This window comes from Marinomonas algae (assembly GCF_047525555.1).
Lineage (GTDB): Bacteria > Pseudomonadota > Gammaproteobacteria > Pseudomonadales > Marinomonadaceae > Marinomonas.
The window spans coordinates 113,173-170,660 of the sequence record NZ_JBLIXK010000006.1 but is presented as its reverse complement, the minus strand read 5'-3'; the positions used below and the strand labels follow the sequence as shown (position 1 = coordinate 170,660).

57 protein-coding genes (1 of these 57 running past the window's edge) are annotated in these 57,488 nt (G+C 41.1%); 33 read left to right on the top strand and 24 right to left on the bottom strand.

All coding sequences use genetic code 11. The features are described 5' to 3' along the window. The 8 genes from mlaE to ACMUMQ_RS10545 all read left to right on the top strand — a co-directional run. Positions 1–299, top strand: the 3' end of a protein-coding gene (gene mlaE / locus ACMUMQ_RS10580) for a lipid asymmetry maintenance ABC transporter permease subunit MlaE (RefSeq protein WP_414681954.1). It extends 484 nt beyond the left edge of the window; 299 of the gene's 783 nt are visible here — the last part of the coding sequence; its start codon lies off the left edge, out of view; the stop codon is at positions 297–299. A 1-nt stretch (position 300) separates the two neighbouring features. Next, entirely contained in the window at positions 301–765 is a 465-nt protein-coding gene (mlaD, locus tag ACMUMQ_RS10575; protein WP_317003604.1) for an outer membrane lipid asymmetry maintenance protein MlaD, read from the top strand. A 3-nt stretch (positions 766–768) separates the two neighbouring features. Continuing rightward, positions 769–1,383 (top strand): MlaC/ttg2D family ABC transporter substrate-binding protein, encoded by a 615-nt coding sequence (locus tag ACMUMQ_RS10570; RefSeq protein ID WP_414681953.1) that lies wholly within the window; start codon positions 769–771, stop codon positions 1,381–1,383. 215 nt (positions 1,384–1,598) lie between these two features. Beyond that, positions 1,599–1,835 (top strand): BolA family protein, encoded by a 237-nt coding sequence (locus ACMUMQ_RS10565; protein WP_414681952.1) that lies wholly within the window; start codon positions 1,599–1,601, stop codon positions 1,833–1,835. A 26-nt stretch (positions 1,836–1,861) separates the two neighbouring features. Beyond that, positions 1,862–3,124 carry a UDP-N-acetylglucosamine 1-carboxyvinyltransferase gene (gene murA / locus ACMUMQ_RS10560; protein ID WP_414681951.1) on the top strand — a complete coding sequence of 421 codons (1,263 nt, stop codon included), beginning with the start codon at positions 1,862–1,864 and terminating at the stop codon, positions 3,122–3,124. A 1-nt stretch (position 3,125) separates the two neighbouring features. Further along, on the top strand, positions 3,126–3,770 hold the full coding sequence (gene hisG, locus ACMUMQ_RS10555; protein ID WP_317003609.1) for an ATP phosphoribosyltransferase: 645 nt from the start codon (positions 3,126–3,128) through the stop codon (positions 3,768–3,770). Next, positions 3,771–5,081 carry a histidinol dehydrogenase gene (gene hisD, locus ACMUMQ_RS10550; RefSeq protein ID WP_414681950.1) on the top strand — a complete coding sequence of 437 codons (1,311 nt, stop codon included), beginning with the start codon at positions 3,771–3,773 and terminating at the stop codon, positions 5,079–5,081. It abuts the gene before it with no gap. Between the two features lie 2 nt (positions 5,082–5,083). Further along, positions 5,084–5,632: an SRPBCC family protein gene (locus tag ACMUMQ_RS10545; RefSeq protein WP_414681949.1), complete on the top strand. Its 549-nt coding sequence runs from the start codon at positions 5,084–5,086 to the stop codon at positions 5,630–5,632. On the opposite strand, the gene ACMUMQ_RS10540 is transcribed toward ACMUMQ_RS10545, so the two are convergent. After that, the gene (locus ACMUMQ_RS10540) at positions 5,629–6,672 is read right to left on the bottom strand and encodes a S1C family serine protease (protein WP_414681948.1); all 1,044 of its coding nucleotides are present in this window, start codon (positions 6,670–6,672) and stop codon (positions 5,629–5,631) included. The two genes, ACMUMQ_RS10545 and ACMUMQ_RS10540, sit on opposite strands and share 4 nt — an antisense overlap. Positions 6,673–6,690: 18 nt before the next feature. Between ACMUMQ_RS10540 and ACMUMQ_RS10535 the strand changes: the two genes are divergently transcribed. Beyond that, positions 6,691–7,452 (top strand): Nif3-like dinuclear metal center hexameric protein, encoded by a 762-nt coding sequence (locus ACMUMQ_RS10535; RefSeq protein ID WP_414681947.1) that lies wholly within the window; start codon positions 6,691–6,693, stop codon positions 7,450–7,452. A 74-nt stretch (positions 7,453–7,526) separates the two neighbouring features. On the opposite strand, the gene ACMUMQ_RS10530 is transcribed toward ACMUMQ_RS10535, so the two are convergent. Beyond that, the gene (locus tag ACMUMQ_RS10530) at positions 7,527–7,982 is read right to left on the bottom strand and encodes a ZapG family protein (protein WP_414681946.1); all 456 of its coding nucleotides are present in this window, start codon (positions 7,980–7,982) and stop codon (positions 7,527–7,529) included. 130 nt (positions 7,983–8,112) lie between these two features. Between ACMUMQ_RS10530 and zapE the strand changes: the two genes are divergently transcribed. From zapE to ACMUMQ_RS10505, 5 genes are all read left to right on the top strand, one after another. Beyond that, entirely contained in the window at positions 8,113–9,213 is a 1,101-nt protein-coding gene (gene zapE, locus ACMUMQ_RS10525) for a cell division protein ZapE (RefSeq protein WP_414681945.1), read from the top strand. Between the two features lie 150 nt (positions 9,214–9,363). After that, positions 9,364–9,792 (top strand): 50S ribosomal protein L13, encoded by a 429-nt coding sequence (rplM, locus tag ACMUMQ_RS10520; RefSeq protein WP_317003614.1) that lies wholly within the window; start codon positions 9,364–9,366, stop codon positions 9,790–9,792. A 14-nt stretch (positions 9,793–9,806) separates the two neighbouring features. After that, positions 9,807–10,199, top strand: a complete 393-nt coding sequence (gene rpsI, locus ACMUMQ_RS10515) for a 30S ribosomal protein S9 (RefSeq protein WP_317003616.1) — start codon at positions 9,807–9,809, stop codon at positions 10,197–10,199. Between the two features lie 297 nt (positions 10,200–10,496). After that, positions 10,497–11,129 (top strand): glutathione S-transferase N-terminal domain-containing protein, encoded by a 633-nt coding sequence (locus tag ACMUMQ_RS10510; protein ID WP_414681944.1) that lies wholly within the window; start codon positions 10,497–10,499, stop codon positions 11,127–11,129. A gap of 82 nt (positions 11,130–11,211) precedes the next feature. After that, on the top strand, positions 11,212–11,589 hold the full coding sequence (locus ACMUMQ_RS10505) for a ClpXP protease specificity-enhancing factor (RefSeq protein WP_414681943.1): 378 nt from the start codon (positions 11,212–11,214) through the stop codon (positions 11,587–11,589). Between the two features lie 69 nt (positions 11,590–11,658). Here the strand turns inward: ACMUMQ_RS10505 and ACMUMQ_RS10500 are convergent, their stop codons facing one another. The 3 genes from ACMUMQ_RS10500 to ACMUMQ_RS10490 are packed head-to-tail and all read right to left on the bottom strand — an operon-like array spanning position 11,659 to position 14,387. Further along, positions 11,659–12,252, bottom strand: a complete 594-nt coding sequence (locus ACMUMQ_RS10500) for an SIS domain-containing protein (RefSeq protein WP_414681942.1) — start codon at positions 12,250–12,252, stop codon at positions 11,659–11,661. Between the two features lie 4 nt (positions 12,253–12,256). Further along, positions 12,257–12,640 (bottom strand): YraN family protein, encoded by a 384-nt coding sequence (locus ACMUMQ_RS10495; RefSeq protein ID WP_414681941.1) that lies wholly within the window; start codon positions 12,638–12,640, stop codon positions 12,257–12,259. Continuing rightward, positions 12,591–14,387, bottom strand: coding sequence for a penicillin-binding protein activator (locus ACMUMQ_RS10490; RefSeq protein ID WP_414681940.1), 1,797 nt, complete (start codon positions 14,385–14,387; stop codon positions 12,591–12,593). The genes ACMUMQ_RS10495 and ACMUMQ_RS10490 overlap by 50 nt, the downstream gene beginning before the upstream one ends. A gap of 79 nt (positions 14,388–14,466) precedes the next feature. Here ACMUMQ_RS10490 and rsmI point away from each other — a divergent pair, with 79 nt between their 5' ends. After that, positions 14,467–15,345, top strand: coding sequence for a 16S rRNA (cytidine(1402)-2'-O)-methyltransferase (gene rsmI / locus ACMUMQ_RS10485; RefSeq protein ID WP_414681939.1), 879 nt, complete (start codon positions 14,467–14,469; stop codon positions 15,343–15,345). 59 nt (positions 15,346–15,404) lie between these two features. Here rsmI and ACMUMQ_RS10480 read toward each other — a convergent pair whose 3' ends face one another. Continuing rightward, positions 15,405–17,243 carry a tetratricopeptide repeat-containing diguanylate cyclase gene (locus ACMUMQ_RS10480; RefSeq protein WP_414681938.1) on the bottom strand — a complete coding sequence of 613 codons (1,839 nt, stop codon included), beginning with the start codon at positions 17,241–17,243 and terminating at the stop codon, positions 15,405–15,407. 300 nt (positions 17,244–17,543) lie between these two features. Here ACMUMQ_RS10480 and ACMUMQ_RS10475 point away from each other — a divergent pair, with 300 nt between their 5' ends. Both ACMUMQ_RS10475 and ACMUMQ_RS10470 read left to right on the top strand, forming a co-directional pair. After that, positions 17,544–17,789, top strand: a complete 246-nt coding sequence (locus tag ACMUMQ_RS10475; RefSeq protein ID WP_317003630.1) for a DUF2164 domain-containing protein — start codon at positions 17,544–17,546, stop codon at positions 17,787–17,789. Next, positions 17,782–18,651, top strand: coding sequence for a lipase family protein (locus ACMUMQ_RS10470; protein WP_414681937.1), 870 nt, complete (start codon positions 17,782–17,784; stop codon positions 18,649–18,651). The genes ACMUMQ_RS10475 and ACMUMQ_RS10470 overlap by 8 nt, the downstream gene beginning before the upstream one ends. 65 nt (positions 18,652–18,716) lie before the next feature. Here ACMUMQ_RS10470 and aroA read toward each other — a convergent pair whose 3' ends face one another. Further along, on the bottom strand, positions 18,717–19,994 hold the full coding sequence (gene aroA, locus ACMUMQ_RS10465) for a 3-phosphoshikimate 1-carboxyvinyltransferase (RefSeq protein WP_414681936.1): 1,278 nt from the start codon (positions 19,992–19,994) through the stop codon (positions 18,717–18,719). A 340-nt stretch (positions 19,995–20,334) separates the two neighbouring features. Here aroA and ACMUMQ_RS10460 point away from each other — a divergent pair, with 340 nt between their 5' ends. From ACMUMQ_RS10460 to ACMUMQ_RS10450, 3 genes are read left to right on the top strand one after another with little or no spacing between them, the layout of a single operon-like run. Continuing rightward, positions 20,335–20,838 (top strand): putative pterin-binding protein, encoded by a 504-nt coding sequence (locus ACMUMQ_RS10460; protein ID WP_414681935.1) that lies wholly within the window; start codon positions 20,335–20,337, stop codon positions 20,836–20,838. A 6-nt stretch (positions 20,839–20,844) separates the two neighbouring features. Continuing rightward, positions 20,845–23,205 carry an ATP-binding protein gene (locus ACMUMQ_RS10455; protein ID WP_414681934.1) on the top strand — a complete coding sequence of 787 codons (2,361 nt, stop codon included), beginning with the start codon at positions 20,845–20,847 and terminating at the stop codon, positions 23,203–23,205. 12 nt (positions 23,206–23,217) lie between these two features. Further along, entirely contained in the window at positions 23,218–24,273 is a 1,056-nt protein-coding gene (locus ACMUMQ_RS10450; protein ID WP_414681933.1) for an HD domain-containing phosphohydrolase, read from the top strand. 1 nt (position 24,274) lies between these two features. Here the strand turns inward: ACMUMQ_RS10450 and ACMUMQ_RS10445 are convergent, their stop codons facing one another. Beyond that, the gene (locus ACMUMQ_RS10445) at positions 24,275–24,787 is read right to left on the bottom strand and encodes a YchJ family protein (RefSeq protein WP_414681932.1); all 513 of its coding nucleotides are present in this window, start codon (positions 24,785–24,787) and stop codon (positions 24,275–24,277) included. A 93-nt stretch (positions 24,788–24,880) separates the two neighbouring features. On the opposite strand from ACMUMQ_RS10445, the gene sbcB reads away from it, so the two are divergent. From sbcB to ACMUMQ_RS10405, 8 genes are all read left to right on the top strand, one after another. Then, positions 24,881–26,335, top strand: a complete 1,455-nt coding sequence (gene sbcB / locus ACMUMQ_RS10440) for an exodeoxyribonuclease I (protein WP_414681931.1) — start codon at positions 24,881–24,883, stop codon at positions 26,333–26,335. A gap of 9 nt (positions 26,336–26,344) precedes the next feature. After that, positions 26,345–27,382 (top strand): AI-2E family transporter, encoded by a 1,038-nt coding sequence (locus tag ACMUMQ_RS10435; RefSeq protein ID WP_414681930.1) that lies wholly within the window; start codon positions 26,345–26,347, stop codon positions 27,380–27,382. Positions 27,383–27,556: 174 nt separating this feature from the next. Further along, the gene (locus ACMUMQ_RS10430) at positions 27,557–29,401 is read left to right on the top strand and encodes a DEAD/DEAH box helicase (RefSeq protein ID WP_414681929.1); all 1,845 of its coding nucleotides are present in this window, start codon (positions 27,557–27,559) and stop codon (positions 29,399–29,401) included. 154 nt (positions 29,402–29,555) lie between these two features. Next, complete coding sequence (pyrC, locus tag ACMUMQ_RS10425) at positions 29,556–30,593, top strand: dihydroorotase (RefSeq protein WP_414681976.1); 1,038 nt, start codon at positions 29,556–29,558, stop codon at positions 30,591–30,593. Between the two features lie 252 nt (positions 30,594–30,845). After that, the gene (locus ACMUMQ_RS10420; RefSeq protein WP_414681928.1) at positions 30,846–31,577 is read left to right on the top strand and encodes a DUF599 domain-containing protein; all 732 of its coding nucleotides are present in this window, start codon (positions 30,846–30,848) and stop codon (positions 31,575–31,577) included. After that, positions 31,567–32,268 carry an O-methyltransferase gene (locus ACMUMQ_RS10415; RefSeq protein WP_414681927.1) on the top strand — a complete coding sequence of 234 codons (702 nt, stop codon included), beginning with the start codon at positions 31,567–31,569 and terminating at the stop codon, positions 32,266–32,268. The genes ACMUMQ_RS10420 and ACMUMQ_RS10415 overlap by 11 nt, the downstream gene beginning before the upstream one ends. Positions 32,269–32,441: 173 nt before the next feature. Continuing rightward, positions 32,442–34,370, top strand: coding sequence for a molecular chaperone HtpG (gene htpG, locus ACMUMQ_RS10410; protein WP_414681926.1), 1,929 nt, complete (start codon positions 32,442–32,444; stop codon positions 34,368–34,370). 196 nt (positions 34,371–34,566) lie between these two features. Further along, positions 34,567–35,406 (top strand): DNA ligase, encoded by an 840-nt coding sequence (locus tag ACMUMQ_RS10405; protein ID WP_414681925.1) that lies wholly within the window; start codon positions 34,567–34,569, stop codon positions 35,404–35,406. Between the two features lie 63 nt (positions 35,407–35,469). On the opposite strand, the gene ACMUMQ_RS10400 is transcribed toward ACMUMQ_RS10405, so the two are convergent. Next, the gene (locus tag ACMUMQ_RS10400) at positions 35,470–35,784 is read right to left on the bottom strand and encodes an ArsR/SmtB family transcription factor (protein WP_414681924.1); all 315 of its coding nucleotides are present in this window, start codon (positions 35,782–35,784) and stop codon (positions 35,470–35,472) included. A 180-nt stretch (positions 35,785–35,964) separates the two neighbouring features. Next, positions 35,965–36,777 (bottom strand): exodeoxyribonuclease III, encoded by an 813-nt coding sequence (gene xthA, locus ACMUMQ_RS10395; RefSeq protein WP_414681923.1) that lies wholly within the window; start codon positions 36,775–36,777, stop codon positions 35,965–35,967. A gap of 183 nt (positions 36,778–36,960) precedes the next feature. Between xthA and gorA the strand changes: the two genes are divergently transcribed. Both gorA and ACMUMQ_RS10385 read left to right on the top strand, forming a co-directional pair. Next, entirely contained in the window at positions 36,961–38,337 is a 1,377-nt protein-coding gene (gorA, locus tag ACMUMQ_RS10390) for a glutathione-disulfide reductase (protein ID WP_414681922.1), read from the top strand. Positions 38,338–38,573: 236 nt separating this feature from the next. Beyond that, positions 38,574–39,596, top strand: a complete 1,023-nt coding sequence (locus tag ACMUMQ_RS10385) for a polysaccharide lyase family 7 protein (protein ID WP_414681921.1) — start codon at positions 38,574–38,576, stop codon at positions 39,594–39,596. Positions 39,597–39,687: 91 nt separating this feature from the next. Here ACMUMQ_RS10385 and ACMUMQ_RS10380 read toward each other — a convergent pair whose 3' ends face one another. The 12 genes from ACMUMQ_RS10380 to nadC form a co-directional block, all read right to left on the bottom strand. After that, positions 39,688–40,350 (bottom strand): sensor histidine kinase, encoded by a 663-nt coding sequence (locus ACMUMQ_RS10380; protein ID WP_414681920.1) that lies wholly within the window; start codon positions 40,348–40,350, stop codon positions 39,688–39,690. Next, on the bottom strand, positions 40,350–41,564 hold the full coding sequence (locus ACMUMQ_RS10375) for a response regulator (RefSeq protein ID WP_414681919.1): 1,215 nt from the start codon (positions 41,562–41,564) through the stop codon (positions 40,350–40,352). Before ACMUMQ_RS10375 ends, ACMUMQ_RS10380 begins: the two co-directional genes overlap by 1 nt. Before the next feature lie 26 nt (positions 41,565–41,590). After that, positions 41,591–41,815: a DNA gyrase inhibitor YacG gene (gene yacG, locus ACMUMQ_RS10370; protein WP_414681918.1), complete on the bottom strand. Its 225-nt coding sequence runs from the start codon at positions 41,813–41,815 to the stop codon at positions 41,591–41,593. After that, positions 41,809–42,420: a dephospho-CoA kinase gene (gene coaE / locus ACMUMQ_RS10365; protein ID WP_414681917.1), complete on the bottom strand. Its 612-nt coding sequence runs from the start codon at positions 42,418–42,420 to the stop codon at positions 41,809–41,811. Before coaE ends, yacG begins: the two co-directional genes overlap by 7 nt. Positions 42,421–42,423: 3 nt before the next feature. Further along, complete coding sequence (locus ACMUMQ_RS10360) at positions 42,424–43,206, bottom strand: prepilin peptidase (protein WP_414681916.1); 783 nt, start codon at positions 43,204–43,206, stop codon at positions 42,424–42,426. Continuing rightward, positions 43,207–44,271, bottom strand: a complete 1,065-nt coding sequence (locus ACMUMQ_RS10355) for a type II secretion system F family protein (RefSeq protein WP_414681915.1) — start codon at positions 44,269–44,271, stop codon at positions 43,207–43,209. Continuing rightward, on the bottom strand, positions 44,258–45,208 hold the full coding sequence (locus tag ACMUMQ_RS10350) for a GspE/PulE family protein (RefSeq protein WP_414681914.1): 951 nt from the start codon (positions 45,206–45,208) through the stop codon (positions 44,258–44,260). Before ACMUMQ_RS10350 ends, ACMUMQ_RS10355 begins: the two co-directional genes overlap by 14 nt. Beyond that, a complete protein-coding gene (locus tag ACMUMQ_RS10345; protein ID WP_414681913.1) occupies positions 45,205–45,660 on the bottom strand; it encodes a pilin in 456 nt (151 codons plus the stop codon). The genes ACMUMQ_RS10350 and ACMUMQ_RS10345 overlap by 4 nt, the downstream gene beginning before the upstream one ends. A 61-nt stretch (positions 45,661–45,721) precedes the next feature. After that, positions 45,722–46,093, bottom strand: coding sequence for a hypothetical protein (locus ACMUMQ_RS10340; RefSeq protein WP_414681912.1), 372 nt, complete (start codon positions 46,091–46,093; stop codon positions 45,722–45,724). Positions 46,094–46,201: 108 nt separating this feature from the next. After that, the gene (gene pta / locus ACMUMQ_RS10335; protein ID WP_414681911.1) at positions 46,202–48,301 is read right to left on the bottom strand and encodes a phosphate acetyltransferase; all 2,100 of its coding nucleotides are present in this window, start codon (positions 48,299–48,301) and stop codon (positions 46,202–46,204) included. Positions 48,302–48,340: 39 nt separating this feature from the next. After that, positions 48,341–49,531 carry an acetate/propionate family kinase gene (locus ACMUMQ_RS10330; protein WP_414681910.1) on the bottom strand — a complete coding sequence of 397 codons (1,191 nt, stop codon included), beginning with the start codon at positions 49,529–49,531 and terminating at the stop codon, positions 48,341–48,343. Further along, positions 49,528–50,382, bottom strand: a complete 855-nt coding sequence (gene nadC, locus ACMUMQ_RS10325; RefSeq protein WP_414681909.1) for a carboxylating nicotinate-nucleotide diphosphorylase — start codon at positions 50,380–50,382, stop codon at positions 49,528–49,530. Before nadC ends, ACMUMQ_RS10330 begins: the two co-directional genes overlap by 4 nt. 901 nt (positions 50,383–51,283) lie before the next feature. On the opposite strand from nadC, the gene aceE reads away from it, so the two are divergent. Then, entirely contained in the window at positions 51,284–53,950 is a 2,667-nt protein-coding gene (aceE, locus tag ACMUMQ_RS10320; RefSeq protein ID WP_414681908.1) for a pyruvate dehydrogenase (acetyl-transferring), homodimeric type, read from the top strand. An 88-nt stretch (positions 53,951–54,038) separates the two neighbouring features. After that, positions 54,039–55,934: a dihydrolipoyllysine-residue acetyltransferase gene (gene aceF / locus ACMUMQ_RS10315; RefSeq protein WP_414681907.1), complete on the top strand. Its 1,896-nt coding sequence runs from the start codon at positions 54,039–54,041 to the stop codon at positions 55,932–55,934. Between the two features lie 238 nt (positions 55,935–56,172). On the opposite strand, the gene csrA is transcribed toward aceF, so the two are convergent. After that, a complete protein-coding gene (csrA, locus tag ACMUMQ_RS10310; protein WP_414681905.1) occupies positions 56,173–56,364 on the bottom strand; it encodes a carbon storage regulator CsrA in 192 nt (63 codons plus the stop codon). A 143-nt stretch (positions 56,365–56,507) separates the two neighbouring features. Then, positions 56,508–57,164, bottom strand: coding sequence for a LexA family protein (locus tag ACMUMQ_RS10305; protein ID WP_414681904.1), 657 nt, complete (start codon positions 57,162–57,164; stop codon positions 56,508–56,510). A gap of 84 nt (positions 57,165–57,248) precedes the next feature. Here ACMUMQ_RS10305 and ACMUMQ_RS10300 point away from each other — a divergent pair, with 84 nt between their 5' ends. Further along, positions 57,249–57,446, top strand: coding sequence for a helix-turn-helix domain-containing protein (locus ACMUMQ_RS10300; RefSeq protein WP_414681903.1), 198 nt, complete (start codon positions 57,249–57,251; stop codon positions 57,444–57,446). Positions 57,447–57,488 lie beyond the last annotated feature (42 nt).

Sequence of the window (57,488 nt, the reverse complement as noted above, 5' to 3'; positions counted from 1 at the left end):
CTGCAACGGGTATCATTGGTGGTTTGGTTGTTTCTGTTGGTTGGCTAGGTGTTCATGATGGCGCTTTTTGGTCACTGATGCAGCAATCTGTTTATTTTGATACAGATATCATAAATGGTTTTGTTAAGGCCTTGTGTTTCTCGGTCGCTGTGACTTGGATTGCGGTGTATCAAGGTTACGAGTGTGTACCCACATCAGAAGGGATTGGTAAGGCAACCACTCGAACGGTTGTGTTAGGTTCATTGGCTATTTTGGCGCTGGACTTTGTGTTAACGGCTGCCATGTTTGGAGATTTTTAGGATGAGAAGTAAGCGCACTGAATTGTTTGTTGGTTGTTTTATTGTTTTGGGTATTTTGGCCTTTGTGTATTTGGCTGTACAAGTGAGTGGTCTTGCTTTTTCAGGTAAAAAAGACACTTATCAAGTGGTGGCTAGATTTGATGATATTGGCGGTTTGACGAGCCGAGCAAAAGTCACCATTGCTGGAGTGGAAGTAGGGAGTGTTGAGTCCATAGCTTTTGATAAAGAGCTATATATGGGGTTGGTAACAATGAATATTGATTCAAATGTAGCCAATATTCCAGAAGACAGCTCTATTGCAATTTTAACGAGCGGGCTTCTTGGGGAAAAATATTTAGGTATTACTATCGGCGCAGAGGATGAGAACTTAGTTGATGGTAGTGAAATATACGATACGCAGTCTGCGCTTGTGTTAGAAACTTTGATTAGTCAGTTTTTGTTTAAATCTGACGATTCTGAGGATTAATAAATGAATAAAATATTGTCGAGTGTTGTGTTGTTCGTAACCATGTTTACTTCTAGTTTGTCTTGGTCTAACGAGGCAGCAAGAGAAGCGGTGGTTGGAATTGTTGAGTCTTTTCGTACCGATATAGTGGCTGACAAAGATATCTTGTCTAAAGATCCTGTTTTATTGGAAAGTCGAGTTGATAATATTCTCAACAAAATTGTAGATTTTGATGACTTCTCAAAAAAAATTATGGGTAAGTATTACCGTAGGGCAACACCAGAGCAGCGAACACGTTTTGTTACGGTAACGAAAGACACATTGCTAAAAACCTATGGTTCTTCCTTGTTAGAGCTTGATCCTGACAATATTAAAGTTTTGCCTCTTGGGCCTCAGGGGAAAGGTAAGGAAACAAGGGTAGATGTTGATTTCCAAATGGAAGCTGGTGGCTTGTTGAATATCACTTTTTATATGGAGCAATCTGAAGAAGGGGCTTGGATGTTAAGTAATATCATCATTAATAACATCAATTTTGGCCTTACCTTCCGTAAGCAATTTTCAGTCATGATGCAGCAAAACAAAAACGACATAGAGTTAGCGATAACAGCTTGGCAGAAGTCTTTAGCTAGAGCGTCTTAAGCTACTTGTCGTACATTTTTGCTCTCCTTTGAAATCCGAATCTAATGAATAGGTTTGGATTTTTTGCTTTTTATACGGTTGTTTTGTCAGTCTTGAATAAAATATTGGAAAACATAGGTTTTTTCTTCAGAGTTGCTCGCAGAGGTGTTAAGTAGTTGGCATTACTAGGGTAGAATATAGGTAATTATAAATATTTTATTTTTATTGGAGCTGCTGTGAACGCAAATGAAGTGAAAATGCTTTTGGAGTCTTCTATCTCTAACTGTGAAGTTGTCGCTGAAGGCGAAGGTTGTAACTTTCAAGTAGAGGTAGTAACAAGTGAGTTTGAAGGTTTGTCTACAGTTAAGAGACAACAGCTTGTTTATTCACATCTTCAAGATGCCATTTCAAGTGGTGCAATTCATGCTGTGACCATGAAAACCTACACTCCAGAACAAAAAGAATCGCTGTAATAGCGTAGATAAGAGATTAAAAATATATGGATAAGCTTCTAATTACTGGTGGTGCTCAACTTAATGGTGTTGTTCGTGCTTCCGGCGCTAAAAACGCAGCATTGCCTATATTGGCTGCCACATTACTGACAAAAGATTTAATCACAATAAAAAATCTTCCTCATCTACATGACATTACTACCATGCTTGAACTCCTGGGCTCTATGGGGTGTGGCGTGGTTGTAGATGAGAAAATGAGCGTGCAGCTAGATGTTTCGACGTTGAACAACTGCGAAGCGCCCTATGAGCTTGTTAAAACTATGCGAGCTTCTATTTTGGTGTTGGGGCCTTTGGTTAGTCACTTTGGTCGAGCGGTTGTTTCTCTTCCTGGTGGTTGTGCTATTGGTAGTCGACCAGTTGATTTGCACTTACGCGGATTAGAGGCGATGGGGGCCAAGATTAATGTCGACAACGGCGATATCGTTGCCACTGTAGATGGCCGTTTAAAAGGTGCTCGTATCTTTTTTGATAAAGTCACTGTAACGGGCACTGAAAACCTATTGATGGCTGCAACCTTGGCTGATGGTCAAACCATTCTAGAAAACGCTGCGCGTGAGCCAGAAGTGGTAGATTTGGCTGAGTGTTTGATCTCCATGGGTGCAAAAATCACAGGCCATGGAACAGATACTATTGTAATTGATGGTGTTGATGCTTTGCATGGGACAAATTACCCAGTTATGCCTGATCGTATAGAGACTGGTACATTCTTGGTTGCGGCAGCGATTACAGGTGGCAAGGTTAAGGTTATCGATACTGATGTTAAGTCACTTGAAGCTGTGCTAGCAAAATTAGAAGAAGCTGGTGCGAAAGTGACCTGTGGTGAAGACTGGATTGAAGTCGATATGGATGGCCGTCGCCCAACTGCTGTCAATATTAGTACTGCACCATATCCTGCATTTCCGACAGACATGCAGGCGCAATTCGTCGCATTAAATTCTGTTGCGACAGGTGTCGGTCGAGTTATTGAAAATATTTTTGAAAATCGATTTATGCATGTTGATGAAATGCTTCGTATGGGAGCAGACATAGAAGTTACGGGTAATACCGCCATTATTCGTGGGCGTGAATCTTTGAAAGGTGCGCCTGTTATGGCGACAGACCTCAGAGCATCAGCAAGCTTAGTATTATCTGCCTTGGTTGCTGAGGGCGATACAAAAATCGACCGTATTTATCATATAGATCGTGGCTATGAATGTATTGAAGAAAAATTTGGTTCATTAGGTGCGAAAATTTCACGGGTTTTAAATTAAGATGAATAAAACATTAACGATTGCGCTATCAAAAGGCCGCATTCTTGGTGAGACTCTACCGCTATTAGAAAAAGCGAATATAGTGCCAGCCGAAGATATTAGTAAAAGTCGTAAACTTATTTTCGATACCAACCATGACCACATCAAGCTCGTTGTATTGCGAGCGACAGATGTTCCAACCTACGTAGAGCATGGTGTTGCGGACTTTGGTGTAGCAGGTAAAGATGTTTTGATGGAAGCATCAACTAAGAACTTATACGAAGTACTGGATTTGAAAATATCCAAATGTCGGTTGATGACGGCCGGTGTTGTAGGGCAGGCATTGCCAAACAGACGCTTAAAAGTCGCTTCTAAGTTTTCAAAAACAGCCAAAGCTTATTTTGCTGAGCAAGGTGTTCAAGCCGATGTTATAAAGCTTTATGGTGCAATGGAATTGGCTCCTATTATGGGATTGGCTGATCTGATTGTAGACATAGTGGATACGGGCAACACTTTAAAGGCGAACGGTCTTGAGGCTCGAGAATTAATTGCTCCTATTAGTACTCGTTTGGTTGTTAATAAAGCAGCTTACAAAACGAAATACTCTGAGATCGAGCCAATTTTAGAAATGATACGATCCGCCGTAGAAAATAATGAGGGTAAATAATTGAATCTAAATATTCGAGAATTTTCATCTAGCACTGATGGTTTTCGTAAAGAATTGGATGCTTTACTTGCTTGGGATTCGGTTTCGGATGACGCCGTACAAAGTTCTGTTGCTAACATTGTTGAGCAAGTGCGAAAAAGAGGCGATGAGGCGGTCATTGAATTCACAAACCGCTTTGACCGTAGAAATGTGGCGGCAGCATCAGATCTAGAAATTTCAAGAGATGAGATGGCGCAGGCGAAGAATCGTGTTAGTAAAGAAATGGTGGAAAGCTTGGAAGCGGCTGCCAAGCGAGTTTTTGATTATCACGAGCGTCAGAAGCAGCCATCTTGGCAATATCAGGAAGATAACGGCACGGTATTAGGCCAAAAAGTGACCCCTCTTGATCGAGTTGGTGTTTACGTGCCAGGCGGAAAGGCAGCATACCCGTCATCTGTGTTAATGAATGTTATGCCAGCAAAAGTGGCTGGCGTAAGTGAAATCATCATGGTGGTTCCTACTCCAGATGGTTTTGTTAATGATATTGTTTTAGCTGCGGCTTATATCGCCGGTGCGGATCGAGTGTTCACTATTGGTGGTGCTCAAGCGGTTGCGGCATTAGCTTATGGAACGGAAAGTATTCCTAAAGTTGATAAGATTGTAGGCCCTGGCAATATCTTTGTGGCCACTGCTAAGAAGATGGTTTTTGGTGTGGTCGGAATTGATATGATTGCTGGCCCTTCTGAAATTTTGGTGGTTTGTGATGGGAAAACCGATCCTGATTGGATCGCTATGGATTTATTCTCACAAGCTGAGCACGATGAAGATGCTCAATCTATTTTGATTTCTCCTGATGCTGACTTTATTCAGGCTGTGAAATCTTCTATGGAGCGTTTGATAGAAACTCAAAGCCGTAAAGATATTATTAAGATTTCGTTAGAAGGGCGCGGTGCTTTGATTCATGTTCGTGACATGGATGAAGCGATGGAAATTGCGAACGTTGTGGCGGCAGAGCACTTAGAATTGTCTGTGGATGAGCCAGAAAAGTGGGCTGAGAAAATTCGTCATGCTGGTGCTATTTTCATGGGTAGACATACGCCGGAAGCATTAGGAGACTATTGTGCAGGCCCTAATCACGTTCTTCCAACTTCTGGTACAGCAAGGTTTTCTTCACCATTAGGTGTGTATGATTTCCAAAAGCGCAGCTCTCTCATTAATTGTTCGCCTTTAGGTGCAAGCGAGTTGGCAAAAATTGCTTCTCCTTTGGCTCGCGGTGAGTCTTTAGAGGCGCATGCTATGTCCGCTGAGTATCGAATTATAAAGGGTGACTGATTTTGGGATCTAATTCTCATCCTGCCGCGCTTTATCAATTGAGAATAGTGACGCGTATTTTAGCACTGGTTATTCTTCTGTTGGTTTTAGTGGGTTTTTTATTGCCAACTGAGTATCGGGTCGAGAGGAGTATTTCTATTAATGCTCCTCTTGAAATCGTCAGTGATAATGTGCTTTCCGGGCAGAAGCTGAGTCAGTGGATGCATGTTCAAGATGGTCGAGTTGAGCTGTTTGACGGTGTTCTCCAAGATGGGGATACGGTCCGTTTATTCTATGATGAGTCAGATGAAATCGGCGAGCTAACTTTGCTGGAGCATACTGGTAGTATCATTCGTTTTGATGTGCGTCCTAAATTATCAACTGGACTTGTGCATAATAGAATAACGCTGGAAAATCATGCTTTGGTTACTGAGGTTAAATGGATCATTGAAGGAAATTTGAGTGTAGGTTTGTTGAGTCCTTACCTTGCCTTTTTTGCAAATGATATCGCTGGTCAGAATTTTGAAGTGAGTTTGCTTAATCTGAAGCAGCAAATTGAATCTCGAAATTAATGGTTAACTCGCTGCATAGTGGGTTGTTTTTCTAGTAAAATTTTTGCTTGATAAGATTGCTGGCCACGAATTCCTAAAACAGAAATATGAGTGCCTGGCTTTAATGAAGTGATAAGTCGCTTTATTTGAAATGGGTCTTCACTTGGGGTGTTGTTGATACTTAAAATGATATCCCCAACTTCTATTCCAGCTTTATCTGCAGGGCTTTTCTTTGTTATGTCGCTGACCAGTAATCCACTGTCTGATGCTAATGAGAGATTGTTTGCCAGCAGAGGTGTGATTTTTTCAGCCTCCATTCCTAAATAACCACGAACCACTTCGCCGTATTTGATGATGTCTGCCATGACGGTAATGGCGTCGTTGACAGGTGTTGCAAAGCCGATACCTTGTGATCCCCCCGTACTTGAATAGATGGCAGAGCTAATGCCAATAAGTTCGCCATTGAGATTAACTAATGCGCCGCCTGAGTTTCCAGGGTTAATGGCCGCATCGGTTTGTAAAAAATTCTCGTAAGTGTTCAGGCCTATGCTATTTCTGCCTTTAGCGCTGATAATTCCAGATGTTACGGTTTGTCCGATGCCAAACGGGTTGCCTATCGCTAGAATTCTATCTCCAACGGAGACTTTATCGCTGTTGCCCATTTTAATGTTTGGAAGATTAGGTAAATCAATTTTTAATATGGCTAGATCGGTTGATGGATCAGATCCAATTAGAGTGGCTTCGCTACGTCTGCCATCATTTAGAGCGATAACAATACTATCGGCATTTTGAATGACATGGTGGTTTGTCAATATGAAGCCGCTTTTGGTAGCCAAAACGCCAGAGCCTAAATTAATGCTGTGTTGTGAAGTGCTGTTGAGATTGTTTTGTTGTATCTGGGAGTAAATGTTGACTACCGAAGGTGTCGCTTTTTGTACAGAAGAGGCGTAGCTAAATTGAGTGTTTTTCTGTTTCTCTTGGATTAGGAGTGTTGCTAGGCCTATACAAGCACCTGCAAGTATAGAGATAATGATGGGTGTCCAATAATTTTTTTGAAGCATAAAATTTAAGAGGTTGTTTTGCTGCGCAGTGAATTTGAATTAATACTTAACCAGGCATTGAGCCCAGATCGCTTTAAAGATTATGCGCCCAATGGTTTGCAGGTGGAAGGAAAAAAAGAAATAAAGCGTGTTGTGACTGGTGTTACTGCAAGTCAGGCACTGATAGATGCTGCTGTAAAATATGGTGCAGATGCTATTTTTGTGCATCACGGTTATTTCTGGAAAGGCGAGTCGCCATTGATTGTTGGTATGAAATACAAGCGCATTTCTACCTTGATCAAGAATGATATTAATTTATATGGTTATCATTTGCCGCTTGATGCGCATCCAACGCTTGGGAATAATGCTGGTTTGGCTGATGCCATAGGACTTTCTAACCGTGTAGGTCTACAGTCTGGAGTTTCAATTGAAGAAGCAATTGGAGTAGTAGGAGAGTTGAGTGGGCCGATGATGGTTGATTCATTTCAGCAATTAATAGAATCGGTTGTGAATAGAAAAGTTCTCTTTGAAAATGTGGGTGATCGAAAAATTCAGCGTGTGGCGCTTTGTACTGGAGGGGCTCAGGGGTATATCGAACAGGCGGTTTTGGCCAATGCAGACGTTTTTATCACTGGGGAGGTTTCAGAACAGACGATTCATGTGGCGAGAGAAATGGGGATTCATTTTATTGCTGCTGGGCATCATGCGACAGAGCGTTTCGGTGCTCAATCTATCGCTAAATTTTTATCAGAAAAACATGATTTAGATGCTGTGTTCATTGATATCGACAGCCCAGCTTGATTTTAGTTTGTTTGAAAAAAACGGACGCCTAATTAAATAAGCGTCCGTTTTTTAATGGATTGGTCTAATGCAGGTTATATAGCGCGTTTAGGCTCGTAATCAGTGTCTTTATCATTTAAGCCAAACTCTTCGCTTAACATACCAAGCTCTTTATCTTTTTTGAGTGCGTAATCTCTAGGTGGTGCAACGGCATCTGTGGCTTCTGGTGACATTGCTTCGTTACTTTCAATGCTGCTTTTAGAGTCTATTGCTACGCTACTAATTTGTTTCGCGTTTTCAGCGAGAGTACTTCGTAAGCCTGTCATGTGCTTTTCAATAAAGTTTAGTTTTTCGTTGCTGTCCATAAAGAAGTTATCAATGATGACTTGTTTACTTTCAAGTTCTTGTTGTAGAGACCGAATCGTCACAAGGTCTGAGCTTGATGCTTTCTTGGTGTTTTTTGCGGTAAAGTTTTTAATTGCGAAAGTAATGACGCTGCCAAGGATGATGCCAGTAATAAATATGATGATGTTGAATTCTTCTAAGTTCATGTTTTTCTCCAAAAAAGCATTTGTATCATTATATCTGAAATCGTACCTACGATAACAGTATGATAGGTGTTGTTTAAGTGACAATTTGTTAGAATAACCATAATTATTTTATCTTTACGAAAGAGTGACAATGACTCCAATTACACGTTATAAGCAAGATCTAACACGGGAAGATTTTAATTACGATCCAGCTCAAGAGGAGGCGGTGGAAGCGCTTCAAGATCTGTTTGATCGTTTAGTGGCTAATCAGTCAAATCAAACCTCAGGCGGCTTTCTTAGTAAATTTCGTAAAAAGAAAGCGCCATCGGTTGAGCAAGGCTTGTATTTTTGGGGTGGTGTTGGTCGAGGAAAGACTTATCTTATGGATACTTTCTTTGATTGTTTGCCAACAGAGAAAAAAATGCGCCTTCATTTTCACCGCTTTATGCAGATGGTTCATCAAGAGTTGCGTAAGTTAAACGATGTGAAAAATCCGCTTGAAATCGTTGGTAAGGAGATTTCATCTAAGGCTCAAGTTTTGTGTTTTGACGAGTTTTTTGTCACTGATATTACTGATGCCATGATTTTGGCGGGTTTATTGGAAGTTTTGTTTGAGAATGGAACGACTCTTGTTGCTACTTCTAATATAGAGCCGGATGGGTTGTATAAAAACGGCTTACAACGAGCTCGCTTCCTACCTGCAATTGATCTAGTTAATAAATACACTAAAGTCATGAATGTGGATGGTGGCGTTGATTACAGGCTTAGAACATTGAAGCAAGCTAAGCTGTATCATTTTCCTCTTAATAAGGAAGCAGATGAAGCGTTGAATGAACGCTTTATGAGTCTCATTTCTGATGCTTCTCATATTGTAGAAGGTGGCGCTGCTGAAATAGAAGGGCGCGAAATACCTCTTATCCGAAGCTGTGAAGGTCTTGCTTGGTTTGATATTAAAGCTTTGTGTGATGGCCCAAGAAGTCAGGTTGATTACATTGAAATTGCTCGACTTTATTCGACGGTTATCATTTCCAACTTGCCGCAAATGGATGCGCCTCGTGATGATTTGGCGAGACGGTTTATTAACCTGGTTGATGAGTTTTATGATCGACATGTTAAGGTGATTTTTTCTGCTGAAGTGGCTATACCAGACATTTACATAGGCACTCGATTGGCATTTGAATATGATCGTACTGTTAGTCGACTGTTGGAGATGCAATCTGAAGAATACTTATCATTAGAGCACCGCCCCTAAATAGATTTTGGACTTTATCTTTCTTGTAATTTGCAGTATAATTCGCTCGCCTTTTTGAAGGTAAGTGTACGTTTATCGAATTTATTTTTGATAAACCAATAATAATAGGTATAGCGTGTCATTGAGCACGCGTATTGATAGGGTTTTTTGATGAAAACTTTTACAGCTAAACCTGCTGAAGTTCGCCGCGACTGGTTCGTGGTTGATGCTGAAGGCAAAACTCTAGGTCGCTTGGCTACTGAAATTGCTCGCCGTTTACGTGGTAAGCATAAAGCGGAATATACTCCTCACGTTGATACAGGCGATTACATCGTTGTTGTTAATGCTGAGAAAATTCACGTTTCTGGTAACAAAGCAGCTGCGAAACAATACTACCGCCACACTGGTTATCCAGGCGGCTTACGTTCTATGAATTTCGAGAAGTTGATTGATCATGCTCCTGAGCGTGTTCTTGAAATCGCCGTTAAAGGTATGTTGCCAAAAGGTCCTTTGGGCCGTGCAATGCACAAGAAAATGAAAGTGTACGCTGGTACTGAGCATCCACATGCTGCTCAACAGCCTCAAGAACTTAACATTTAATACGGAAGATCATTATGTCAGCTACTCAATACTACGGTACAGGTCGTCGTAAAACGTCTACCGCTCGTGTTTTCCTTAAAGCCGGTTCTGGTAACCTAGTTATCAATAACCGTACTCTTTCTCAGTACTTCGGTCGTAAAACAGCTCAAATGGTTGTTCGTCAGCCACTTGAATTAGTTGATGCTACTGAAAAATTTGACGTTTACATCACTGTTAAAGGTGGTGGTATCTCTGGTCAAGCTGGTGCGATCCGTCACGGTATCACACGTGCATTGATGCAGTATGATGAGACTCTACGTCGTACTCTACGTTCTGCAGGCTTCGTTACACGAGATTCTCGTGAAGTTGAACGTAAGAAAGTTGGTCTACGCAAAGCACGTCGTCGTCCTCAGTTCTCTAAGCGTTAATATTTGCTTTAGAACAAACCTTAAAACGCTTGGTGTATTCACCAAGCGTTTTTTTTGGTTGAAACAAAAAACGAATTTCTATTTGTTTCAGCAAGGTATTTTCTAAGAAAAAATATCTCAAAGGTGTTAGAATATCTGCTCTTAGAATTCATGGTGCTCTAAGAGGATTTTGTTACTATTACATTTTGCCATGAAAGGTTTAATCACGTGATGAGATTTTGAATTGTCGTTGTCTTGTCATATTATCGTTTGTCCTCTAATTAGAGGATGTGGAAGTTTTCAAAATAGGGGTTAGACATGGGTGTTATTGCAAAGCGCTCCTCAATGACGTTCTTTTCTGATGGAGAAGATCATTACAGCCATAGAGTTCGAATTGTATTGGCTGAAAAAGCCGTCACAGTGGACATCATAGATGTAGACCCGTTCAACAAGCCTGACGAATTGGCTGATGTTAATCCATACAATGAATTGCCTGCATTGGTTGATCGTGATTTAGTTCTTTATGAACCGAACGTCATGATGGAATACTTGGATGAACGTTTTCCTCATCCACCATTATTGCCTGTGTATCCTGTTGCTCGTGCTGAAAGCCGTTTGTTTATGTACCGCATTCAGAGAGATTGGGCGAGACTAGCAGATCTGATTCTTTCCAGTAAAGACAAAGAAGTCGTTGCTCAAGCACAAAAAGAACTGCGTGAAGGTCTAATTAGTGTTTCTCCTATTTTTGAAGAGAAGCCTTATTTTATGAGCGATGAATTTACTATCGTTGACTGCTGTTTAGCGCCAGTATTATGGCGTCTACCTGTGTTGGGTGTTGAAATCCCACAAGAGCAGGCAAAAGCTTTACATAAATATATGGACCTTGTTTTCTCTCGTGAGTCTTTCCAAGAAAGTCTTTCTGAAGCCGAGCAAGAAATGCGTTTAGACTAGTTTTAAGTCAAGTTGGCTTTTAAATAGTGATAAAAAAGGAGCTTTATGCTCCTTTTTTTACAAATATTGAATCGGAGTGAATATGTTACCTAAACGATCTTATTTACTAAATGCTGCTTATGAGTGGGTGGCTGATAATGATATGACGCCTTATCTTTTAGTGGATGCTGAGCAAGCTGGGGTTGTTATTCCAACTGAGTTTGTCAAAGACGGAAGAATTGTTCTAAATATCAGTATGTCTGCGGTACGCCATTTAATTATGGATAAAGAGGCTGTATCTTTTGAAGCCCGCTTTAGTGGTAAGCCAATGCAAGTTTATGTGCCAATTCAAGCTGCATTAGCATTGTACTCAAAAGAGAATGGTGATGGTTTTGTCTTTCCTGATGAAGAGTTTTTAGATGATCCGACCCCGACACCTCCTGAGCCGAAAAAGGGCTTTCAATTAAAAGTTGTTAAATAAATTTCATAAAAAAGCCACTTTGGAAAGTGGCTTTTTTATTTCAAATAACGACTAATCTGTTTAGTTATTTTATTCTTCGTAGCCGAATAATTGGCGTTCAAGCAGGTCGACTAAGGTATGGATAACAGTTAACTGGCATTCATGTACTCTTGCTGTGCCAAGTAGGTTTATTTTTATCTCTGTATCGTCTTGAGATGTAAGAGAGGAAACGTTTTTCGCCTCAGGGCTTGTTAGGGCGACAATATTCATTTTTCGCTCATGGCCAGCTTGAATAGCTTGAATAATCGGGGACGTGTTTCCTCGATTGGCAATGACGAATAATATATCTCCTGGATTACCAATAGCGGTGATTTGTTTGGAGAAAACGTCGTGATAGCTATCATTGTGCGTTACTGATAATAAAGCTGCGCCATCACCACTTAAATTGAAAGCCGGTAAACCAGGGCGCTCTCTGTCCATTCTATCAAGCAATAAAGTACTGAAATATTGAGCTAAATGTGAGCCGGTGCTGTTGCCGATACAAACAACTTTTCCGCCAGAAGCGATACTGGCAAACATAACTTTTGCAGCGTGCTCAATGTAAGGTGGTAAGCTTTCTAGGGCTTGCTGTTGAGCCTCGAAGCTCTGGGCAAATTGGGTATAAATTGCTTCTTGAAAATCCATATAATTAAAATACTGCTTTAAGCCAGGTTAAATGGGAGTTATCTATCTTTTCATCAAACAGTACCGCATCGAATCGGCTTGGATGATGTTGTTTATTGTTCTTTTGTAGCCATAAGGAGGCGCTATTACGAACTTTAGTTAGTTTGGAATTGCTTAAGCTTTCTGCTGCGCTGCCATATGTTGAGTTGGCTCTGAAGCGTACTTCAATAAAAACATAAGTATCGTTATCTAAAAAAATAAGGTCTATTTCCCCAATACGACAAAAGAAGTTCCGTTCTACAAAATGAAGCCCCTGAGAGCGTAAAAAAGCTTCTGCTTCTTGCTCTGCTTTTTCGCCGTTATTCTTGGGTAGCTTCTTCCTGTTTAAAAAACTGCGCACTGTTCGCATATACCAAATTTCCTTTTCGGTAAGTCATTATTTCTGGACGTTTATGGAAAATACCATCTTTGTCGATTGTTATGATGCCTGTGTTTGCAGCAATTTTCGTGCTAGGTAGTAATGTAAATAATTGATATTTATTCGCTAGCAGGTAGGAGTCAGCTCCAAGTGCTTGTAAGCGACGTAGAATATTTGAGCCTTGACTTTGGAATAGTCCACTAAGAGCTTTGTTGTTTGGTGTTAGCGCTGGAAGCTCTGTAAATAAAATTCGTTCTATGTCGTTTGGGTTGGTGGACTTTTCGGGAGCGCTATCGTTTAGCGTACTGGTCGCTAGCATTGGGATTCCGTCTGCGAAGTGGAAGTCCAGCAGAGGACGTATTTGTTTAGCGTCCGTTAATTTGCCTGCATAATATATGTAATCAAGATCTTCACGAGATCTTGCTATACTTTCGACCTGAACGCCTGACCATTGTTCGATCAGCCTTTTTCGTGCATAGCTTTCATTCACAAGAAGCAATTTTTGTATCGCATCTTGTCTACCTCGTGGGGTGTTTGCGTAAGTTTGGTTTGATGTGATGTTAACATTCTCTTTTGTAGCTGCTTCTCGGAATTCATCGCTTTGTTTTTGTGCCCAAGTATCTTGGGTACTTAAAATCGCTGCATTCTGGGCACCTTCTTGTTTTGCAAAGGCAATAAGTTCATGTATCTCATCTTCTGGATTTAATGAGAAGTGGTATAGGTTTTTCGCATGTAAATTCAGATCAAGCTGGTTTAATGCGATCACAGGTGTGCTGAGTTCTAGCCGACTAATTTGAGCCACATTATTTTTTTGTAAAGGCCCTATAATAATATCTGGGAGTTTCTCATTTGCTGCCGCTAAAGCATCTTTGATGTTTTCATAATTATTCACATCAATAATAAATACTTGTGGCCTTGATTCCTTTTGGTTGTAGAAAGAAGAAAAGAAGCCATCAAGTATCGCCTGTGATGCTCGTTCTAAGTTGCCACTCATTGGCAGCATAATAGCGATTTTTTTCGGAGCCATGTCGCCTAAGGATGACATGATTTGAAAGTCTTTAGGAGGCAATATAGCAGCGGGATGATCTGAATTATCATTTTGCCATTGGCTGAATGTATTGAGTTGTTGCTCAATGGATAAGGTTTGATCTCTTAATATCCCACTAATAGTGAGCCAGCCATGTAATGTTGGGTCTTTTTCTTGATAAAGCTCATCTATTTCATTCTGTGTTAGGTTCTGGATTGCCAGCCAGAGTTGCTCTTGGTTTCTCTCGCCTTCATTTAGAGGTAAGTTGTAAGTCAGCGCCATGCGAGTTTTTACAACGGCTAACCAATCGCCAAAGTGCTCTAGAATGGTGGCTTTGCTTTCTTGCAATTTGTTTTGATTATCAGGATGACGCGCAGAAGAAAGCAACTCGGCTTCTTTCCAATAATCAAAAGACTTTGTCATGTCATCTAATTTCGCTGCGGCCAAGGCGGCTAAAAGATAGCCATCTAATTGAAGTGTAGAGTTTGTACCAAGGACGTTAAGTTCTAATCTATCAATAACTTGTTGGTAATCACCTTGCTCATAAAGTTTCTGAGCTAAGTTATAGCCTTCCAGAACCTCTTCTTTAACCTTAGAAGTAGAGAAAGGGTGATAGATGCTTGGTGGTGTTGTGTTTTCTTGCGAGCTGTCGCTCGTAGTGTTACTTGTGTTCTGAACCGTATTTTGAGGCTGTTCCACATTTAAACTCATGGAATTACAAGCACTCAGCAGAAAAGTGCAAAGAGTTAATGATATGATGCGGTAATTAAGTAGGCTCATAAGATTATAAATGGCAGATAGAAGAGGCAATATGGTACCACATAGTTCTGATGATGCGAGAGGGTCGCTGTACATAGTTGCGACGCCGATAGGCAATCTAGATGATTTTAGTAAAAGAGCAGAACAAACTTTACGGGAAGTTGATTATATTGCCGCAGAAGATACTCGACACAGTCGCCGATTGTTGAACCACTTTGGGATCGAAGCAAAGCTTTTTTCAATTCATGACCATAATGAAAAAGACAAAGCGGATTATGTTGCTAGTTTATTAGATGAAGGCAAAAGTGTGGCTTTGGTGTCTGATGCAGGAACGCCTCTGATTTCGGACCCTGGTTACCATGTGGTTCATGCATTGCGCTCACAAGGTCATAAGGTAGTTCCAATTCCGGGTGCTTGTGCATTGGTAGCGGCTTTGTGTGCTTCTGGTTTGCCGACAGATCAATTCTTTTTTGCAGGTTTTGTTCCTGCTAAGTCAAAAGCTCGTTGTGACTTATTTGAATCATGGAAGCAGCAAGCTGGGACTGTGGTTTTTTATGAATCGACTCACCGTGTTTATGATTCGATTGTTGATGTGCAAAAGGTTTATGGAGAAGACGCTCAATTAGTATTGGCTCGTGAAGTGACAAAAACATTTGAGACATTTTTATCGGGTACAGCTGAAGAAGTGTTAGCTATGTTTGATGCGGATGCGAATCAATTGCGTGGTGAGTTTGTTGTTATGTTGAGTTTCACTCAAGAAAGTGGCAATGAAGCTGAATTGGAAGCAAAACGTATACTTTCAATTCTCCTAGAAGATTTACCTGTTAAACAGGCTGCGGCAATGGCAGCAAAACTGACAGGAGAAAAGAAAAATTACTTGTATAAAATGGCGCTTGAAATGCAAGAGTAACTGATTTCTTGGCATGCTTCTATAAGAGCTCAAATGAGTTTGTAGAGAGGTGTGTCAATTTAGGCTTTTCTTGATTGCTTCATTTGGTACATACGCTGATCGGCTAAAGAGATCCAATCAAAGTCTGTTTTGACTTCCTCTCGTGTCGCAATACCGTAGCTGGCGTCTGCTTCGGTAAAGCCATCTTTTTGTAATTGCAAGATGGCGCAGGTTATACAATCTTCTACTTTTCTCACTGAAAAAGGTGCTTCTATCAGTATGGCAAACTCATCTCCCCCGATCCTAAATAGCCGAGCACCTTCCGGCTCTAGGAAGCTAGAGACGTGAGTTGCATAGCTTTGAATCAACTGATCGCCTTTTTGGTGTCCATATAAATCGTTGTAGTATTTTAGCCTATCAATATCTGTGACGATGAGTAGGTGAGAAGGCGATGTGTTTAGGGCTTGTAGGAAAGCGTGGCGATTGCCTAGCCCTGTCAATTGATCATGCTTCGCCATATAGTGTAATTCATGGCTTTTTTTTCGCAGTTGTATCAGCATGATTAAAATAACCGTCATAATCAAAACCAATATTGCTGCAGCCCACATCCAAACACGGCTTTTAAATTGAGCGCGTTTATTGTTTGCTTCTGCTGGTGCTAATTTTGTTGAGGAAACAATCGTCTCTTGTTCTAGCTTGAGGTTTTTTTGCTGTTGCTCGAGATTTGCAATGGCTGCTCTATCGATACGATCCCGCTCTTTCACATAGGTTGCATGAAACAACTTATGGTATTCCAGAGCGATTGGGTATCTGTTTAGCTTTTCTAGTATCTCGACGTATTCTAAATAAACTTCTGGTGAGGTGTCGTTGAGCTTGTTTGTTGCAGAGTAGATTGCTTCAGATAGTAGTTTTTCCGCTTCCACCATATTGCCAAAGTAGCTTTCTAGAAATCCAAGATGGCGCTTTGCTTCTTTCAGGTAGCTTTTGTTGTTCACTTCTTGGGCGAGAGAATGGGTTTCTCTTGCCAGTATTAGGGCCGCTTTAAATTCTTTTAAGTCTCTTAAAACCTCTATATGTACAAGTGAAAAGTATAAAAAATAATCTTTTCTGGGGTCTACAGGGTTTCTTAGGTATTGGTGAATAATATTCAGAGCATCTTGCGGGCGAGCTTGTTGCCTAACTGCTGAGGCGAGGATGCCATATAGATAACTGATGGCGTCCACTCGACCTTCGGGGATAATGTTAAGAGCTTGTTTGGTGTATTGTTCCGCTTTTATATAGTCTTTCGCGTTTAAAAAGGCCTCACCTAGAATGATGTTAATGGTGAAAATGGAAGGGTGATCTGGTTGTATATTCTTAAACCACTCTTCAGCTTGATAAAAATAGGGGAGAGCTTCAGCTACACGCTTTTGTTTCACTAATAGCTGCCCATAAATATGGTAGAGATTAGCTTGAGTGTTAAGAGCGCTTTTAGAAGAAGGTTCCCACTTTTTAATCGACAGAAGTGACTTTTCAATCATGTTACTTGCAGAAGAAAGCTGACTGAAAAACATTAGGTCGTAGCTTGTGATCATCATCCAGCGATAGCGGACAGCAGCGTTTAACTCATTGGCATCTTCGTTAGACAGCCATTGAGCAAGATATATGCTGGCGTCTACCTCATTGGCTTCTCTTAAAAATGCGCTGATTTCCGTACTGGATGATGTGTACTCTTCTTCTGATAGCTCGTTGGTTTTTAAAATGTATTTCGACAGAGATTTTTGAAGGGCTATTGTGTCTTTGGAATGTAACGCTACCTGAATATCTTGAAAAAAAGCATCTGTATCTTTCGCGTTTGTTGAAGGTGCTATGAGCAAAGTTACGAGTAAAAAAATACCTAAGATTACAGAGGTCTGTTTTATGTTTATCGTAAATGGCATTTAGTCACCTGATAACTGCTTATATTTACTCTTGCTGTATAAAAAGGTTTTTGCAGTCCAGAGTGTGAGTTTGCATATTCTTTACTTAAAGTTGAGATCATCCTATGTAAATTTCAATAGAAATACAATCAGATGATGTCTATTGCTTAAAGGAATAAGGAATATCTGTATGCACTTATCTTATATAATAGTACACGGCGAGTTTTTGATGCTCTGTCTTTTTAAATTAGCGTATTTCAGCTGATTGCCACGATGTGAAAGTTTGGCACAAAGTGAGCTGTCAGTTGAAAAGGGAGAAATATGTCTTCACTAAAATTTAATGATGATGAAAAACGAAAAATGGTAGAAAAGCTTAAGGACTATTTAGATCAAGAGCTGGATACATCAATAGGCTCTTTTGAAGCTGAATTCTTTTTAGATTTTATTGCGAAAAACTTCGCAGCGACTTTTTACAATAAGGGTTTAGCGGATGCTCAAGAAGCTATGATGGGGCGAATTGAAACCATTAATGATGCTATTTATGAATTGGAATTGCCAGATGCGTAAGTACTTACAGTTTATTGTATTTTCGCTTTTGCTATCACCCTTTCAATTGTTATTGGCTGAGCAGGGCTTTTCCGAAATCTATTCTCAAGCAATGCTTTCTAATGATGCGTATTTGTCATTAGATGAATTGGAATTGGCGTTAAGTGAGCAACATCAAGTTTTGCTCCATAAGGCAACCATCCAATCAAGCCAAGTGAATTATTTCATCAGCGAAGCAGCAGGTGTACAGACGATTGGTGTTCGCGGAACGGCCAATTTAGAAAATGTAATGCTGGATTTATCTGTCTCTTTGCAATCTGACTCTTTGCTGAATATTAAGCTGCATCAAGGTTTTTCAGGTGGAGCAAAGGCGGTTTATGATGATATCAAACCTTATTTGTCCATAGATAAACCGATCCATTTAACTGGGCATAGTTTGGGTGGCGCGATCGCTGTGGTTCTGGGTATGTATTTAACTCAGGAAGGGTATCAAGTTGAACAGGTTATTACCTTTGGACAACCAAAAGTGACTAATGTGACAGGTGCCGAACAATTTAAGACTTTGCCGCTGATTCGAGTGGTTACGCCTCATGATATTGTCCCCTTGGTTCCACCATTGAGCCCTTTGCAAATTAAAGAGTTGGATATTTATTGGCACATGGGGGCTGAAGTGATTCTTATGGAAGGTGGGAAATACTCAGAAACGAGCGGTATAAAAAGTGCGATGCGAGCAACAAAATTCACCTCATCTATTCCGAGTGAAAAGAATTTAGTCGCTCATAAAATGACGACCTACTTGATGCTAATTGATACGTTGAGAGAATCATCAGAAGAAGTGCCTTATAAAACAGAAATCAGTTTATTTGGCTTTTCATTAGACTAAAAAAATAGGGCGTTACATCATAACGCCCTAAGTTTCTTGTTACTAACAACCTCTTTTTTCAGAGGCTAGCTTGCTACTTTATTGAACAGCTCAAAGTAGGTTGGGAAGGTTTTAGATGTACAACCTGGATCATTAATCGTAACGGGAGTATTTGAGAAAGCGACTAAAGAGAAACACATGGCGATACGGTGATCGTTGTAGGTATCAATAGCCGCATGCTTGAGTTCTTTAACTGGCGTCACAGTAATGAAGTCTTCGCCTTCAATTACCTCGGCTCCAAGTTTTTTCAACTCTGTTGCCATCGCATATAAACGGTCGGTTTCTTTTACGCGCCAGTTGTAGATATTACGAATACTTGTCGTACCTTCAGCAAATAAAGCGGTTGTGGCAATTGTCATTGCGGCATCTGGAATGTGGTTCATGTCCAAATCCACGCCTTTTAATTCGTTATGCTCTGCTTCTATCCAAGTGGGTCCATAAGTGATTTTAGCGCCCATTTTGGCTAATACATCCGCGAACTTCACGTCACCTTGCACACTGTCTGTTCCTACCCCATGAACTTTGATTTTTCCGCCAGCGATGGCGGCGGCGGCAAGAAAATAAGATGCGGAAGAAGCATCGCCTTCCACCATGATCTCACCAGGGCTTTGGTAGGTTTGTTGACCTTTTACAATAAAGGATTGGTAGTTCTGGTTCTCAACTTCAACACCAAACTGTTTCATGGCGTGTAATGTGATGTCTATGTATGGTTTAGAGACTAATTCGCCATCTACTTTGATGGTTAAGTCTTCTTTAGCCAATGGCGCACTCATGAGGATTGCGGTTAAAAATTGGCTAGAGATATTGCCTTTTATAGAAACTTCACCACCAGATAAGCCATTTGCTTTAATTCGTAGTGGCGGGTAGTTCGTTTCTCCTTGGTATTCGATGTCGACACCTAGGTTTTTTAATGCATCGACAAGATCGCCAATGGGTCTTTCATGCATTCTAGGTTCGCCATGAAGTAAAAACTCCCCTTGGCCAAGACATAATGCCGCGGTAAGAGGTCGCATGGCTGTTCCTGCGTTACCTAAAAATAGGTCGCCGAAGTCTGCTTTTATTGGGCCGCCAAGTCCTTCTAAAATACAGGTAGTTCCTTGGTCTTGGAGTGTATAAGCAACGCCAAGTTTTTTGAGGCTTTCTAGCATGTAACGAATGTCGTCACTGTCTAGAAGGTTGGTAATCTTGGTGGTTCCTTTCGCAAGTGTGGCTAAAAGTAGAATGCGATTAGAAAGGCTTTTAGAGCCAGGGATTTGGATTTCTCCATCGGCTTTAGAAAGAGGGCCAAGAGTGATTGAGTTCATAGTTTTTTCCGTCACAGTATTTTATGTTTGTTGTTGAGGCGCTGCGTCAAGAGGCCAAAAGAATAGGTTATGTGTTGTTTAAAATATTCCGTAATAGTAGGTGGACGCGTCACTCTGTGAAAGAGGTCAGTCTTGAATAGCAAGCATTATACCTTTGATGGCGTGGTATGTCAGTTACCGATAGAGAGTTGCTTGATAAACGCTCATTTTTTTGTATCTAACCTTCCGGTCTTTGTTGTGCTTGGTGTAATAAGCGTAGTGTTTCGTAAAGTAGAGCTTTAATTCTGCCAGTTTTACCTATAATGCAATTCGATTTCAAAATGTAGTTAAGGTGTGATTTATGAAGCAGTTATTACGCGGTGTTGGCATTGTTTTGGGGTTGTGTTTTGTTTCTGCTGTGCAGGCATTACCGACTCCAACAGGAAAGGTCATTTTGACCGTGACGGGTAATATTTTAAATATAAACACTGCAGAAGGAACCGCTGAGTTTGACCGTAAAATGTTGGTAGATTTGGGGATGGTTGATCGCCAAACAAAGACGCCTTGGAGTGAAGGATCTAATCTCTATCAAGGGCCATATTTAAGATCGTTAATGGAAGCGGTTGGTTCTCAATCTGAGACCCTGTCGGTAAAAGCGTTAAATGACTACAGTGCTTTGGTGCCAGTTCAGGACGGTTATGAGCATGATGTTATTTTAGCTATGGATATGAACGGTAAAGCTATGAGAGTGAGGGACAAAGGGCCTCTTTTTATTCTTTATCCGTTTGATCAAGATGCGAGTTTAAATAACGAAGTTATTTACAATCGTTCCGTTTGGCAAATCAAATCCATCAATGTTGAGTAACATTTGATGCGAAACTCTTTTCTGAATATTTTCAGAGTACTCGCCAGCAAAAAAGTACAACCTTTGTTCTGGTTGGCGAGTGTTGCGCTTGTCTTCATGGTTTTTTCTATTCTGGTTTTCTCGGAACTCTACAAACATCAAAAAAAGATCATGTCGGCCGCGGAAGAGGATGCTTTGTGGGCTTCTTATCAGCTTGATAAGGAGCTGATGAACTTTAAAGAGTCTCTTCGTGTATTAGAGGAAGATTATTCGAATGAGAATTTAGAAGAAACTCAGTTGAGCTTCGAGATTTTGTACAGCCGAATTAATATTTTAAGAAATGGGAAGCTAAAGGCTCTGTTTAACCGTTCGCCTAATGCTGTGGGGATTTTAGAGGTAATTCGGGATAAGTTAGATGAAATGGATGTGGTTGTTTTTTCTGACGATGCACGAATAGATGTTACCTACTTGCTTAATGAAAACGATTTGCTGATTGATAAAACGGAAGCTTTTATCTTGGAGACATTGGGTTTCAGATCTAAGGAAAAAGAAAAAAATAGAGAAAACTCGATCAACCTTCTTTTATATCTTGGTAGTTTGATTGGCCTTCTTACTGTCTCGGTAATGTTTATCATCTACTTACTTTTTAAACAGTTGAGCTTGGTAAGGCGCTCTTATCAAAAATCCCAGAAACTGACTGTTGAACTAAAAGAGGCTGTTGAATCTACCAAGAAAGCATTGATGGCTAAGAGTGAATTTTTGGCGACGATGAGTCATGAGATAAGAACACCGATGAACTCGATTATTGGCTTTAGTCATTTGTTATTGAGCGGTGATATTGATGATAAGAATAGAGAAAAGGTCAATAAGATCCAAAAGTCGGCAAACAGTTTACTTTCTATTATTAATGAAATTTTAGATTTTTCAAAAGTAGACTCAGGTCTGATGAGTTTAGAGAAAGCACCTTATCATATTGATGATGTGCTAGAGCATGTTTATCAAATTCACTTTCATTCAGCTAGAAAGAAAGGGCTTAGATTTAGTATAAGTCGAGACTTTTCTATTTATGAGGTTTTAATTGGAGATAAAACACGATTAGAGCAAATACTAATTAATATTATTGGTAATGCGATTAAGTTCACTGAGTCAGGTTTTGTGGATGTTAGACTTGCTTTAAAAGAAAACCAGAATCTTATTATCACCGTAAAAGATACAGGTATAGGTATTAGCGAGGGTGTTAATGTGTTTGATGTTTTTCAACAAGCAGATAGCAGCACGACTCGTTTGTATGGCGGAACTGGCTTGGGTCTTAGTATCACGAAAAAACTACTTGATCTTCTTGGGGGTAGTATAAGTTATGAAACCTCAAGCGTTTCAGGCACTGTGTTTACGGTATCTATTCCATATCATCCAGACATTACTCATTCTCCAGTTTCATGTGAAATATCGGTTATTCAAGAAGATGTGAGAACAATTGAAACGGTTAATGCCACTTGCTCTGATAATGTTTTTATTTACGGCTCTAGTGAAGCTTGCTTTTCAAAATCTCCTGTTTTGGTTGATTTCCAATGGTTGCAAGAAACGGCAGGTTTGCCTAAAGACGCTGAGACTTTTCTAAAAAGTAATGGGGTCTTTTTTAATCTTGATGGTGACCAGAAAAAAGATATTTTGAGCACAGATCTAGTTACGCCTAAAAATATATGTGCGGAGTTTAATAAAAAAGAAACGCTTACGGCTTGTCATAAAGAAAGTAAAAAGAAAGAAGATGAAGACAAAACGCTTCAAGGTAAGCGAATCCTTTTAGCGGAAGATAATAAAACAAATGCGAGCATAGTTACTGCAATTTTAGAAAAGAAAGGTGGGTTAATTGACTGGGTTGATAATGGAAAAAAAGCTTATGAAAAAGTGATTTCCGCTGATTACGACCTGATCATTATGGATATTAGAATGCCTGTTATGGATGGTTATGAGTCGAGTAAGAAAATCCATGAAAAACTGTTAAATGAAAGGCCTCCAATTCTCGTATTGACCGCAGACGTTATTAAAGTCAATGAAAGTGGTGTTGATTTTTATTTTGATGATGTTTTGTTTAAACCATTAAATCCGAATGTTTTGATGGAGAGAATGAAATCTCTTTTACTGCCTTATGATAAAGAAGAGAAAATGGATTTAGGGTTAATTGAGAAAGACTTAACTTCTCTGGAAGGGATGCTCCAAGAAGGAAGGTCTGAGTCTGAAGAGTTGATAAAGAAAATAATAGAAATGAATGCGGAGTGTGATCATATTAATCTTCTTGAAGAGGCGGTGAGAGACATCTGTAGTTATGATTATTATGACGCTTTATCTAAGATTGAAAAATACAAACAACTTGTTTTTAAAGCAAGTTAAAAGGAAATTACTTTGAACCGTTTGATTGAAAGCATAAAAAAGGATTCGCCTTTAAAGCGAGTTTTGATTGTTGATGATGTGCCTGAAAATATTGATGTCTTGAAAGATATTTTATCGGATAACTATCATGTGCAGATAGCGAAAAGTGGCAAGATTGCTTTGGATATCGTCAATCGATCTTTGCCTGATATTATTCTATTAGACATTATGATGCCTGAAATGAATGGCTTTGAAGTGTGTGAAAGATTAAAAGCATCACCTAAAACACAGGATATCCCTGTTATTTTCTTAACGGCTGTAACCGATGCCCAACATGAGCAAAAAGGTTTTAGTGTAGGGTGTGTAGATTTCATCACTAAACCCATCACTCCTTTAACAACCTTGTCACGTGTAGCTGCTCATCTCAAGCTTGCTGAAATACATTTACGCAATAAAGAGCTGATAAAGCGTAGAACGAAAGAGTTGGATGATGCTCTGCGCTCTGCTGTTGGTATGATTGCAGAAGTAGGGCAGTTGAACGACACAGATACTGGAATACATATGTGGCGTATGGCAGATTACAGCGCAGCGCTTGCTAAAAAATTGGGTTGGAGTTCGAGAGACGTTGAGTTACTCAAATTAGCTGCGCCCATGCATGATACGGGAAAAGTTGGAATCCCAGATTCGATTTTAAAATCTCCTAATAAATTGACGGAGGGGGAGTGGGATGTCATGCGTCAGCATACAACTATCGGTCATCAGATTTTAGAAAAAAGCGAAGCGCCTTTATTTAAGTTGGCAGCCGAAGTTGCGCTTAATCATCATGAAAAGTGGGATGGCTCTGGTTATCCGTCTGGACTTGCTGGCGATGAAATTCCATTGGCGGCTCGTATTGTTGCGATTGCTGATGTGTTCGATGCTTTAACAATGGAACGATCTTACAAGCGGAGCTGGTCTATTGAAGAAGCTTTTGCGCACATAAAACAAGATGCAAATAAACATTTCGATCCGCATCTCGTTGAATGTTTCTTATCCATAGAAGAAGAGTTACGTGATATTAAAGAAAAATGGAGTGCAGTAGCTCATTGATTTAGTGATTTACTGCGCAGCACTTTTTGTATTTTTTTCCTGAGCCGCATAAACATGGATCGTTGCGGCCAATGTTCATTTCGGCTGAGTTAACAAGAGGTGTATTTTTTTGAACCTCATGCTCACCTGTAATGTAAAACCACTGACCTTTTACCTTTTTGAAAATCGAGCGCTCGCTCAGGCGGCCAATGTGTTTACCCTCTTTAAAGTGTGCTGAAAAAGCAACAACGCCTGTTTTGTCTTTTTCTAGGCCGTCTTCCGTGCTGTTAATTTCCAGTTTGATCCATTGTGTGTGGTCATTGCTGTCTTCAATGTCGGCCGCTGTTTGATCTGGTGCTTCTTTCAGTTTTTGCGTTGCCGCAATGTATTCGAAATTGCGAATGGCGAAAGCAGTATAACGAGAACGCATAAGTGTTTCTGCTGTTGGTGCAGTGCCTGGATTATTGTGGTACATACCACAACACATTTCATAAGGCCTGCTTGTACCACACGGACAATTTACCGGGATTGGCATAGATAAACTCCTCTCATCGCCAAATACGCTTTAACAAATAAACTTTAAGGTGCGTATAATACCTTTTTATTTAATGGCTAACAGGAATTATTTGTGACCTCATCGGGCCCTACTTCATTTTTTTGGTTTGATTTTGAAACAACCGGAACGGACCCTGCGAAAGATCGCCCAATGCAATTTGCTGGGATTCGAACAGATCTTGATTTTAACCCCATCGGCGAACCTATTATGTTTTACTGCCGATTGGCGGAGGATGTTCTTCCTCAGCCAGAAGCCTGTTTGTTAACTGGGATTAGCCCGCAAGACGCGAACCGAGAAGGTTTGTGTGAAGCTGAGTTTATGCAAGCAGTAGAAGCCGAATTGTCCTTGCCTGGCACTTGTGCGCTTGGCTACAACACAATTCGTTTTGATGACGAAGTGGTTCGTTACGGCTTTTATCGTAACTTCATTGACCCCTATGCAAGAGAGTGGCAAAACAACTGTTCCCGTTGGGATGTGATTGATTTGGTTCGTATGACCTATGCAATGCGTCCAGAGGGAATTGTTTGGCCAAAAGATGAAAACGGTCAGGTTTCTATGAAGCTTGAAGCTCTGACTAAGGCGAACGATATTGCCCATGAGCAAGCCCATGATGCGCTTTCTGATGTCTATGGCACGATTGAAATAGCTAAATTAATTCGAGAAAAACATCCTAAGTTATTCAATTATTACTTCAAAATGCGCCAAAAGCATGAATTACAACAATTTATTGATGTTGCGCGTTTAAAACCTTTTTTACATATCTCTGGCATGTTCGGACAGGCAAAGCATTACTCTGCTTTTGTGGTGCCGATTGCACCTCATCCAACGAATAAAAACGGCGTGATTGTTTATGATTTGATGGCCGACGCTCAACCTTTAATTGATTTGAGTGTGGATGAAATTCGTCATCGAGTGTTTACCCGTCAAGAAGAGTTGGGTGATCTCGAAAGGTTGCCCTTGAAGGTGATTCACTATAATCGCTCGCCCGCGGTTGCTCCGGCAACTTTTCTGAAAGACGAAGCGGTAGTGAAACGACTTGGATTAGATGGCGCTGTGTGTCGTCATAATCTTGCCATGATTAAAGGGCACACTGAGCTTGCAGCAAAACTCAGCTCTGTATTCATGCAAGAAGAACGTCCGATCTTAAAAGATCCTGATGTAATGTTGTATTCGGGTGGTTTCTTTTCTCGTGAAGATAAAGCGCGTATGGAGACGATTCGTTCAACCCCACCGCACGCTTTATCTGAATTGGCTATGTCGTTTGATGATCGTCGTTTGCCGGAAATGTTGATGCGCTATATTGGGCGTAATTACCCAGAACAGCTCAGCGAGCAACAAAGAATGGAATGGGAAGAGTATCGACAAATTCGTCTGCTTGAAAAAGACGGTGGCGGCTCTATTACAATGGACCAGTATTTCGATCGACTTAATCATATTGCTCAAACACCTGATTTGCCGGCAATGAAGCAAATCATGCTGCAAGATTTGGCAGATTACGCTCAGAGTATTTACCCAATAGCTTTGTAAGGAATTGGTATGAACGAACAACATAATAAAGGGCTTTATTGGCTGGTTGGCTTGGCTGCCTTTGTTATCATTATCGCAGCATTAAAAGAAGCTTCTCAAATAGTTGTTCCTTTTATGTTGTCTGTTTTTATCGCTATTATTTGCGCCCCCGCTATGTCTAGCTTACGCCGCCGGAATGTCCCAACTTGGCTTTCTATTCTGTTGGTTGTGATGCTCATATTGTTTGGCATTAGTTCTGTTGCTGTTTTGGTTGGGGCGTCTTTGGATAATTTCTCCAGTCAGCTTCCTAATTACAAAAACCGTTTCGCAGAAGAAATGTCTAACTTGATTCAGGTGGTTAATGGTTTCGGGCTGCAGATTTCCTATGACCAAGTTAAAGGTTATGTTGACCCTTCTTCTTTAATGCAGATGGTTGCAAATGCGTTAAGAGGATTGGGTGGCGTGCTAACTAACCTTGTGTTGGTGGTGATGATCGTGATTTTTATTTTATTTGAAGCGGTTGAGTTACCTAAAAAGCTTTCATTGGCTTTTAACGATAATCCTAAGTCGATGGATAATTTAGAGTCCTTTGTCAAATCAGTAAATCGTTACCTAGTCATTAAAACTTTACTCAGTATTCTAACGGGCGTGCTGATTACCTTTTGTATGTGGGTTTTAGGTGTGGACTTCCCAATATTGTGGGGCGTGTGTGCTTTCCTTTTAAACTTTGTTCCTAATATAGGTTCTATTATTGCAGCAGTGCCAGCCATCTTGTTGGCTTTTGTTCAGTTGGGCAGTTTATCAGCTGGGTTGGTTGCGGGTGCGTTTGTACTGGTTAACTTGATTGTCGGTAATGTAATCGAGCCACGCTACATGGGACGTGGTTTAGGCTTATCTACTTTGGTGGTGTTTCTATCTTTGCTGCTTTGGGGATGGGTATTCGGCCCTGTTGGTATGCTGCTTTCAATTCCATTGACCATCATTATGAAACTGGCATTTGAAGCCAATCCTAAAATGCATTGGTTAGCTGTATTGCTTGATTCTAAAGTCGAGGATGAGAAAAGTTAGTTGTCAGGTTTATGTTGTCAATGAGTCTATCTTATTTCTAATACTTCCTAGCTTATTTCAGTTTTATTGTATATACTTCGCAATCGGTTTTCCTCCGAGAATTTCTAGAGAATTTTATTAAGGCATGTAAATGATTACAGGCCTTATCCTCACCAAAAAAAGGTACTAATTTACATGTCTGATGCTGATACTCAGCCTACATTTGATTCGTTGGGTTTAATCGCCCCTGTTCTTAAAGCGGTTGCTGACTTAGGTTACGAGCAACCATCTGCTATCCAAGCGCAAAGTATTCCATATCTATTAGAAGGTCGAGACCTTTTGGGGCAAGCGCAGACGGGTACTGGTAAGACAGCAGCGTTCGCGCTACCGCTGTTGTCTCGCATTGATGTTACAGATAAAACGACCCAATTACTTGTCTTGGCTCCAACCCGTGAACTTGCTATTCAGGTTTCTGAAGCATTTCAAAGTTACGCACGTAACCTTCCAGATTTTCATGTTCTGCCTATTTACGGCGGCATGTCTTACGACACTCAACTTCGCCAACTAAGACGTGGTGTGCAAGTTGTTGTTGGTACACCTGGTCGTGTTATGGATCACATTCGTCGTAAAACATTGAAGCTAGAAGGCCTTAAAGCCCTAGTTCTCGATGAAGCTGATGAAATGTTACGCATGGGCTTTATCGATGACGTTGAGTGGGTTCTTGAACAAACTCCGCCAACTCGTCAGATCGCTTTGTTCTCTGCAACAATGCCTTCAGTGATTCGTCAGGTGGCAAATCGTCATTTGAATAATCCAAAAGAAGTTAAGATTGTTACTAAAACATCGACGGCAACAACCATCACTCAAAAATACTGGCCTGTAAGTGGCTTGCATAAGCTAGATGCTTTGACTCGTATTCTTGAGATGAACGAACACGATGGCATGATCATCTTCGTTCGTACGAAAGCGGCAACAGTTGAATTAGCTGAAAAGCTAACAGCTCGTGGTCACGCTTGTGAAGCGCTAAATGGTGATATCAGCCAGAATTTACGTGAGCGTACCGTTGAACGTATCAAAAAAGGTCAAATCGACATTCTTGTTGCGACTGACGTTGTGGCTCGTGGTTTGGATGTAGAGCGTGTTAGCCACGTTGTAAACTACGACATTCCATACGATACAGAATCTTATGTTCACCGTATTGGTCGTACTGGTCGTGCGGGTCGTTCTGGTACTGCAATTTTGTTTGTTGCGCATCGTGAGCGTCGTATGTTGCAAGCCATTGAGCGTGCAACACGTCAGCCAATCGAAAGTATGACATTGCCTACAGCTTCTGACATTAACGCTCAGCGCGTTGGTCGTTTCAAGCAACGTATCACTGATGCAATGGATAATGAAAACCTTGATTTCTTCCTAGAGCTTGTTCAAAGCTACCAGAAAGAAAATGAAGTGGATCCATTGAAAATGGCCGCTGCTTTGGCTCATATGGCACAAGGTAAAACACCATTGTTGCTATCTGAAATGGAAGTTCGCCAAGAGCGCAGAGAGCGTCGTGATGATCGTGAGAACTCTCGCGGTGACCGTGGCGATCGTGCACCTCGTGAACGTAAAGTGCGTCCGGTAACAGCGGAAGCTATGCCGTTAAAAGACGATCCAAATACGTCAATGACGCGTTACGTTGTTCAAGTTGGCTACAGTGCAGGTGTTAAGCCTGGTAACATTGTTGGTGCGATTGCAAACGAAGCGGAAATCGAAAGCCGTTATATTGGTCACATTGAAATCTATGAAGATTTTGCAACAGTCGATTTGCCAACAAACTTGGATTCAGGTGTGTTAGGTAAGCTAAGCAAAACTCGTATTTGTGGTCAGCGTACTGATATTGCTAAGTTGGAAAATGCAGATGAGCTGAACAAGCGTGCAGCATCACCATCTCGCAAGCGTCCTTCTGGTGACCGTCGCCCTGGCGGCCGTTCTGGTGGTGGCCGTGGTCGTGATAATAATCGCGGTGACCGTCGTCCAAGAGCACCTCGCAAAGACAGTTAATTCGTTAAGTTAATACTTAATGATCAAAAAAACCGAATCTTTTGAAGATTCGGTTTTTTTATGTCTAAAGAGTAGGGTATTTGGCGCTGCTACTTCTTAGTAGATTCTGGTAATATGCTCCTGCTTTTTCCCTTCCCAACCAAAAAGGCCAATGATGAACGAAATTACTATAATCAAGCCAGACGATTGGCATTTACATTTTCGTGATCAGGACATGTTACTTGAGACTGTTCCTGCAACCGCTCGTTGTTTTGAACGTGCAGTGGTGATGCCAAACCTAGTCCCACCTGTGACGACTGCAGACCTTGCATTGAGTTATAAAGAGCGCATCTTGGCAGCGCGTCCTGAGGGCAGCTCGTTTACTCCGATCATGACGATTTACCTTACGGATAAAACCAGCGTTCAAGATATCAAAGACGCTAAAAAAGCCGGCGTCTTGGCTGCAAAAATGTACCCAGCTGGAGCAACGACTAATTCAGATTCCGGTGTGAACTCCCTTGAATCCCTTTACCCAGTATTTGAAGCTTTGGCCGACAACGATATGTTGTTGTTGATTCATGGTGAGGTGACGCAAAAGCACATAGATATTTTTGATCGTGAGAAAGAATTCATTGATCAGCATATGGTCAATATTGTTGAGCGTGTGCCGAATCTAAAAGTCGTGTTTGAGCACATCACCACAAAAGACGCGGCAGAATTTGTGATGTCTGCGCGAGAAGGGGTTGCTGCGACCATTACGCCACAGCATTTGTTGTTAAATCGTAATGACATGTTGGATGGCGGTATGCGTCCGCATAACTATTGTTTGCCAGTGTTGAAACGCAGCACTCACCAAGAAGCATTGCGCGCTGCGGTGAAATCAGGTTCACCTAAGTTCTTCCTTGGTACGGATTCAGCGCCTCATACAAAAGAGCGTAAAGAATCAGATTGTGGTTGTGCAGGTTGTTACAGTGCTTGGTCTGCACTAGAGCTGTATACGCAAGTGTTTGATGAGCTTGATGCGTTAGATAAGCTTGAAGGTTTTGCCAGTCTTCATGGTGCGGATTTCTATGGCTTGCCTCGTAACACAGAAACGGTAACTTTAGTGCGCGAGTCTTGGGAAGTGCCAACCAGTATTACTTTGCCAAATGGTGAGCCGATTGTGCCGTTTTTTGCGGGTAAACCTGTTGCTTGGAAACTGAAAGGCGAATAACAAGTAACGAACGTTAAAAGCAAGCTGAGCCTAATAAAAACTGAACCGACTCATGAGCTGATTCATTGAGTGGTTCAGTTTTTTTATGGGAAATAAAAGGCAAATAGGTTTATTTGTCATACATTTGGCAGTGTTTTTATTGGCGTTAAATCCCTAATATTCTACTGTTTTTATAATGTTAATCAGGGACATATAAGGCAAAAAATGCTCTAATGAGGCTTTGAAAATCCCCCGCTGAAACGGAGTTAATTGATGGAAAATCATTCAGTTTCTTTATTGCTCAACACCTTAGATCTTGTCACGCTTTTTTTCTTTTTTGCCTGCTGGTGGGGGTATGCTTTATTTGCTCAATATAATTCCAAACGACGCGCCTGTTTGGTGAGTGTGTTGCATCAATTTAGGCTTGCTTGGATGTCTCGTTTATTAAGACGAGATAATCGAATTGCAGACGCATCGGTTATGGCAAATTTAGAGCGCAGCAGCTTATTCTTTGCTTCCAGTAGCTTGTTGATTATTGCAGGTCTGTTTACCGCGTTTAATTATTCTGAAAAAGCTTTAGGTATTCTTTCTGATTTTTATTTGCTGGCGCCAATGAGTCAGCAGGAATGGGAATTGAAAATCATCGTTTTGGTGGTGATTTTTGCTTATGCCTTTTTTACCTTTACTTGGTCTGTTCGACAGTACAATTTCTGCTCTGTGTTGGTGGGAAGTGCGCCTTTAGCAACGGAGCGAGGAATCGAAGAAAGCGAGCGAGAGTTGTATGCGAATCATATGGCACAGATTTGTAGTCTTGCGGCCAACCAATTTAACTATGGATTAAGAGCCTATTATTTCGCAATGGCGTTTTGTGGTTGGTTTCTTAGCCCGTATTTTTGTATGGCGGCGAGCTTGATGATTGTGGCTGTTCTTTATCGTCGAGAATTCCGTTCCAAAACCTTTAAAACATTAAGCCGTGGACTGGTTATAAAATCTCATGCTTCCTAATTTTCCAAAGCCTGTTTCTGAAGATAATAAGCCGGTTAATCGTACGGTTAAAGTGGACGATAATTTATATCAATATTTGATTGATGTTTCTGTGCGAGAGTCGGAAATATTGACTGCGTTAAGACGAGAAACCGCTCAATACCATATGGCGAGAATGCAGCTTTCTCCTGAAGTCGGGCAATTTCTTGCTTTGTTGGTTAAGTTGCAAGCACCAAAGAAAATTTTAGAAGTGGGTGTGTTTACAGGTTACAGCACTTTATCGATGGCGATGGCCATGCCGGAAGAGGCTTGTTTAATCGCGATCGAAAAGAAACAAATGTGGCTGGACATTGCTACGAACTATTTAGAGCAAGCGGGCGTTAGAGATAGAGTGACGACGTATTGTGAAAAAGCCTTGCCGGTGATGGAGTCTTTTCTTGAGTCTCAAGCAGAGACATTTGATTTTGTGTTTATTGATGCCGATAAGCAGAACTTGGTAGCGTATTATCATTTGAGCAAAAAATTGGTTCGAGCGGGTGGATGCATTGTAATCGATAACACGCTTTGGTGGGGGAATGTGGCTGACGAGTCTTTTACCGATAAAGACACTTGTATCGTGCGCGAGCTAAATCAAATCATTCACCAAGATAATGACGTGGAATTATCTCTTCTGCCAATAGGCGATGGCCTAACCATAGTTCGAAAAAAATAATGACATTCCTGCATTTTTCACATTACCCATAAATTTATTGTGACTTTTTCCTTTTTTTGATTCATCAGCCTCTTGAAATTGCTTCAAGAGGCTTTATTTATGGAGCACAAGTGAAAAGAAATACACCTTTGGACTTGGTTCAAAGGTTCATTCAAATAGGAGCAAGCTATAACATGGCAACTGATACTCAAAAAGAAACGTTAGGATTCCAAACGGAAGTAAAACAACTACTTCATTTGATGATCCATTCTTTGTACTCAAACAAAGAAATCTTTCTAAGAGAGCTTATCTCTAACGCGTCTGACGCAGTAGACAAGCTACGCTTTGAGTCTGTCGCTAACGCAGACCTTCTCGCTGAAGACCCTAACTTACGTGTTCGTATTGAATTTGATAAAGACGCTGGCACTGTCATCATCGATGATAATGGTGTGGGTATGTCTCGTGAAGAAGCCATTACTAACTTAGGTACGATTGCTAAATCTGGTACTTCTTCTTTCCTAGAGCAATTGAGCGGCGATCAGAAAAAAGACAGCCAATTGATTGGTCAATTTGGTGTTGGTTTTTACTCTGCTTTTATTGTTGCGGATAAAGTAACCGTTGAAACACGTCGTGCAGGCGCAGCAGAAAGCGAAGCGGTTCGTTGGGTGTCTGACGGTTCTGGTGAATTCACCATTGAAAACATCGACAAAGCCACTCGTGGTACTCGCATTACATTGCATTTGAAATCTGATGAGAAAGACTTTGCGGATAACTTCCGTCTACGTTCTTTGGTGACTAAATATTCAGATCACATTTCTATTCCAGTTGAAATGGAAAAGCCTGTTTACCCAGAAATGGATGAAGAGGGCAATCCTAAGCCAGTAGACGAAACCAAAGCACCTGAATTTGAGGCAGTGAACTCTGCGAAAGCTCTATGGACTCGTCCTCGTAATGAAGTGACAGATGAAGAATACCAAGAGTTTTACAAACATATTTCTCACGACTACCAAGAGCCTTTGAAGTGGTCTCACAACAAGGTAGAAGGTAAATTAGAATACAGCAGCTTGCTTTATATCCCATCGAAAGCACCTTACGATCTTTGGAATCGTGATATGCAGCGTGGGCTGAAATTGTACGTTCAGCGTGTGTTCATTATGGATGAAGCGGAAGCGTTCCTTCCTCCGTACATGCGATTCGTAAAAGGTGTTGTGGATTCTAACGATTTGTCTTTGAACGTGTCTCGCGAAATTTTGCAGAACGACAATGCGGTAGATTCTATGCGCTCTGCATTGACTAAGCGTGTATTAGATATGCTTAGCAAAATGTCGAAAAACGAGCCAGAAGATTATCAAAAATTCTGGAACGAGTTTGGTAATGTTATCAAGGAAGGTCCTGCTGATGACATGGGCAACAAAGATAAAATTGCGGCTCTATTGCGTTTCAGTACGACAGAGACAGATGCGCCTGAGCAAACGGTTTCTTTGGCTCAATACATTGAGCGTATGAGCGAAGGCCAAGACAAAATTTATTACATCTATGCGGAAAGCCATAACACGGCGAAAAACAGCCCGCATTTAGAAATTCTTCGCAAGAAAGGTTATGAAGTTCTACTGTTAAGTGATCGCATTGACGAATGGATGATGTCGTCTCTGCAAGAGTTTGAAGGTAAGTCTTTCCAAGATGTAACCAAAGGCAAACTTGATTTAACAGATCAAGAAAACGAAGAAGAGAAGAAAGAAAAAGAAGAGAAAGCGGAGCAAATTAAACCATTGCTTGACCGCATGAAAACTGTGCTAGAAGAGAAAGTAGCTGGAGTGAACTCAACGGCTCGCTTAACAAACTCTCCTGCATGTTTAGTGGTGGGTGAGCATGACATGGGCTTGCAAATGCGTCGCTTACTTGAACAAGCTGGTCAGCAGCTTCCTGACTCTAAGCCAACATTGGAGGTGAATCCAGATCACCCGATTGTTGCTAAGATGAATGAAGAGTCTGATGAAGATCGTTTTGCAGACATGGCTTGGTTGTTGTTTGAACAAGCTACTTTGTCTGAAGGTGGTCAATTAGAAGATCCTGCGACTTTTGTTAGCCGTATGAATAAGCTAATTGTTCAACTGAGCAAATAAGCAAACAGAAAGCTTACTTTCTTTATAATCAAGGCTCGTATTTGGAAACGAATACGGGCCTTTTTATTTTTAGAAGTCGGAAGGTTTGCTTCCTAAAATAAAATCGTTTAGCGTAAAGATGCGTTCGGTCAATTAGTGTTATGGAAAATACTAAGACGGAATGCAATTTTAAACTCAGATATCAAAGGACTGAATCATGAAGCTTAAAAACTGCTTACTACTCTTTCTCTGTTACTTCCCTTTCTTTTTGTTTGCAAATCCTGATGTTCAACTGGCAAGTGTTTATTCTGAAAGCACGGATGTTAGGCAATATTTAGTCAGTGAGAAATACGACGGCGTGCGTGCTATTTGGACTGGAACGGCTCTGGTTTCTCGTCAAGGAAATACCATTCATGCGCCCAATTGGTTTATCGAAAAGTTGCCGAATGTGTGGCTGGATGGTGAGCTTTGGTCTAAACGAAATGACTTTCAATTTATTATGTCGACGGTAAGTAAAAATACCCCAATTGACAGTGAGTGGCATAAAATCCGTTATATGGTGTTTGATGCGCCAGATGAAGAAAAAGTCATGACGTTCGAAGCGCGCTATAAGCGTTATACACAGATAGTTAACAGTCTGGATTTACCCCATGTGATTCCTATTAAGCAAATTTCAGTATCAAGTAATCAGGCGCTTCAGCAACTTTTAGAGGATTATGTAAAGCAAGGTGCGGAAGGGCTAATCTTACATCGTAAGCTTGCACGCTTTGAAAGTGGGCGTACTGATAATTTGTTGAAGCTAAAGCCGCATATGGACGCGGAAGCAAAGGTGATTGAGATCCTAAATGGCTCAGGGAAATACGATGGTATGATGGGTTCTATTTTAGTAGAAATGCCGTCAGGTATACGCTTTAAAATCGGTAGTGGCTTTTCCGATGAAGAAAGACGTTCACCTCCTAAAATAGGTGATTACATAACCTATAAATATCATGGCTTTACGGATCGAGGAGTGCCGAGATTTGCGAGTTATTTAAGACCTCGAAACCAAGGCTATTAGTGGCTTTTAGCCTTGGTTAGTGCGAGTTTTTTATACAGCTGTAATTGGAAGAGTTGTTAAGATTTATAGAGATGGGCAGAATAATCCATGCAGTGTTTGAATTAACGTCTTAACTCTCTCATCTCCTAAACTATAGAAAATAGTTTGTGATTCTCGTCTGGTGTTAACCAAGCCGTCTTTTCTCAGCACTGCAAGGTGTTGAGAAAGAGCGGATTGGCTTAAAGGCAGCTTTTCATTTAATGCTGTTACAGATAATTCTTTATCTAATAAATAGCACAAAATCATAAGGCGATTTTCATTACTCAAGGCTTTTAAGAAGCCAGCGGCTTGGGATGATTGTGTTAGCATCTCTTCCATTGAGAGTGTTTTGTTTACCATAATTCTGCTCACTTTAATTTTCGCTGCTTTATATTGGGCTTTAAGCTATAAACAAACCATCCACATTGTCTGTGGATAAATCTGGGGGTAGTCGCGGTTAATAGTTGTTCTCATCAAGCAAGGCGTACACTACGTAGATTTGTTTGTTTTTTGATCAGTTGTCGCTTTTCAAAACTCGACCTAATTTAAGTCAAAAGTTGTCCAAATTGGTGCGTGATCGGAAGGCTTTTCTAAGCCTCTTAAATCATAATCAACGTCGGCATCTTGTAAATGAGGTGTTAAGCCATTTGAAGACATAATAACATCGATTCTCAACCCTCGTTTTGGCGTATCATCAAAGCCTTTAGAGCGATAATCAAACCAGCTAAAACGATCGTTTTTCTCTGGATTAAGCTTGCGATAAGTGTCCGTTAGTCCCCAATTTGCAAGTGTTGTAAACCATTCTCTCTCTTCTGGTAAGAAGCTACATTTCCCTGTTTTTAACCAACGTTTTGCGTTTGGCTCACCAATGCCTATATCTAAATCTGTCGGAGAAATATTGATGTCTCCCATGACAATGATGTTTTCATCAGGAGAGTGAGAAGCAAGGTATTCCATTAAATCCGCATAAAACTTTCGTTTCGCTGGAAATTTTGTTTCGTGATCTCGGTTTTCACCTTGTGGGAAATAACCATTCAGAACTTTTACCGGTCCTTTAGGTGTATCAAAGGTGGCAATGATCATTCGGCGTTGTGCATCTTCTTCATCACCAGGAAAACCATACTCGACTTTAGTCGCTTCTTGTTTACTGAAAATGGCGACGCCGTAATGGGATTTTTGACCGTAATAATAAGCGTGATAACCAACGGATTCAGGGATTTCATGGGGAAAGGCATCGTCATGCACTTTAATTTCTTGTAGGCCAATGACATCTGGCGAGTGTTTTTCTACTAATGCTTCTATTTGATGTGGTCGAGCACGTAAACCATTAATATTAAAAGAGACGAACTTCATGAGAATCATTCCGTGTTGAATTTCCTTAATCATACCTAGATGTTACAAACTCATAAAGCGGTTAACTCGTTAGAATTAGTTAGTTTTTTTGATCATGCTAATAAAGTCATTGTTTTTAACATTTTCAAAAACCCCTGTTACACTCAGGGGATAATTTTAATAAACAAACATTGGAGAGCTTAAATGGCTTATCAGTACGATTTATTTGTTATTGGTGCAGGTTCTGGTGGCGTACGTGCCAGCCGTGTTGCAGCGTCAAAAGGTTATAAAGTAGCGGTTGCGGAGGGTAGCGCTTTGGGCGGAACCTGTGTGAATATTGGTTGCGTGCCAAAAAAATTGTTTGTTTATGCTTCTGAATATGGTCATGGCTTTGGCGAAGCAGCGGGTTTTGGTTGGTCAAACGAAGGCACAAAGTTTGATTGGTCTGTATTAAGAGACAATAAAACGAAAGAAATCGAACGTTTGAACGGCATTTACGGCAACATGCTTGGGAACGCTGGAGTAGAAGTGATTTCTGGCTACGCAAGTTTTGTTGATTCCCATACTGTTGTTGTCGGTGGTAAAACCTACACGGCGGAACGTATTTTGATCGCTGTGGGCGCAAAGCCTTTCATCCCAGAATTTCCAGGTAGTGATTTGGTTGTTAGCTCAAACGAGATGTTTTATCTGGAATCTTTACCGGGTAAAGCCTTGGTTGTTGGTGGTGGTTACATTGCTGTTGAGTTTGCTGGTATTTTGAATGGTTTAGGAGTGGATACTTCTTTGGCATATCGTGGCGATCAATTATTACGCGGTTTTGATGAAGATGTTCGCGCTTTTGCTAGTGAAGAGTATACGAAGTCAGGTATTGATGTTCGATTAAATACAGACGTTGAGCGTATTGAGTTATTAGATGCTGATGATCCAAATGGTGAGCGTTTGGTTCATTTTAAAGATGGAAGCTCTGAAAGCTTTGGTTTGATTTTGTATGCAACAGGTCGTGTACCAAACGTTGCTCCATTAGATCTAGAAAAAGCGGGCGTTGAGTTTGGTAAAAACGGCGCAGTTAAAGTAAATAATAACTTTCAGACAACAGCGGAAAGTGTCTTTGCACTAGGTGATGTGACAGACAAGATCCAATTGACTCCTGTTGCGATCAAAGAAGCCATGGCTTTGATTGATTATTGGTTTGATGGAAAAGAAGTCGATTTTGACTACGACAACATTCCAACTGCGGTATTTAGTCAACCAGCGATTGGCACAGTGGGCTTATCAGAGCAAGAAGCGGAAGCCCGCGGTATCGACTTCCGTGTATACCAAACAGACTTCCGTGCAATGAAGCATACCTTGAGTGGCGCAACAACACGCTCCTTGATGAAGTTATTGGTCAACAACGCTGACGATAAAGTGATCGGTGCTCACATGGTAGGCGATTACTCTGGCGAGATCATTCAAGGTTTGGGCATTGCTATTAAAGCGGGCGCGACAAAAGCGGACTTCGATGCCACTGTTGGTGTTCACCCAACGAGTGCAGAAGAGTTTGTTACTTTCTCGGCCAATGCTTTAAAAGAGCGCAAATAAAATCCGCTTTATTATTGAGTTTTGAAAGGCGCTGAAAAGCGCCTTTTTTTATGGGGGATTTGTGCAGATTATAGAGTGATATGACGAGGTTGTTTTTACTGACATTTATCAATGTAATATAGGTTCACTTATTTGTATGATTAATACATAATGAGTTCAGTATTGATCGAATTGGATTAATTCTAATACTTTTTAAATAAAAACTTCTTACATAACAATAAAATAGGAAGACGAAGATGAAAAAAGCTCTCGTGCTCGCTATCAGTGCAATTGTACTTTCTCAATCCGCTATTGCGGCAACTATGACAGATTACCAAGCAGAACTTGCTAGTAAACTGGACCCTTCTAAAGCGCCTGCTGAAAACTTCGACATGAAAAAGTGGAAGATTAACTTACCTATCGGTGACAGAACCGAAGCTCGAAAAGGTAAGGAAATGGAAATCACCGCAGACCGTTTAAACTATGTGAATTATCCATACGTTCACCCTGAATGGTTTTACACCAATTCAGAAACGGGTGCTGTTGTCTTTGCCGCACCAAACACAGGCCCAACCACGCCAAACAGTAAAAACACTCGCAGTGAATTGCGCGCCATGTTGGATGTGGAAAATGCGTACACATACAGCGCACCTTTAACGAACTTTGCCGTAGAGGCCCATAAGAATGCAAAAGACTTTGGCGCTATTGGTGGTCAACTCAGTGCTGCATTGACGGTTGATGCGGTTAGTACCAGTGGTAATGATAAAAAGATTGGTGCTCATGCCGTGGTTATTGGTCAGATTCATGGTTCTAAAAATGAACCGTTGAAAATCTTCTATCGTAAAATGCCAAACCATGAACATGGTAGCGTTTTCTGGACTTATGAAACGAACCCTGAAAATAAAAAAGATCGTACAGACATTCGTCACGATGTGTTCGGCAAGAACAATCTCACTAAAGCAGATGCAGATCCGCAAGACGGTATCGCACTGGGTGAGCTGATTGAATACGATGTGAACGTGGTTGGGAATATTATGAACCTTACGTTCAAGCGTGACATCGGAGAAGCTGACGAAAAAGTGGTCACTTTCTCTGTAGACCTAAGCAAGCCTTATCCAGGTAGAGAAAATCTTGATCGCAGTTACGCACAAGATTGGATGTATTTTAAAGCCGGTGCTTATAATCAGTGTAATCAAGGTTCTTCTGGCTGTATGAACCGTGGAGTAGAAGCAGGCGATTATACGCAAGCCACTTTCTACAAACTGGAACTGAATCAGTAATCTAACGACAATACTTCGTTAAATGAAAAAGCCCAGATTGATCTGGGCTTTTTTACAAGGCTAGAAATTATAAAACTTATTCGCCTCTAAATCATATTAGTTGGGGTAAATATACTTTTAAGCTGGCTCCACCTAAAGTAGAGGCGTCTTTTTTGATAAACCCAGATGTGTGGTTGATTGCATGAGCGGTTGCAGAAAGTTCTGCAAAATACAGTCCTAATCCTGTATTCGCTTCATGAAAAATATCATCTTGCTCTTGATGTGGCTGAAAACCTTTACCGTCATCTTCTACGGCAATAACAAGAAAGTCGCCTTCTTTTTTTGCGTTTATATTGATTTTTGATTTAGCAAAACGCAATGCGTTATAAACTGCAGTGCTCACAACTGCGGTCATTAATCGCTCATCAAATACGCCAGTAAGACTTGGGTCGCAGGTGTAATCTAACTCTAAGTTTTTTGCTATTGCGGAAGGTTGAAGAGCAAATACTTGATCGTCTAAGAATTCATCCATTAAAAAAGTGTCTACATGTAGGTCGTATCCATTTGACGCTAAGCGATACAGGTACAAGTACTCGACCCATTCATCATTGAGTTTTTTTAAAGACTCTTCAATTTGAACGATTTTAGTTTTGTTTGAACCTTGAAAGTCTGAAATTTCTTTCAAAGTTTGCAGTTGATAAAGTAACGTTCCTACTTGATTTTTGCTCTCGTGTATTGCGCTCGCTAAGATGGTGCTGATATCCATTTTTTTCATTATTCACTTCCAAACGCTTTTGAATATAGGGCGATTTGTTGTTCTGTTGGCTTGGTGGCCGCACCAGATTTTACTTCATTGAGCCAAGTTTCATATATATCTTTTGCGGACTGAGTGTCTTTTTCTGCTAAGAAAACATCTATCTCATAACCATAAGCTTTGGCTTTGACGGACGGGTCATCAGAGAAGGATTCTTGTATCTTTTTAAGAGTACTATTGAAATTGTCTCTTTGGCGTGGAAGTAATGGGCCTTCGTCTGAAAGTCGAGCAAGGGATTCCAAATGATTGAGGTAAACTTCTGCAGTGTTGTAGCAGGAGTGTTTTGCTAAAAAAACCGCTCTTCTGTAAGACATTTCAGCAGTTAAATGATCTTTTATTATCATGCTGATACGACCAAGTTCCATTTGACGTAACAGATTTTTTGGTGATTTACCTATAGCGTCAATAAGCGTTTCTTGGGCTTCTATTGAGTTGCCTTGGGCAATTTGGGTTTTAGCTAGCCAATCATAAGCGCTAACAAAAAAGCGGTTATCTAGCATTAGCTGACGAAAATTTTGCTCAGCTTTGTCAAAGTCACCTCTTAGGAAATTCGTTTTGGCTTTGCCAAATAGAGCCCAAGGCATTTTTCTTTCTTTAATGGTGTTTTTAAACAGAGTAAGTGCTTTGTCATAGTCTTTTAATTCTAAAAGACAGTCACCAATGATTCTTTCACATTTGCCCGTCAAGGCTGGGTATTTTTCCATGGCGGCAGTAGCTGCAGTAATGGCGTCTTCATAATTTTCCGCATCGAGGGCGATATTTACATCGAGCATGCGCTCTTTTGTTTGCAGTAATTTTGCTAAACGTCGCTGTAGAATGGCTTGTGAGAAAGGCTTTGTTATATAGCCGTCGGGCTGAAATTCGATAGCGCCCATCACCATTTCAATGGAGGTTTCAGCCGTTACCATTAAAAAAGTAGCCGTGTTTGGAATTAATTTAGAATGTCTTACTTCTTCAAGTAATTGCTGACCGTCTTTACCATTGCCTAGGTTGTAGTCGGACAATATCAAGTCAAAAGATTTGCTTCTGAGTAATTCAATGGCTGTCTCTGCTTTCATGGCAATATCAATAGAGCTGAAGCCAAAGTCGGTTAGCATTTTGCGCTGCATTATGCGGGCTTCTGCCATATCTTCTATAAGGAGTGCTTTTTTATTGGAAAAATCTTGTACAGCCATAAAGGATTACATTCCGTGTTTAGCAATTATAAAAAGGACTTATTTGGGTCAATAACTAAGTCTTCAGAAAAAATTTCGTCTTCTTCCGATGTTTGTTGAGGAATAGCGTAAGACTCACTTGCCCATTCTCCTAGGTCGATTAATTTGCATCTTGCACTGCAAAAAGGTCTATCTTTGTTTTCAGTTGTCCATGGGCTTTTTTTTTGGCATGTTGGGCAACTGACTAAAGTTACAGAATTATTGTTTAGCATGGTAATGACTCTAGAATTTTGTGGTGCAATGTTAAAACTTTAGCATTCATGTCGGAAATGCTACCAGCGTTTTCCAAAATTAGATCCGCTCTTTTTATTCTCTCTGCATTACTTAACTGCGTGGCCATAATTTTTTCGGCGTTGTCCCTGTTTACATTATCCCTGCTCATAACTCTCTGGATCTGTATATCGGCAGGAACGTCAATTGCTATAACAAATTTACATGAGCTATTTTGCTTTGTTTCAAACAGAAGAGGGTGAACGAGCATTCCGTACGGAGAGGATATTTTTTTTAATTGAACTTGTATCTCGTTACGAATGGCAGGGTGAGTAAGGCTTTCTAACCAAGCTTTTTCTTCTGGTTGGTTGAAGATGATGTCACGTAAAGCGCGACGGTTTAGAGACTTGTCTTCCAGCAAAATATCATCACCGTAGCGTTGGTGAATTCTATTAAGACAGTGGGTATTTGGTTCAACAACCAACCTAGCAACATCATCGGCATCAACACTTTGAATTCCAAGTTGATTGAAATGTTTAGTGATCGTGCTTTTGCCAGATCCAATGCCACCAGCAAGACCAATGATAGGAGATGAGATGTTTGTCATAGGTTATAAATAAAATACCAGTATCGCGGAAAAAATTAAAAATGGCCCAAATGGTACAGAGCCTGAATCTTTTTTATTTAAGGTCGCATTGTATAGGATTCCGCATAAACTTGCACAAAGTAACATGGGGGCAAGCTCGAATATTCCTAGCCAGGCTCCGATCGCAGCGATCAATTTGACATCACCCAGCCCTATACCATCTTTTCCACGTACAGCTTTATATCCCCAATGCAGAGCGTAGATAGAGCCATAGCCTATCAGCAGTCCTAATACGCTACTTTCTAGTGTTTGGTTGATCAGGTTAATAGATAGGGCGCAAGCTAAGATGACAACACAGCACTCATCTGGGATCAGTTTATGCTCTGCATCAATGACAGCAAGTGTAATGAATGAGCTGAGTAACAATGCATGTAGAACTAATAGTTTTGTATCAGGATGAATCCATAGGAGTGGTAAGCAACAAATAAGGTGTAGTGCTTCTATTGCCGGATAGCGATAAGAGATGATCTGCATGCAATAGCGACATCGTCGCTTGAGAAAGAAGTAGCTTAATAGTGGAATGAGGTCGAACCATGCAAGAGTGTGTTTGCAGTTTGGACATTGGGATCGTTTTGTATCATCTGTGAGAGGTGTGTTTTGAAAAGGTATGGATAAAATCTGGTGAGCCTCTTGTTGCCAGCTTAGAAACGCTTTCTCAGGCCAACGAACACTGAAAGCCGCTGAAAAGCTTCCAAGGCTTAAGAAAAATAAGCCGTATAAGGCATATTCTAAAAATGATGTAAGCATTTATGGCGCCTCCAATAAAGGGGTATACAAAGCAACAAGCGCAGAAGCAACAAACCCTCCTGCAACAAAAAGACAAAGTGCAGGGATGATTTTCTCCAGTAGAGAGACGCTTTTTTGCCAATGTTTTTCATGGGCAGCTGAAGCTAGTGTCAAGGCTCTTTCTATGTCGCCATCTTGTTCTGCTGAGTGAAGCGCTATCGCGGATTCTTTGGGGAACCAGTGCGCCGGAAAACTGCTTGTATAGTTTTGGCCTAAACGCAGCTTGTAGAAAACTGTTAATATTTCCATCCTTATCGGTTCGTATTTGAAATACTCCGGCATACTTTTTAAAGCGTCTTGTAATGAAAGCCCTGTTTTTCTTGTAGTGCTTAGTAGGGAAAAAAGTTTGGTGAGCCTGAAATCTCCGCTGAACCTTTCTAACCAATACATTGCATTGCCTTTGTACAAACTTTGAATGATGAGTAACTGAAGCCCACTGCAAAATACGTAGAGCATGAGGTCTGAGGCCAGTGTGAAAATTTGCTCTGTCGGGCTTTTGGTTTGAAGGGCGTTGTTAATTATTAAAATAATGAGTGCGACTTGAATGATGCTAAAAGGGTAGGCGATCGACTTGAGCAACCTTTGCGACCAGCCGAGCAAGGTTTTTAATTGAAGAATAGAAACGGCTAAGCTCTCTTCACAATCCTCACGTGTTCCTTGAGAGTTAATGAGTTGACAGTATGGCGCTGCTGCAGGAAGAGTAAGTTTGCTAAGGCTCTCATTGAATAAAGCTCCTTTTGATAGCTCGCCATACAGTGCTTTACTAATATTGGCTATTTTTGCATGAGTCGATGACTGTGCAAGGTGTGAAATGGCTTGGTTAAGTTGTAAGCCTGAATGTAGCGCACTTTGTATTTCCTCATAAAAGATAAGCAGAGCTTTATAATCTAGTTTTTTGGGCTTCCACTCTTTGACTGATACGTGCCACTTTCTGTTTTTTATCTGTGAAAAAACAAGCTCGTTTTCAGACGGGCTGTAAAGGTACTCTTCTTTGTTATGCTGATCTTTGAGGCTATACCAAGGCATTATTCACCTCATTATCTTGATGAGAGAAAGCTTGCCAGAGTACTGGGGATTCGATCAGACTTTTGTAATCCAGTGGTAGATTTTGTTTCCATAGAGGCAGCAAGCCATTGAAAATGGGTTGCTGGAATTCTGATTTATAATGCATCGATTGATGAATAATCAATTTCAGCGAACTGGCTAAAGAGAAGAAATCCACCTTCCAGCCATGACATCTGTGTATGGCGTCGAGTGTTGAATTAGTATGAAGTGTTGCTAAAACAAGGTGTCCAGTAAGGGCAGCATTCACAGCTAAGTTGGCAGTTATCGCATCACGGATTTCGCCTACCATAATGACGTCAGGATCTTGCCTTAAAAATGACTTTAATAATGCTGCAGAATCTAAGCCTATGGCTTGATTTGGTTCGCATTGGAATAACCCTGGAATCTCGTATTCGACCGGGTCTTCAATGGTAAAAATGGTGCGTTTTCCATTATTTAGTTGCTCCAAGCATGAATATAATGTGGTGCTTTTACCGGCTCCTGTTGCGCCACACACAAGAATAAGACCGCTAGGGTATTGAAGCGTTGAGTTCAATGTTTGAAGTAGGGCGGTTTGAATGCCAATCTCATTTAGTGTTAGTTGGTTTTTCTCTGGTAGCAAGCGCATGGCGATTTTTTCGCCTTGGACGGTTGCTATGATACTGACTCGAATAAACGTGCTGCGATTTCTTTCTTCAAAGAGAAATTGTCCTTCTTGAGTTCTTCTGGTTTCGGATAAATCCAAATTTGCGCGTATTTTTATACGGTTGATTAAGCTGCTGTTTGGCAGAAGCTCGGTGACTTTATTTAATTGACCATAACAACGCTGGTGGATTTGTATGCCAGAGTTAGTGTGTTCAATGTGTATGTCTGTGGCTTTTTCGTTGACTGCATTTGAGATAATTTCTTCTAGTGTCATTCCTCTTCTCCTGTAGACGCGCTTACACACTGGTTCGGTAGAATGTTGTCATCTAAGTCAGAGGAGCAGCTCCAGTTTCTATTGCTATCGCGGGAATAGGTAAGAAATTCCCCTTCAGTAATGGCGGTACTGGTATTAAATGTTAATTTGATGTCGCCTGTGTCGTCACTTTGGTTTTCCACAATAATGGACTTAACAATAGAGCTTTCGGATAAAGTGCTTTTTATTAAATCGAATTCGCTGCTGGTAGGAAAATCTCCATTCAAGAGAATAAACTCTTCTACGAGAGATTGGTGTTGGGTGGCGAGATTTTGCGCTTCTATGAGCTTAGCTTTGGCAATTTGGCGCGTAAATGTGGGAGCGGATAAGCTGGCTAAAATGGAGATGATGGCAATAACCACCATAAGTTCTAAGAGGGTAAAACCACGTAAATAGGGACGAGATATTTGCATTCTTCACTCCTTGAAGATTTATGAATGGCATCCTGCCAATTCGTTTGTTTTTTATTGCGGGTTAAACAGTTTGATCTAGAGAGCCTCCGGTTAATAGGGCTTCATCATCAATCTTATTAGATTGGTTGTGAGTAGAAGAAGTTGTGTAGATTAGCTCACTTTCATCGAACTCTTCTTCCAATTCTTCAATCAATTGTTTGGATTCCTTATCTTCGATTTCATCAAGCTTCTTTCTATTATCCTGTGACAGTGCTTGACCTTCTTCGGATATGGTGACGATAAGATCGCTAGAAGCTTTTGCGTTTCGCGCATTTAGAGCGGCCATGTTGGTGTCTTCATCTGAGCGCAAGTCAAATGTCGTGTAACCAGGCGTAGTTGTGCCGGTTAATGTGTGACTTGAAACAGCGATGGAATGTGGAAGACTTCCAGACATAATGATCACCAACTTAGATAAGTTAAGTGATAAATACTAATTGGCATTCGGTGATATGTCCAATACAGGTAATGAAATTTGCCTGCATTGGACATTGGGGGAAGGCTGTTACAAGTGTTGAGCCTGTCCAGCTTGAATGGCTGTAATCGCGATGGTATAGACAATATCATCGACTAAAGCGCCACGAGATAAGTCATTTACCGGTTTGCGAATGCCTTGCAGCATAGGGCCAATACTAACAACGTCAGCACTTCGTTGTACGGCTTTGTACGTTGTGTTACCTGTGTTCAAGTCAGGGAAGATGAACACAGTGGCTTTACCAGCAACTTTACTGTCTGGTGCTTTTTGTTTCGCGACTTTCTCCATAATGGCTGCATCGTACTGTAATGGGCCGTCAATGAGTAGATCTGGACGAAGGTTTTGAGCAATGGTTGTTGCTTCACGCACCTTATCAACATCATTACCCGTTCCAGAGCCACCTGTGCTGTAACTGATCATGGCAACTTTTGGTGTGATACCAAAAGCGGCGGCAGAGTCGGCACTTTGAATGGCAATTTCAGCTAATTGTTCAGCTGTTGGGTCTGGATTGATTGCGCAGTCACCGTAAACCAATACTTGATCCGGTAGGCACATAAAGAAAACAGAAGAAACCAAACTTGAATCAGGTGACGTTTTAATGAGCTGTAGTGCAGGGCGAATAGTGTTTGCCGTTGTGTGGACGGCTCCTGACACTAAGCCATCAACATCACCAACTTGCAGCATCATAGTGCCGAGCACAACATTGTCTTCAAGTTGCTCGCGCGCCACAATGTCTGTTAAACCGCGATTTTTCCTTAACTCCACCATAGGCGCGACATAGCGCTCGCGTATGCTGAGAGGGTCAAGGATTTCCACGCCGTGGTTTAATTCAACACCATTATTCTGAGCAATCCTGAGGATTTCCGCTTCATTGCCTAATAATGTACAGCGAGCAATGCCGCGCTCGGCACAAATGGAAGCTGCTTGAATAGTTCGTATTTCTTCACCTTCCGGCAGGATGATGCGTTTATTAAGAGAGCGAGCCAACTCAATAAGACGGAAGCGGAATGCAGGAGGAGATAATTTGCGCTCCTCTTGGTTCATGGCGAATGAATTGATCCAGTCATGGTCAATGCATCGAGCAATATGCTCTTTTACCATGAGTACACGTTCTTTATCGTCCAACGGAATTTCTTGGTTAAAGGATTGCATATTAATCACGGTTTCCCAGCTGTTGGATTCAACAGAGAGAATAGGCAAACCTTTTGCCATGGCTTTCCCGCAAAGAGACATTAGGTTTTCACTTGGTTGATAACCACCAGTCAATACGAGTGCAGCGATTTTGATGTCGTTCAGTGCAGCTATGGCTGTTGCCATGATGACATCTGTTCTGTCTCCTGGCGTGAATACCAACACACCTGGGCGTAAAGCTTCAAGCATGTTTTCCACACCACGAGCACAAAGGGTATAGGATTGAACTCGTCTAGAATCAATATCACCTGGATTGATGACGCGAGCATTTAAGAAGTCTGCAACGTCTTTTACTCGAGGATAAGTCAGCTCTTCCGCAGAAGGTATTTGGCCGAGCAGGCTGAAATTACGTTTGAAAATTCCTCTTTGTGCGAACATGTCGCCATAAGATTTTACGCCTAATGATCCTGGTGTGGTTTTGTTTAGAATACACCCAATGACATCGTTGGCTTTTATACCGCCGTAAGATCCAGCCGCGATTTCAACGTGATGCTCTAGTTCGTTTACACGCATGTTATTCGGTGCTGTCACTAGTACAAGGCCGGCATCAAGTGTTCGAGCGATGGCTTTGTTTAAACGTGTTGCATAAGGGTGTCCTGCAATTTGAGCAAGACCTTCAACAATAACGGTTGAATCTGGTTCAACGCTCGCTTGAAAGCGCCCAACAATTTCTTCCATCAATTCGTCTATGTTGTCGTTATATAAGTAACGCTCAGCTTCGTGAAGAGGAATGGGTTCTGCAGGTGTTAAAGTTGAGCCTTGAGCAACCATGGCTGTTGATTTATCTGGGCCTTTGTCGCCTGGTTGAGGTTGTGCAATAGGTTTGAAGAAGCTGGCTTTTAAACCTTGCTGTTCTAGTGCGCGAACCAACCCAACTGAGACAGAGGTTAAACCAACGCCAGGGCCAGTAGGAACCGTCATAAGTACATTAATTGACATATTTAATCCTAATAAATCCGTTATGTTTAAATGTCGTTACTAATCTTGAATTAAGTTGATGGTATCGAGCGCAATCATTAACTCTTCATTAGTAGGAATAATCCAAACGTTTGTATTGCTGTGCTCAGCAGTAATGTTAGATGATTCACCGCGAGGCGCTTCTGTATTAAGTGTCGAGTCTATATTGATATTAAGCGCTTTTAGATGCTGACAAATAACTTGGCGTAAGTAGCTTGAGTTTTCGCCAATGCCACCCGTAAAGACTAGGTGATCAATACTTTCTAATGTTGTCGCGACACTCGCAAGGTGTTTTGCCGCGCGTGCAGCGAACATATTTAAAGCAAGTAAGGCTTTCTCGTCACCTTTCTCCATGGCTTCTTCTAATGTTCGACAATCGTTAGAGAGCTCGGAAATACCCAACAATCCACTTTCTTTATTGAGAATATCTAAAGCTTCTTGGGCGCTGATGTTTTCAGCTTGTCGAATGAAAGAGATTAGACCTGGATCCAAACTACCAGAGCGAGTGCCCATCATTAGGCCTTCTAAAGGTGTAATCCCCATACTTGTGTCGGATGATTTTCCTTTGTTAATGGCACATACGCTAGCGCCATTGCCTAAGTGAGCAACTAATACGCCTTGCTCATCGCTACCTGGAACTGTTTTGGCCAGTTGCTGGCTAATATAGCGATAACTTGTACCGTGGAACCCATACTTTCTAAAATGATGTTCACGATACAGTTGCATAGGAATAGGGTAGAGGAACTGTTCTGGCTCTAGAGTTTGGTGGAATGCGGTGTCAAAAACTGCTGCTTGAGGAATGCCAGGAAAAAGTTCAAAGGCAACTTCTATGCCTTTTAAGTGTGCTGGATTGTGTAATGGAGCAAATTTGGCGCATTTTTCTATGCCATCAATAACATTTTGGTCGATTAAAACTGACTCACTAAAAGTTTCTCCACCATGGACCACGCGATGCCCTATGCCAACTAAAGAGGATTCAATTTCAGTGTGGGATTTCAGCCACTCTTTAATTTGTGAAACGGCATTTTTGTGGCTGCCATCAGCTAATGAAATTTCGTTTTTTTGCCCTTCATATTTAAAAGTAATGCTACTTCCTGCTGAGCCTAAGCGATCGGCGATTCCTTCCACAAGAGTGGTTTGGCCTGCATTTGCTAAGATGGCAAATTTTAATGAAGAGCTTCCGCAATTGATTACTAAAATACTATCTTTCATGATTTTTCCTGAGATACTCGCAAAGACAGGTCAATTGCCTGAACGTGCTTGGTTAAGGCGCCAATAGAAACAAAGTCGACACCTGTTTCCGCTACTTTTAAAAGATGCTCTTTTGTCATGTTGCCCGATGCTTCAAATTTAACCTGCCCTTTGAATTTTTGGACAGCGGTTGTCATATCATTATAAGAGAAGTTATCGAGCATAATGATGTCTGCGCCTGCTTTTACGGCTAGGGCGACTTCTTCTAAATTTTCAGTTTCAACTTCTATGGTTTTTCCAGGAGCAATGTTCTGCGCCATAGATACGGCGTTTGTAATGGAGCCAGCAGCCATAATATGATTTTCTTTAATAAGAAATGCGTCGTATAAACCAAAGCGATGGTTTTTGCCTCCACCGACAGTGACGGCATATTTTTGAGCCTGTCTCATGCCAGGTATGGTTTTTCGAGTATCTAGAATAGTGAGGTTAGAGTCTGAAACTATTTGGCTGTATTGATGGGTGACGGTCGCGGTGTAAGAAAGTGTTTGCAGAAAATTTAATGCAACTCTTTCGCCTGTTAGTATGGTTCGTGCATGGCCTTTTAATGTTAAAAATGGGCGGTTTGCTTCAATAAGGTCGCCATCTTTATTGTGCCAGTCTAAAGAAATATGGCCTGCTAATTGAGAAAATACTTCATTAACCCATTCTTGGCCGCACAAAATGGCTTCTTCACGACTAATAATCGTCGCTGTGATTTCTTCATTATCAGGAATTAGCTGGGCGGTGATGTCGCCGGAACCTATGTCTTCTTCTAATGCAAAAGCAACTTGCGATCGAATGTGCTCAGATAGAAGAGCGTTCAAAAGAGTCATGTATTATCCTAAATTGGCCAAATCTTAAAATTGTTATTGTAGCTTGATATGCACAATGCGTCAGTGGCGTTTTTTCTATATTTATTGATTTATATACGCTTTATGTTAACTAATGGCCTTTCTATTGGATGTTTCATCTTCTTACTGATAAATATAGATCTTTCTTGTGATGTTATTGAGTCAGATAAATCTAATATATTTTTATCAACCCTGATGAAAATCGTATGATTTGTATTATTATTGTACAAAAATAGAGCTATTCACAAGACTTATTGGTTTGATTTTTTGTGTGAATGTTAGTGTGTGCCTTCTGATTGAGCCATTGTGCCGTAGATATCTCGTCAGATTTTAAGCTGTTTTCGGTAAAGGAAGAAGGCGCAAAAATACTCGTTCATCCTTATTCTTAGCTCAGATGGCTAGGCGATTTGTTGATTAGGTGTTAACCTTACGTCCAAATTAGAAGAGTCGTAGATGAAAAAAAGCTCTTGGAAATGTGAGAGCGTTTAAATTTTGCGGAACTGAGGAAGGCTAAAAAGTTACTCCTCTTAATCTTTTGTTGAATTAAAATTTTTGAATTTTTATGGGCATTTAGACACTCTATTTGTACATGAAAACTTAATCTTGGGCTTGATGAACCAAGCCCAAATTGGAAGCAAGCCGACTATGAAATATTAGTAGTCGATGCAGCGGAAATGACATAAAAACAACAATAGTGACCGCTGGAATAGATAAAACGACGTGTTAGGTGCTATCGAATGACACGTCGCTTTATCTTGGGTTGGCTGGATTTTATGTAAGTAATTATATGAAACCCAATGGTTTGTTTAAGTAGTCACCAGGGCAAAACACAAAAAATCCTTGGTGATTAGTATCTGTTCTAATAGCGGGAGTTATTAACACGATGACTGAGCAGCATATTCTCGAAGACATCGATCCAATTGAAACCAAAGAGTGGGTCGATGCGCTTGAGTCTGTCCTTCGCGAAGAAGGGCCTGAACGCGCGAAATACATTTTAAACCGTTTGACTAGCGAAGCTTCACAAGCTGGCACGTCATTACCTTCGTCAATTACGACGCCTTACTGCAATACAATTGCTCCTCAAGATGAGAAACAATTGCCTGGTGATGTGTTTATGGAGCGAAAAATTCGCTCGATAATCCGCTGGAATGCATTGGCAATGGTTATGAAGGCAAACCGAGAAGATTCCACTTTAGGTGGTCACATCACGAGTTTCTCTTCTGCCGCAACGCTTTATGATATTGGTTTTAACCATTTCTTCCGCGGTAATGATGGAAAGCAAGAAGCAGATATGGTGTTTTTTCAAGGCCATATTTCTCCTGGTATTTACGCGCGCTCTTATATTGAAGGTCGTTTGACTGACGAGCAGCTAGATAACTTCCGCCGAGAAGTGGATGGTAAAGGTCTATCTTCTTACCCACATCCATGGTTAATGCCTGATTACTGGCAGTTCCCAACCGTTTCTATGGGCTTAGGTCCATTGCAAGCTATTTACCAAGCGCACGTTATGAGATATCAACATAACCGTGGCTTGATCGACCAAGGCGACCGTAAAGTATGGGCGTTCTTAGGTGATGGTGAGTGTGATGAGCCAGAATCTTTAGGTGCTATCGCTCTTGCTGGCCGTGAAAAACTAGACAACTTGATTTTCGTTATTAACTGTAACTTACAGCGCCTTGATGGCCCTGTACGTGGTAACTCGAAAATTGTACAAGAGTTGGAAGGTGTGTTCCGCGGCGCTGGATGGAACGTTGTTAAGTGTCTATGGGGCCGTCATTGGGATCCATTGTTTGAAAAAGACACGAAAGGTTTGCTTGTTAAACGTATGAATGAGGTTTGCGATGGCGAACTTCAGAACTACAAAGCAAACGGTGGTGCATATACTCGCGAACATTTCTTTGGCAAATACCCTGAATTGCTAGAAATGGTTAAGGACATGACTGATGAAGAGATTATGAACTTAAACCGCGGTGGTCATGACCCATACAAAGTTTACGCAGCTTACGCTGAAGCGACATCTCACAAAGGTCAACCTACTGTTATCTTGGCTCAAACAGTCAAAGGTTACGGTATGTTTAAAGCGGCTGAAGCGCAAAACACGGCTCACCAAACTAAGAAATTGGATGAAGAGTCTTTGGCTCAATTCCGTGACAAGTTCGGCATTCCAATCAGTGATGAAGAGCTGAAAGATCTGCCTTACTACAAGCCAGCTGAAGACAGCCCAGAGATGCAATACTTGCGCTCACGTCGTAAAGAACTAAGTGGAGATTTCCCAGTTCGTCGCCGTGATTGTGAAGCACTTGAAGTTCCTTCTCTTGAAGCGTTTAAAGCTCAAATTGCAGGCACGAAAGGTCGCGAAATTTCTACCACTATGGCGTTCGTGCGTGCATTGAATGTTATGGTTAAAGATAAGAAGATTGGCGAGCGTGTTGTGCCCATTCTTGCCGATGAAGCTCGTACTTTCGGTATGGAAGGTATGTTCCGTCAGCTAGGTATTTATAGCTGTGAAGGGCAACGTTACACGCCACACGATCATACTCAGGTTATGTTCTACAAAGAGTCTCAAGATGGTCAGATTCTGCAAGAAGGTATCAATGAAGCGGGTGCATTCTCTTCATGGTTAGCGCTAGCAACTTCTTACAGCAACAGCAATCTGCCTATGATTCCTGTTTACATCTACTACTCTATGTTCGGTTTCCAACGTATTGGTGACTTGGCATGGGCGGCTGGTGATTCTCAGGCTCGTGGTTTCTTGATCGGTGCGACAGCAGGTCGTACAACTCTAAATGGTGAAGGTCTACAGCACGAAGATGGTCATTCACACATCCTTGCTGGCACGATTCCAAACTGTATTTCTTATGACCCAACTTATTCATATGAAGTTGCTGTCATTGTACAAGACGGCTTGCGTCGTATGTACCAAGATAAAGAGAGTGTTTTCTATTACTTAACGGTAATGAATGAAAACTATGCTCATGAAGATATGCCAGAAGGCGTTGAAGATGGCATTCTTAAAGGTATGTATAAGCTTAAATCTCATGCTAAGAAAACAAACAAGAAGCAAGTTCAATTACTTGGTTCTGGTGTTATCTTGCGTGAAGTAGAAGCCGCAGCGGAAATTCTGTACGCAGATTACGGTGTGAACTCCGATATTTGGAGTGTCACTTCTTTCAACGAGTTACGTCGTGAAGGTCTTGATGCTAGCCGTTGGAATATGTTGCACCCAGAAGATGAGCCTCGTCAGTCATACGTTGAATCTTGTCTTGAAGGTAAAGGCCCAGTTATTGCGTCTACAGACCACGTTAAGCTTTTTGCTGATCAAATCCGTCCTTTCGTTAAAGGTACGTACAACGTATTAGGTACAGACGGTTTCGGTCGAAGTGATACACGCGCTCAACTACGTCATTTCTTTGAAGTGAATCGTTACTGGGTTGTTGTATCTGCTTTGAGTGCATTGGCGAAAGACGGTGTAGTTGATGCATCTGTAGTTAGCGAAGCTATCGCTAAGTTTGGCTTGGATCCGAATAAGCCAAACCCTGTAACCTGCTAATTACCAAACAAGCTGGGTACCTGACCTAGAGCATCTAGGTCAGGTAAGTTATTAAGTTTGATGCGTCTATAGGACAAAGGAGATTTCTGTGAGTACTGAAATCATTCGAGTACCGGATATTGGCGGTGCGACTGATGTCGAAGTTATTGAGATCAGTGTAAGTGTTGGTGACGTGATTGACGTTGACCAATCTATTATTGTTTTAGAAACAGATAAAGCATCTATGGATGTACCATCTTCTATGGCCGGAAAGGTTGTAAGTATTTCTGTAAAAGAAGGTGATAAAGTTTCTGAAGGCGATGACGTTCTTGTTATTGAAGTAGAAGGTGCTGGATCTGCGCCGGAAGCAAAAGAAGAAGCGGCTCCAGCTGCTGCTCCGGCAACAGCAAGTGCTTCTGTTTCTAGTGAACAGCAAGTAAATGTACCTGATATTGGTGGCTCAACAGACGTTGAGGTTATCGAAGTTTGTGTATCTGAAGGTGATGTGGTTGAAGAAGGTGATTCTTTAATCGTATTGGAAACAGACAAAGCTTCAATGGACATTCCATCTCCTTTCTCAGGAAAAGTAGGTACGATTCAAATTAAAGTAGGCGATACCGTTTCTGAAGGTGCTGCTGTTTTAATGATGGTTACTGAAAGTGCTGGAGACGAAGCTCCTGCTCCTGTTTCAGCGGCACCTGCAGCTGAAGCTGCGGCACCAGTATCTGGTGGCGTTGAAGCAGTTAATGTGCCTGATATCGGTGGTGCTGAAGGCGTTGACGTTATTGAAGTGGCAGTTGCTGTTGGTGATACCGTTTCAGAAGGTGATTCTATTATCGTTCTTGAAACAGACAAAGCATCTATGGAAATACCAGCACCTAAATCAGGTGTTGTTAAATCTCTTTCTATTAAAGAAGGTGATACGGTTTCTGAAGGCGACTTGATTCTTGAGCTTGAAGTGGAGGGCGGTGTATCTGCTCCTGCAGAAGCACCTAAAGCATCTGCTCCAGCAGCGGCGCCAAGTACACCTGTGACATCAGCTCCTGCTAAAGCGGCGGCACCAGTAGATCAATCTGCTGTATTGTCTTCACCTTCCAAAAAGGTTCATGCTGGTCCTGCTGTACGTATGCTGGCTCGTGAATTGGGTGTTGATCTTTCATTGGTTCGTCCTACTGGACCTCGTGGTCGTATTCTTAAAGAAGACTTGCACGCGTACGTGAAAGCAGCTGTTAAGAAAGCTGAATCTGCCCCAGCTGGTGCTGCGGGTGCTGGTTTGCCAACGGTTCCAGATCAAGACTTCGGTAAGTTCGGTGAAGTTGAAGTTGTTAAAATGAGTAAGATTCAGCGTTTAACTGCTGAAAACATGGTACGCAATGCGCTTGTTGTACCTTCTGTTACTCAGTTTGATAAAGCAGATATCTCTGATCTTGAAAGCTTCCGTAAAGGCTTGAAAGGTGAAATGGAAAAACAAGGTGTGAAATTAACACCACTTCCATTCCTAATCAAAGCTGTTGCTCAAGCAATGGTTGCCAACCCAAGCTTCAATGTTTCATTGATGGCTGACGGTGAAAGCTATGTGCAGAAGAAATACGTTCACATTGGTATTGCGGTAGATTCTCCTGCAGGCCTTGTTGTTCCAGTATTGCGTGATGCAGATAAGAAGTCTGTTATTCAGATTGCAAAAGAAGCTGGTGAGCTAATCAAGAAAGCACTTGATAAGCAATTGAAGCCTGCGGATATGCAAGGCGGTTGTTTCACAATCTCTAGCCTTGGTGCAATCGGTGGTACAGGCTTTACGCCAATCGTGAATTGTCCTGAAGTTGGTATTCTAGGTGTTTCTAAAGCGGACATTGAACCGCGTTGGAATGGCAAAGAATTCGAGCCTCGTACAATGTTGCCTCTATGCCTATCTTACGATCATAGAGCGGTAAACGGTGGTGATGCAGGTCGTTTCATGACTTACTTGAATTCATTGTTGAGTGACGTTCGTCGCCTAACACTGTAATTTCAATGAGTTTTAAAAAGCCGCTCTATATGAGCGGCTTTTTTATTGGCTATTGAAATAAGCAATTTTAACATCTATCACTGTGGTCTCCCTTGGCTTTTTAAAAAACAGATAGACTATTAAATCTGGATAAATGTTAGGGAGAGTGAAGTTGTGGAACGTACAGTGCGTGCTTTATTAGGGAGTTAATAGAAAGGCCTGATGTTTGGCCTCACTATTAATTGGTGACTTCAATGGTTTATTTCGTTGAAGGTGATTCCGCTGCTTCATCTTCTTTAATGCGAAGGTAAATTTCTTCACGGTGGACGGCGACACTTTTTGGTGCCTTAATACCTATACGAACTTGATTGCCCTTAACGTCTAGTACTGTAATTTCCGTATCGTCTCCAATATTAATGCTTTCCCCTGTTCTTCGGGTGATGACTAACATAATTCCTATCCTTTGGTTGTTATCGTGTCTAAAAAATACAGTTTTAGCTGTATTTTTGTCAACTGAGTTTAATGTGTAAGGTCTATTTTGATGTAGCAATATTACAGCTTAAATAAACGGCGTAAATAGAACTTTCTAAGCTTTTACACTTTCAAAAGAGCTCGAGCTTCTTTAACAACACCTATAACTTGAATGTCTTTTGTTGCCTCTATCGCATGATAAAGTGGATTTAATGGTTTTAAATACACTCGGCCTGCATCCAACACGAACTTCTTGAAGGTTATCTCATTGCTCTGTAGCACTTTTGCGACAATCAAATCACCGTTTTGAGGTGTAAGACTCGGTTCAACAAAAATGAAATAGCCTTCTGGAACGCTAGATCCAGAAGGTGAGGTCATGTGATCACCTACGACTTTTAACCAAAAAGATTTATCGGATTCGCTATATTCTGTGTACATCCACTTTGTTTGTTCAGTATCAACATTGAATGTAGGCCAATTCGCAGCTTGATCATGTGTAATGACTGGTCGAGCTTGAATTTGGTTTGCTTGAAGAGGTTTTGCTTTCTCGCTCTTGTATTGGGGAATCGACTCTTTGAGTTCAGTATATTCGCCAGACTCTAACCATTCGACATCACATTCTAATGCCTTTGAAAGAGCGACAATTTTACGAGGATTTTGCGTCTTACCATCTTCAATCTTTTGAAGAGATTGTTGGCTAATGCCGACAAGGCTTGCTAACTGCGCTTGAGTTAGTCCAAGTTCGATTCTTTTTTCTTTAACGCGATCAGCAATAGTCATTTGACGATAATTACAACTTTTTCTGTATTTGACAAACAATAAAAACTGTCATCAAATACAGTAAAAGTTGTTAGGAGGGGCTGTATGACAGCTATTGCGAAAGCAATTGAAATTATTGGTAGTCAAACGGCACTTGCAAAAATGCTAGGTGTAAAACAAGCGCATGTATGGAATTGGTTACATATACACAAACGTGCGCCCGCTAAGTATATAAGACGCATATCGCTTGCTACAGAAGGGAAAGTGACAGAAAGTGAGTTATTGCAAGATCACGAGGTGTAATTACCCTGTTTAACTGATTTTTGATTTATTTCTACTCCTATC

Coding starts and splice junctions, on each gene's coding strand:
- ACMUMQ_RS10400 (WP_414681924.1), bottom strand. CDS start 35,784: ATGGTAAACAAAACACTCTCAATGGAAGAGATGCTAACACAATCATCC.
- xthA (WP_414681923.1), bottom strand. CDS start 36,777: ATGAAGTTCGTCTCTTTTAATATTAATGGTTTACGTGCTCGACCACAT.
- ACMUMQ_RS10435 (WP_414681930.1), top strand. CDS start 26,345: ATGAACGAACAACATAATAAAGGGCTTTATTGGCTGGTTGGCTTGGCT.
- ACMUMQ_RS10360 (WP_414681916.1), bottom strand. CDS start 43,206: ATGCTTACATCATTTTTAGAATATGCCTTATACGGCTTATTTTTCTTA.
- rsmI (WP_414681939.1), top strand. CDS start 14,467: ATGGCAGATAGAAGAGGCAATATGGTACCACATAGTTCTGATGATGCG.
- ACMUMQ_RS10490 (WP_414681940.1), bottom strand. CDS start 14,387: ATGAGTTTAAATGTGGAACAGCCTCAAAATACGGTTCAGAACACAAGT.
- ACMUMQ_RS10530 (WP_414681946.1), bottom strand. CDS start 7,982: ATGAACTTAGAAGAATTCAACATCATCATATTTATTACTGGCATCATC.
- ACMUMQ_RS10305 (WP_414681904.1), bottom strand. CDS start 57,164: ATGACTATTGCTGATCGCGTTAAAGAAAAAAGAATCGAACTTGGACTA.
- ACMUMQ_RS10455 (WP_414681934.1), top strand. CDS start 20,845: ATGCGAAACTCTTTTCTGAATATTTTCAGAGTACTCGCCAGCAAAAAA.
- ACMUMQ_RS10460 (WP_414681935.1), top strand. CDS start 20,335: ATGAAGCAGTTATTACGCGGTGTTGGCATTGTTTTGGGGTTGTGTTTT.
- murA (WP_414681951.1), top strand. CDS start 1,862: ATGGATAAGCTTCTAATTACTGGTGGTGCTCAACTTAATGGTGTTGTT.
- pyrC (WP_414681976.1), top strand. CDS start 29,556: ATGAACGAAATTACTATAATCAAGCCAGACGATTGGCATTTACATTTT.
- ACMUMQ_RS10375 (WP_414681919.1), bottom strand. CDS start 41,564: ATGGCTGTACAAGATTTTTCCAATAAAAAAGCACTCCTTATAGAAGAT.
- gorA (WP_414681922.1), top strand. CDS start 36,961: ATGGCTTATCAGTACGATTTATTTGTTATTGGTGCAGGTTCTGGTGGC.
- ACMUMQ_RS10380 (WP_414681920.1), bottom strand. CDS start 40,350: ATGAAAAAAATGGATATCAGCACCATCTTAGCGAGCGCAATACACGAG.
- zapE (WP_414681945.1), top strand. CDS start 8,113: ATGACTCCAATTACACGTTATAAGCAAGATCTAACACGGGAAGATTTT.
- pta (WP_414681911.1), bottom strand. CDS start 48,301: ATGTCAATTAATGTACTTATGACGGTTCCTACTGGCCCTGGCGTTGGT.
- ACMUMQ_RS10430 (WP_414681929.1), top strand. CDS start 27,557: ATGTCTGATGCTGATACTCAGCCTACATTTGATTCGTTGGGTTTAATC.
- ACMUMQ_RS10495 (WP_414681941.1), bottom strand. CDS start 12,640: ATGCGAACAGTGCGCAGTTTTTTAAACAGGAAGAAGCTACCCAAGAAT.
- ACMUMQ_RS10420 (WP_414681928.1), top strand. CDS start 30,846: ATGGAAAATCATTCAGTTTCTTTATTGCTCAACACCTTAGATCTTGTC.
- ACMUMQ_RS10405 (WP_414681925.1), top strand. CDS start 34,567: ATGAAGCTTAAAAACTGCTTACTACTCTTTCTCTGTTACTTCCCTTTC.
- aceE (WP_414681908.1), top strand. CDS start 51,284: ATGACTGAGCAGCATATTCTCGAAGACATCGATCCAATTGAAACCAAA.
- ACMUMQ_RS10505 (WP_414681943.1), top strand. CDS start 11,212: ATGTTACCTAAACGATCTTATTTACTAAATGCTGCTTATGAGTGGGTG.
- rpsI (WP_317003616.1), top strand. CDS start 9,807: ATGTCAGCTACTCAATACTACGGTACAGGTCGTCGTAAAACGTCTACC.
- ACMUMQ_RS10540 (WP_414681948.1), bottom strand. CDS start 6,672: ATGCTTCAAAAAAATTATTGGACACCCATCATTATCTCTATACTTGCA.
- ACMUMQ_RS10480 (WP_414681938.1), bottom strand. CDS start 17,243: ATGCCATTTACGATAAACATAAAACAGACCTCTGTAATCTTAGGTATT.
- ACMUMQ_RS10350 (WP_414681914.1), bottom strand. CDS start 45,208: ATGACACTAGAAGAAATTATCTCAAATGCAGTCAACGAAAAAGCCACA.
- yacG (WP_414681918.1), bottom strand. CDS start 41,815: ATGCTAAACAATAATTCTGTAACTTTAGTCAGTTGCCCAACATGCCAA.
- ACMUMQ_RS10475 (WP_317003630.1), top strand. CDS start 17,544: ATGTCTTCACTAAAATTTAATGATGATGAAAAACGAAAAATGGTAGAA.
- csrA (WP_414681905.1), bottom strand. CDS start 56,364: ATGTTAGTCATCACCCGAAGAACAGGGGAAAGCATTAATATTGGAGAC.
- aroA (WP_414681936.1), bottom strand. CDS start 19,994: ATGAACTCAATCACTCTTGGCCCTCTTTCTAAAGCCGATGGAGAAATC.
- ACMUMQ_RS10570 (WP_414681953.1), top strand. CDS start 769: ATGAATAAAATATTGTCGAGTGTTGTGTTGTTCGTAACCATGTTTACT.
- ACMUMQ_RS10510 (WP_414681944.1), top strand. CDS start 10,497: ATGGGTGTTATTGCAAAGCGCTCCTCAATGACGTTCTTTTCTGATGGA.
- ACMUMQ_RS10330 (WP_414681910.1), bottom strand. CDS start 49,531: ATGAAAGATAGTATTTTAGTAATCAATTGCGGAAGCTCTTCATTAAAA.
- ACMUMQ_RS10345 (WP_414681913.1), bottom strand. CDS start 45,660: ATGCAAATATCTCGTCCCTATTTACGTGGTTTTACCCTCTTAGAACTT.
- ACMUMQ_RS10500 (WP_414681942.1), bottom strand. CDS start 12,252: ATGGATTTTCAAGAAGCAATTTATACCCAATTTGCCCAGAGCTTCGAG.
- ACMUMQ_RS10415 (WP_414681927.1), top strand. CDS start 31,567: ATGCTTCCTAATTTTCCAAAGCCTGTTTCTGAAGATAATAAGCCGGTT.
- mlaD (WP_317003604.1), top strand. CDS start 301: ATGAGAAGTAAGCGCACTGAATTGTTTGTTGGTTGTTTTATTGTTTTG.
- ACMUMQ_RS10340 (WP_414681912.1), bottom strand. CDS start 46,093: ATGTCTGGAAGTCTTCCACATTCCATCGCTGTTTCAAGTCACACATTA.
- ACMUMQ_RS10355 (WP_414681915.1), bottom strand. CDS start 44,271: ATGCCTTGGTATAGCCTCAAAGATCAGCATAACAAAGAAGAGTACCTT.
- hisG (WP_317003609.1), top strand. CDS start 3,126: ATGAATAAAACATTAACGATTGCGCTATCAAAAGGCCGCATTCTTGGT.
- ACMUMQ_RS10385 (WP_414681921.1), top strand. CDS start 38,574: ATGAAAAAAGCTCTCGTGCTCGCTATCAGTGCAATTGTACTTTCTCAA.
- ACMUMQ_RS10445 (WP_414681932.1), bottom strand. CDS start 24,787: ATGCCAATCCCGGTAAATTGTCCGTGTGGTACAAGCAGGCCTTATGAA.
- htpG (WP_414681926.1), top strand. CDS start 32,442: ATGGCAACTGATACTCAAAAAGAAACGTTAGGATTCCAAACGGAAGTA.
- ACMUMQ_RS10300 (WP_414681903.1), top strand. CDS start 57,249: ATGACAGCTATTGCGAAAGCAATTGAAATTATTGGTAGTCAAACGGCA.
- ACMUMQ_RS10470 (WP_414681937.1), top strand. CDS start 17,782: ATGCGTAAGTACTTACAGTTTATTGTATTTTCGCTTTTGCTATCACCC.
- coaE (WP_414681917.1), bottom strand. CDS start 42,420: ATGACAAACATCTCATCTCCTATCATTGGTCTTGCTGGTGGCATTGGA.
- rplM (WP_317003614.1), top strand. CDS start 9,364: ATGAAAACTTTTACAGCTAAACCTGCTGAAGTTCGCCGCGACTGGTTC.
- nadC (WP_414681909.1), bottom strand. CDS start 50,382: ATGACTCTTTTGAACGCTCTTCTATCTGAGCACATTCGATCGCAAGTT.